49 protein-coding genes and 1 pseudogene (1 of these 50 only partly in view) are annotated in these 56,802 nt (G+C 65.0%); 21 read left to right on the top strand and 29 right to left on the bottom strand.

Annotated elements, in window-relative coordinates; all coding sequences use genetic code 11:
* The 5 genes from ACF3NP_RS10795 to ACF3NP_RS10775 all read left to right on the top strand — a co-directional run.
* Positions 1-22 carry the 3' portion of a bifunctional ADP-dependent NAD(P)H-hydrate dehydratase/NAD(P)H-hydrate epimerase gene (locus ACF3NP_RS10795; protein WP_392398683.1) on the top strand. Its footprint begins 1,550 nt before the window's first position, so 22 of the gene's 1,572 nt are visible here — the last part of the coding sequence; the start codon falls outside the window, past its left edge; the stop codon is at positions 20-22.
* A complete protein-coding gene (locus ACF3NP_RS10790; protein ID WP_392398682.1) occupies positions 15-971 on the top strand; it encodes an NAD(P)-binding domain-containing protein in 957 nt (318 codons plus the stop codon). Before ACF3NP_RS10795 ends, ACF3NP_RS10790 begins: the two co-directional genes overlap by 8 nt.
* Positions 972-1,534: 563 nt before the next feature.
* On the top strand, positions 1,535-3,169 hold the full coding sequence (locus tag ACF3NP_RS10785) for an IS3 family transposase (RefSeq protein ID WP_392398681.1): 1,635 nt from the start codon (positions 1,535-1,537) through the stop codon (positions 3,167-3,169).
* Between the two features lie 544 nt (positions 3,170-3,713).
* Positions 3,714-4,658 carry a hypothetical protein gene (locus tag ACF3NP_RS10780; RefSeq protein WP_181889321.1) on the top strand — a complete coding sequence of 315 codons (945 nt, stop codon included), beginning with the start codon at positions 3,714-3,716 and terminating at the stop codon, positions 4,656-4,658.
* Between the two features lie 78 nt (positions 4,659-4,736).
* Positions 4,737-5,849: an MFS transporter gene (locus ACF3NP_RS10775; RefSeq protein WP_375713424.1), complete on the top strand. Its 1,113-nt coding sequence runs from the start codon at positions 4,737-4,739 to the stop codon at positions 5,847-5,849.
* Here the strand turns inward: ACF3NP_RS10775 and ACF3NP_RS10770 are convergent.
* Genes ACF3NP_RS10770 through ACF3NP_RS10760 form a run of 3 tightly spaced genes read right to left on the bottom strand, consistent with a single transcriptional unit; the run spans position 5,759 to position 7,894 of the window.
* On the bottom strand, positions 5,759-6,265 hold the full coding sequence (locus ACF3NP_RS10770) for a hypothetical protein (RefSeq protein WP_392398680.1): 507 nt from the start codon (positions 6,263-6,265) through the stop codon (positions 5,759-5,761). The genes ACF3NP_RS10775 and ACF3NP_RS10770 overlap by 91 nt on opposite strands.
* Positions 6,266-6,275: 10 nt before the next feature.
* Complete coding sequence (locus tag ACF3NP_RS10765; RefSeq protein ID WP_311390362.1) at positions 6,276-6,917, bottom strand: ABC transporter ATP-binding protein; 642 nt, start codon at positions 6,915-6,917, stop codon at positions 6,276-6,278.
* Entirely contained in the window at positions 6,917-7,894 is a 978-nt protein-coding gene (locus ACF3NP_RS10760) for an ABC transporter permease (protein ID WP_181889324.1), read from the bottom strand. The genes ACF3NP_RS10765 and ACF3NP_RS10760 overlap by 1 nt, the downstream gene beginning before the upstream one ends.
* A gap of 91 nt (positions 7,895-7,985) precedes the next feature.
* Between ACF3NP_RS10760 and ACF3NP_RS10755 the strand changes: the two genes are divergently transcribed.
* From ACF3NP_RS10755 to ACF3NP_RS10735, 5 genes are all read left to right on the top strand, one after another.
* On the top strand, positions 7,986-9,122 hold the full coding sequence (locus ACF3NP_RS10755) for a sensor histidine kinase (RefSeq protein ID WP_392398679.1): 1,137 nt from the start codon (positions 7,986-7,988) through the stop codon (positions 9,120-9,122).
* Positions 9,119-9,721 (top strand): response regulator, encoded by a 603-nt coding sequence (locus ACF3NP_RS10750; RefSeq protein ID WP_269952716.1) that lies wholly within the window; start codon positions 9,119-9,121, stop codon positions 9,719-9,721. Before ACF3NP_RS10755 ends, ACF3NP_RS10750 begins: the two co-directional genes overlap by 4 nt.
* Positions 9,722-9,731: 10 nt before the next feature.
* Complete coding sequence (locus ACF3NP_RS10745; protein ID WP_181889327.1) at positions 9,732-10,274, top strand: pirin-like C-terminal cupin domain-containing protein; 543 nt, start codon at positions 9,732-9,734, stop codon at positions 10,272-10,274.
* Positions 10,275-10,360: 86 nt separating this feature from the next.
* Positions 10,361-11,785 (top strand): C4-dicarboxylate transporter DcuC, encoded by a 1,425-nt coding sequence (gene dcuC / locus ACF3NP_RS10740; RefSeq protein ID WP_181889328.1) that lies wholly within the window; start codon positions 10,361-10,363, stop codon positions 11,783-11,785.
* 17 nt (positions 11,786-11,802) lie between these two features.
* A complete protein-coding gene (locus ACF3NP_RS10735; protein ID WP_181889329.1) occupies positions 11,803-13,089 on the top strand; it encodes an IS1096 element passenger TnpR family protein in 1,287 nt (428 codons plus the stop codon).
* 16 nt (positions 13,090-13,105) lie between these two features.
* Here ACF3NP_RS10735 and ACF3NP_RS10730 read toward each other — a convergent pair whose 3' ends face one another.
* From ACF3NP_RS10730 to ACF3NP_RS10720, 3 genes are read right to left on the bottom strand one after another with little or no spacing between them, the layout of a single operon-like run.
* On the bottom strand, positions 13,106-13,420 hold the full coding sequence (locus ACF3NP_RS10730; RefSeq protein WP_181889330.1) for a DUF202 domain-containing protein: 315 nt from the start codon (positions 13,418-13,420) through the stop codon (positions 13,106-13,108).
* Positions 13,417-13,782, bottom strand: coding sequence for a YidH family protein (locus ACF3NP_RS10725; protein ID WP_181889331.1), 366 nt, complete (start codon positions 13,780-13,782; stop codon positions 13,417-13,419). Before ACF3NP_RS10725 ends, ACF3NP_RS10730 begins: the two co-directional genes overlap by 4 nt.
* Entirely contained in the window at positions 13,779-14,282 is a 504-nt protein-coding gene (locus tag ACF3NP_RS10720; RefSeq protein ID WP_181889332.1) for a VanZ family protein, read from the bottom strand. Before ACF3NP_RS10720 ends, ACF3NP_RS10725 begins: the two co-directional genes overlap by 4 nt.
* 129 nt (positions 14,283-14,411) lie before the next feature.
* Between ACF3NP_RS10720 and ACF3NP_RS10715 the strand changes: the two genes are divergently transcribed.
* The 4 genes from ACF3NP_RS10715 (at position 14,412) to ACF3NP_RS10700 (ending at position 16,460) form a co-directional block, all read left to right on the top strand.
* Positions 14,412-14,837, top strand: coding sequence for an excisionase family DNA-binding protein (locus ACF3NP_RS10715; protein ID WP_070472254.1), 426 nt, complete (start codon positions 14,412-14,414; stop codon positions 14,835-14,837).
* Between the two features lie 236 nt (positions 14,838-15,073).
* Positions 15,074-15,547 carry a TIR domain-containing protein gene (locus tag ACF3NP_RS10710; RefSeq protein ID WP_181889333.1) on the top strand — a complete coding sequence of 158 codons (474 nt, stop codon included), beginning with the start codon at positions 15,074-15,076 and terminating at the stop codon, positions 15,545-15,547.
* Positions 15,544-15,987, top strand: coding sequence for an HIT family protein (locus ACF3NP_RS10705; protein ID WP_141741251.1), 444 nt, complete (start codon positions 15,544-15,546; stop codon positions 15,985-15,987). Before ACF3NP_RS10710 ends, ACF3NP_RS10705 begins: the two co-directional genes overlap by 4 nt.
* Positions 15,984-16,460: a hypothetical protein gene (locus tag ACF3NP_RS10700; protein ID WP_202032106.1), complete on the top strand. Its 477-nt coding sequence runs from the start codon at positions 15,984-15,986 to the stop codon at positions 16,458-16,460. The genes ACF3NP_RS10705 and ACF3NP_RS10700 overlap by 4 nt, the downstream gene beginning before the upstream one ends.
* On the opposite strand, the pseudogene ACF3NP_RS10695 reads toward ACF3NP_RS10700, so the two are convergent.
* Positions 16,447-16,695 (bottom strand): annotated as a pseudogene (locus tag ACF3NP_RS10695) (integrase core domain-containing protein); the annotation flags it as partial. The gene ACF3NP_RS10700 and the pseudogene ACF3NP_RS10695 overlap by 14 nt on opposite strands.
* A 174-nt stretch (positions 16,696-16,869) precedes the next feature.
* Here ACF3NP_RS10695 and ACF3NP_RS10690 point away from each other — a divergent pair.
* A complete protein-coding gene (locus ACF3NP_RS10690; protein ID WP_181889334.1) occupies positions 16,870-17,268 on the top strand; it encodes an SHOCT domain-containing protein in 399 nt (132 codons plus the stop codon).
* 345 nt (positions 17,269-17,613) lie between these two features.
* Here the strand turns inward: ACF3NP_RS10690 and ACF3NP_RS10685 are convergent, their stop codons facing one another.
* Positions 17,614-17,898 (bottom strand): hypothetical protein, encoded by a 285-nt coding sequence (locus ACF3NP_RS10685; protein ID WP_070472274.1) that lies wholly within the window; start codon positions 17,896-17,898, stop codon positions 17,614-17,616.
* Between the two features lie 54 nt (positions 17,899-17,952).
* Between ACF3NP_RS10685 and ACF3NP_RS10680 the strand changes: the two genes are divergently transcribed.
* On the top strand, positions 17,953-18,891 hold the full coding sequence (locus ACF3NP_RS10680) for an acrylyl-CoA reductase family protein (RefSeq protein ID WP_239356510.1): 939 nt from the start codon (positions 17,953-17,955) through the stop codon (positions 18,889-18,891).
* On the opposite strand, the gene ACF3NP_RS10675 is transcribed toward ACF3NP_RS10680, so the two are convergent.
* Complete coding sequence (locus tag ACF3NP_RS10675; RefSeq protein ID WP_392398678.1) at positions 18,881-19,903, bottom strand: DUF2189 domain-containing protein; 1,023 nt, start codon at positions 19,901-19,903, stop codon at positions 18,881-18,883. The two genes, ACF3NP_RS10680 and ACF3NP_RS10675, sit on opposite strands and share 11 nt — an antisense overlap.
* Before the next feature lie 400 nt (positions 19,904-20,303).
* A complete protein-coding gene (gene leuS / locus ACF3NP_RS10670) occupies positions 20,304-23,132 on the bottom strand; it encodes a leucine--tRNA ligase (RefSeq protein ID WP_181889337.1) in 2,829 nt (942 codons plus the stop codon).
* A gap of 341 nt (positions 23,133-23,473) precedes the next feature.
* On the opposite strand from leuS, the gene ACF3NP_RS10665 reads away from it, so the two are divergent.
* Positions 23,474-23,890: a DUF488 domain-containing protein gene (locus tag ACF3NP_RS10665; RefSeq protein WP_236883437.1), complete on the top strand. Its 417-nt coding sequence runs from the start codon at positions 23,474-23,476 to the stop codon at positions 23,888-23,890.
* 4 nt (positions 23,891-23,894) lie between these two features.
* Here ACF3NP_RS10665 and ACF3NP_RS10660 read toward each other — a convergent pair whose 3' ends face one another.
* Positions 23,895-25,214 carry an amino acid permease gene (locus ACF3NP_RS10660; RefSeq protein WP_181889339.1) on the bottom strand — a complete coding sequence of 440 codons (1,320 nt, stop codon included), beginning with the start codon at positions 25,212-25,214 and terminating at the stop codon, positions 23,895-23,897.
* Positions 25,215-25,385: 171 nt separating this feature from the next.
* On the opposite strand from ACF3NP_RS10660, the gene ACF3NP_RS10655 reads away from it, so the two are divergent.
* Entirely contained in the window at positions 25,386-25,838 is a 453-nt protein-coding gene (locus ACF3NP_RS10655) for a hypothetical protein (RefSeq protein ID WP_181889340.1), read from the top strand.
* Between the two features lie 67 nt (positions 25,839-25,905).
* On the opposite strand, the gene ACF3NP_RS10650 is transcribed toward ACF3NP_RS10655, so the two are convergent.
* The 4 genes from ACF3NP_RS10650 to ACF3NP_RS10635 form a co-directional block, all read right to left on the bottom strand.
* Positions 25,906-26,943 (bottom strand): histidinol-phosphate transaminase, encoded by a 1,038-nt coding sequence (locus ACF3NP_RS10650; RefSeq protein ID WP_181889341.1) that lies wholly within the window; start codon positions 26,941-26,943, stop codon positions 25,906-25,908.
* Positions 26,944-26,956: 13 nt separating this feature from the next.
* Positions 26,957-28,348 (bottom strand): aromatic amino acid transport family protein, encoded by a 1,392-nt coding sequence (locus ACF3NP_RS10645; RefSeq protein ID WP_181889342.1) that lies wholly within the window; start codon positions 28,346-28,348, stop codon positions 26,957-26,959.
* Between the two features lie 64 nt (positions 28,349-28,412).
* Positions 28,413-29,672: a M20 family metallo-hydrolase gene (locus ACF3NP_RS10640; RefSeq protein ID WP_181889343.1), complete on the bottom strand. Its 1,260-nt coding sequence runs from the start codon at positions 29,670-29,672 to the stop codon at positions 28,413-28,415.
* 16 nt (positions 29,673-29,688) lie between these two features.
* A complete protein-coding gene (locus ACF3NP_RS10635) occupies positions 29,689-31,293 on the bottom strand; it encodes an amidohydrolase (protein WP_181889344.1) in 1,605 nt (534 codons plus the stop codon).
* A 123-nt stretch (positions 31,294-31,416) separates the two neighbouring features.
* On the opposite strand from ACF3NP_RS10635, the gene ACF3NP_RS10630 reads away from it, so the two are divergent.
* Positions 31,417-32,592 carry a helix-turn-helix domain-containing protein gene (locus ACF3NP_RS10630; protein ID WP_181889345.1) on the top strand — a complete coding sequence of 392 codons (1,176 nt, stop codon included), beginning with the start codon at positions 31,417-31,419 and terminating at the stop codon, positions 32,590-32,592.
* On the opposite strand, the gene ACF3NP_RS10625 is transcribed toward ACF3NP_RS10630, so the two are convergent.
* The 4 genes from ACF3NP_RS10625 to gabT form a co-directional block, all read right to left on the bottom strand.
* Positions 32,552-34,189 carry a thiamine pyrophosphate-dependent enzyme gene (locus tag ACF3NP_RS10625; RefSeq protein WP_181889346.1) on the bottom strand — a complete coding sequence of 546 codons (1,638 nt, stop codon included), beginning with the start codon at positions 34,187-34,189 and terminating at the stop codon, positions 32,552-32,554. The genes ACF3NP_RS10630 and ACF3NP_RS10625 overlap by 41 nt on opposite strands.
* Positions 34,190-34,349: 160 nt before the next feature.
* The gene (locus tag ACF3NP_RS10620; RefSeq protein ID WP_181889347.1) at positions 34,350-35,720 is read right to left on the bottom strand and encodes an aldehyde dehydrogenase family protein; all 1,371 of its coding nucleotides are present in this window, start codon (positions 35,718-35,720) and stop codon (positions 34,350-34,352) included.
* 19 nt (positions 35,721-35,739) lie between these two features.
* The gene (locus ACF3NP_RS10615; RefSeq protein WP_392398677.1) at positions 35,740-37,128 is read right to left on the bottom strand and encodes an NAD-dependent succinate-semialdehyde dehydrogenase; all 1,389 of its coding nucleotides are present in this window, start codon (positions 37,126-37,128) and stop codon (positions 35,740-35,742) included.
* On the bottom strand, positions 37,129-38,442 hold the full coding sequence (gene gabT / locus ACF3NP_RS10610; RefSeq protein WP_181889349.1) for a 4-aminobutyrate--2-oxoglutarate transaminase: 1,314 nt from the start codon (positions 38,440-38,442) through the stop codon (positions 37,129-37,131).
* 127 nt (positions 38,443-38,569) lie between these two features.
* On the opposite strand from gabT, the gene ACF3NP_RS10605 reads away from it, so the two are divergent.
* Positions 38,570-40,009, top strand: a complete 1,440-nt coding sequence (locus ACF3NP_RS10605) for a PucR family transcriptional regulator (protein ID WP_392398676.1) — start codon at positions 38,570-38,572, stop codon at positions 40,007-40,009.
* 9 nt (positions 40,010-40,018) lie between these two features.
* Here the strand turns inward: ACF3NP_RS10605 and ACF3NP_RS10600 are convergent, their stop codons facing one another.
* From ACF3NP_RS10600 to ACF3NP_RS10570, 7 genes are all read right to left on the bottom strand, one after another.
* Positions 40,019-42,325 (bottom strand): LamG-like jellyroll fold domain-containing protein, encoded by a 2,307-nt coding sequence (locus ACF3NP_RS10600; protein ID WP_181889351.1) that lies wholly within the window; start codon positions 42,323-42,325, stop codon positions 40,019-40,021.
* Positions 42,326-42,577: 252 nt separating this feature from the next.
* Entirely contained in the window at positions 42,578-43,555 is a 978-nt protein-coding gene (locus ACF3NP_RS10595; protein WP_392398675.1) for an ATP-binding protein, read from the bottom strand.
* Positions 43,516-44,121 carry an AlbA family DNA-binding domain-containing protein gene (locus tag ACF3NP_RS10590; protein WP_392398674.1) on the bottom strand — a complete coding sequence of 202 codons (606 nt, stop codon included), beginning with the start codon at positions 44,119-44,121 and terminating at the stop codon, positions 43,516-43,518. Before ACF3NP_RS10590 ends, ACF3NP_RS10595 begins: the two co-directional genes overlap by 40 nt.
* A 682-nt stretch (positions 44,122-44,803) precedes the next feature.
* Positions 44,804-45,061 (bottom strand): hypothetical protein, encoded by a 258-nt coding sequence (locus tag ACF3NP_RS10585; RefSeq protein WP_181889353.1) that lies wholly within the window; start codon positions 45,059-45,061, stop codon positions 44,804-44,806.
* An 18-nt stretch (positions 45,062-45,079) separates the two neighbouring features.
* Positions 45,080-46,390, bottom strand: a complete 1,311-nt coding sequence (locus tag ACF3NP_RS10580; RefSeq protein ID WP_181889354.1) for an inorganic phosphate transporter — start codon at positions 46,388-46,390, stop codon at positions 45,080-45,082.
* An 85-nt stretch (positions 46,391-46,475) separates the two neighbouring features.
* Positions 46,476-47,837 (bottom strand): aromatic amino acid transport family protein, encoded by a 1,362-nt coding sequence (locus ACF3NP_RS10575; RefSeq protein ID WP_181889355.1) that lies wholly within the window; start codon positions 47,835-47,837, stop codon positions 46,476-46,478.
* 214 nt (positions 47,838-48,051) lie between these two features.
* Complete coding sequence (locus tag ACF3NP_RS10570; protein WP_181889356.1) at positions 48,052-52,299, bottom strand: trypsin-like serine protease; 4,248 nt, start codon at positions 52,297-52,299, stop codon at positions 48,052-48,054.
* Positions 52,300-52,601: 302 nt separating this feature from the next.
* Here ACF3NP_RS10570 and ACF3NP_RS10565 point away from each other — a divergent pair, with 302 nt between their 5' ends.
* A complete protein-coding gene (locus ACF3NP_RS10565; RefSeq protein ID WP_181889357.1) occupies positions 52,602-54,443 on the top strand; it encodes a CAP domain-containing protein in 1,842 nt (613 codons plus the stop codon).
* A 4-nt stretch (positions 54,444-54,447) separates the two neighbouring features.
* Here ACF3NP_RS10565 and ACF3NP_RS10560 read toward each other — a convergent pair whose 3' ends face one another.
* From ACF3NP_RS10560 to ACF3NP_RS10550, 3 genes are read right to left on the bottom strand one after another with little or no spacing between them, the layout of a single operon-like run.
* Positions 54,448-55,617, bottom strand: a complete 1,170-nt coding sequence (locus tag ACF3NP_RS10560; RefSeq protein WP_181889358.1) for a Fic family protein — start codon at positions 55,615-55,617, stop codon at positions 54,448-54,450.
* Between the two features lie 59 nt (positions 55,618-55,676).
* Entirely contained in the window at positions 55,677-55,937 is a 261-nt protein-coding gene (locus ACF3NP_RS10555) for a helix-turn-helix transcriptional regulator (RefSeq protein ID WP_181889359.1), read from the bottom strand.
* Positions 55,938-55,958: 21 nt separating this feature from the next.
* Positions 55,959-56,603: a hypothetical protein gene (locus ACF3NP_RS10550; RefSeq protein ID WP_181889360.1), complete on the bottom strand. Its 645-nt coding sequence runs from the start codon at positions 56,601-56,603 to the stop codon at positions 55,959-55,961.
* Positions 56,604-56,802 lie beyond the last annotated feature (199 nt).

The raw sequence follows: 56,802 nt of genomic DNA, 5'->3' as shown, positions 1-56,802 counted from the left end.
CACCCGGGACACCCATGCTTGACGCCGTCGTTGTCGGCGCCGGCCAGTCCGGCCTGGCCGTGTCGTACTACCTGCGTAAATATGGCGCTTCGTTTGTTGTTCTCGACGCCTCCGATGAGCCCGGCGGGGCATGGCCGCACTACTGGGACGCACTGACTCTGTTCTCCCGCGCGGAGTTTTCTAACCTGCCCGGCTGGCCCATGCCCCACTACGACGGCTACCCGCCGCGCGATCACGTCGTTGAGTATTTGTCCGACTACGAGCAGCGCTACGACCTGCCCATCCGACGAGGTGAGCGCGTCAAACACGTGCATCACGACGGCTCCGCTTTCCACCTCAACGGCCACTCCACCCGCAATGTGGTGATGGCCACCGGCATCTGGTCCGCACCGTTTGTGCCCTTCATCCCCGGGTCGTTCGCGGGGGAGCAGGGGCACTCGGCTCAGTATCGGCGGCCGGAGGATTTCGCCGGGCAGCGCGTCGCTGTCGTCGGGGGCGGAAACTCCGGTGCGCAGATCGTCGCGGACCTCGCACTCGGCGGGGTGGACGTGCAATGGTTCACCCGCCGACCGCCCGCGTTCATGCCGGAGGATGTCGACGGCGAGCAGCTTTTCCGCCGTAACCGCGAGCGCTTCGTCGCCATCTCACGCGGCGAGGACGATCCCGGAGGCGCCGATTTCGGCGGCGACATCGTCCTCGTCCCCGAAGTCCGCCGGGCCCGATCACTCGATCTGCTGGACGCCGAACCCATGGTCGAGTCGTTGGACGAGCTCTCGGATTTCGACGCCCTGATCTGGGCCACCGGCTTCCGCCCCGCACTGTCTCCCGTGCGGGGGTTGGAGCGCGGCCTGGACACGCCCGGCCTGTTCGTCCTGGGCTTCGACTCGCTCAACGGCCCCGGCGCCGGGACCATCGGCGGTGTGAGCCCCTTCGCCCGCGACATCGCCCGGCGCATCGCGAGCAAGGGCTAGCGCGTCCGCCCCATAACCGCGGATCCAGCTATCAGGTCCTCAACAATCGCTGTTTTACGCCGAATAGCTGGGCCCTTGTAGCTGGAAACAGCCCACCGACCCAGACATCCCGGCTCGAATTTGGTGGGTGCGGACCAATAGTTGGTCCCTGCTTGATTGTCCACAATGCGGAGTTGTGGAGTCCGCAAGCTCAGCACCGATGACACCAACATCGAAACCGCCATCCGCGCCTTGCTCCTCAAATCGTTTGTCCGCAACCAATAGTTGGCCCACCTCCAGTTGTCCGCACTGCGGAGTTGCGGAGTCCGCAAGCTCGAGCAAAAGCACCGCACAGATGCTGTGACCGCCCGCCCCATAGCCGCGGATCCAGCTATCAGGACCTCGACAATCGTCGTTTTGGGAGCGCGGACAAAAAGTTGGAGTGTTGGGGGCTGGAAGGTATTCCGATGCCCGCAGGGTTTCCATCTGATATCCGCGATGGTGCGGTTGAGAGGTTTTTGGCTGGGTCGTCTGCCCGTGCGGTCTGCGACTGGGCTGAAGACGTATGTGGTCGCCGACCGTCGGTGGCCACGGTCGGCAACTGGGTTGCAGCCAGACGTCGCGGCCAGTTGTTTGATGGCACGCGACGCGCCTACGACGCTGAGACCATCGCAAAAGTTGTCGCACGCAGGTTGACCTCGCAGGCGACAGTGCGTGACATTGCCGTGGAGTTCGATGTCCACGACACCGCGGCACTGACCTGGACGAAGCGGTTTTGGCCCGACGATGACGAACGCGATTCGGCAGCGTCGATGACTTTCGACGAGGCCTATGCGGCGACAATGGAACGCGTGAGCAAACACCGCAAAGTCCAACGCAACCATCAGCAGCAGCGAGTCGATGAGGCAGCCAATGCGAAGAAACCACCCCGGCCAGTCAACGAGTGGCTGCCAGGGCCTGGGCCGATAGACGATATCGCTGATTTACCCAGTGACATGGACGAGCTGAAAAAACTCGTTGTTGAGATGCGCGACCGGGAAACGGTCAAAGACGCCATTATCCACGTGCTCATGAGCGATGGTGAGCCACGGGGAAAAGACAACGTCCGCGACGGTGAGTCGCGGGGAAAAGACGACGTCCGTGACGGTGAGCTGTCCACCGCGGCGAAAGCCGCAGTGGTGGTTGCCCTCACGGACGCCCACGAGTTTTCCATCGCTCGAGCATGCGCGGTCGTTGGGATTGCGCAGTCGACGTTTTACTACCACCGACACAAACACACGCAGGTAGTGCAACAGCGCGAACAGCGCCACGCTGCACTCAAACCGCTGATCTTGCAGGCAGCCGCCGAATCCGGGCAAAGCTACGGCTACCGGCGCATCCACGCCTGGTTAAAGATCATGGGGCATACAGTGTCGGAAAAGATCGTGCGCACCCTCATGAAAGAGCTTGGGTGCCGCCCACCGGCGAAGGCGTCGGGCAAGTACTCCTCCTACACCGGTGAAACCGACCACAAACCAGCAAGCCTGCTGCTGATCACCCCACCCGACAGCAGCGACGGGGATGCGGATTCGGATGTGGCCCGGCCGGTTGTTGCACCGTCGCAGTATTTCATCGACCACGCCGACACTCAGGGGCTTACCCACGATTTCCACGCAGATGCCCCGTGGGAGAAAATCGGCACCGACGTCACCGAAATCCACTGCCCAGACGGCAAATTGTTCCTGTCGGCAGCGATCGATTTCTACGACGGGATGCCGATTGCGGTCACCATGTCGACGTCGCCGAATCACGACCTGGTCGCTGAAATGATCGCGCGAATCGACGAGGTCAAACCAGACGGTGCGCAACCGATTATCCATTCCGATCGTGGTGGGCTCTACCGCAGTGAACGCTGGGTCAGTCTGATTACCGACCACACCCACAACATCTTGGATTGCCCCGACTGCGAGGCCGATACATGGTGCGGCAACCGGTGGCGCTACATCCCGTCACTGTCACGCAAGGCCACCAGCGGCGACAACGCGCGCACCGAAGGCTTCTTCGGCACGATGAAACAAGAACTGCTCAAAGGCAGGCCTGTGGTGTCAACGATGACGGTGGCGCAGATGCGCGACTATATTGACACCTACATCGACTTCTACATCCACAGACGATTGAAGTCGACACTCGGCGACGGCTACACCACCATCGCCGAACACCGACAAGCACTGAGTGCATAACAACGAGACAAAGTCCCCCAAACGCACTCCAAAAATTTGTCCGCATCCCCTTTTATGCCGAATAGCTGGAACCTTGTAGCTGGGAACAGCCGACTGGACCTCGGCCCCCACAGTAGCCGGGCCCCCGGCTGCCGCCCCCTTGACCCGACCAGCTACCGCAAACAGCAGAAACCGCAAAAGAGAACGCCCCCCCCCCCCGACAGCCACCCCAGACGCATAAAAAACGTCGATACCTTTGAATTACAAGCGTGTAACTTACCCACTGACAAGCGCAAATGCCCCTTAAAGGGCGTATCAAACCCCAAAACTTACCTTTTATTTTGCTTAGAAAGTTGAGTTAACGTTCCGGTAACCTGCACTTTCCCCGAATTTAAACGGGTCGAGCCGTTTAAGAGAGCCACGTCACCCCTCTCTCGGATACTGAAATGTTGTTCCTCTGCGCTACGCTATCGGTATGTTAAAAAATCGGAGGATAGCAGCGCTCACATGCGCAGTCGCAACTGCAGCGGCCGCGTTTGTCGTGCCTTCCGCCGGTGCAGCTACCGTGGGCGAACCCAGCGATGGCGTGTGCTCGCTGAAGGTGAATGACGCTGAACGTAAGTACATTGATTCGCTCGACCGCAGTGTCGGCGTCGGCGCATCTGATGAGCGGGCCCGCTGGGCGTCCGCGTTTGAGCAGTTGTACCCGGCTGCTCCGGACACCGTCGCACCGTTTTTGGAGTTGTTCACCGGCTCGTACGTGACCTACTTCAACAGCAACCTTGAGGCCAACATCGAGAACTGGGCTCAGCGAGTCGCTGAGGACACTGGGGCGGACATCGATTCTTCCCGCGCGTACTTCACGCAGGTGTGGAATTCGGCGGCGGTCAGCGACCACCAGGCGTTCGACATGACCAAGTACTGGAACATCATTGATACCGCTGTGAGCAACGGCGAGATCACTGTGCCGGCTCGCGACGGCTTCGCGGAGTTCGCGTTGATCCCGGACCGCGAGGGGCTGGTTGAGCAGCAGTCTCGCGATTACCCGGCCATGCCGAAGGACCAGGTCGAGGCGTGGGTTGATGCGTATGAGCAGCTGCCGGACGTGAAGCAGGCTCGTCGTGTGGCAAGGTTGATGGTGGCGTTCGAGGAGGCTCGTCAGACTTGTGCCAAAGGTGGCGGCAACGCACTGCTGCCTACCGACGGCCCGAACCCGGACGCCCCGACCACCACGCCGACGACAAGCACCAACGCGGTTCCGAGTGGGCAGGAAGGCAAGAGCAGGGACACAGTGACTCACACGGTCACCAACGGCAACGTCACCACTTCGGTGACCACCGACACTTTGACCAGCCTGACCGTATCCCAGACCACCCACAGGACTGAGCAGACCATGGAAGCCGCGTCCGGCGGCTCTTCCGCGAGCACGGGTACGATCATCGGTGTGATCGTGGCGATCCTGGTGGCCCTTGGCGCCGCAGGCGCAGCGTTTGCGCTGTCTGACCAGTAGCCGTATCTTGGCTCGGTGCGAAACACGCAGCAATCTCCGCAGCAAGCAGCGAAGTTCCCCGTCGTCCCGCTGACGGCGATGAGCTTCGCTGCTTTCGTGTACGTCACGTTCGAGATGTTCGCCATCGGCCTGATTTCTCCGATGGCGCGGGACCTGAACGTCTCTGAGGGCCAGATTGGCCTGCTCATGAGCGTCTACGCCGGTCTGGTCGCGGTAGTGACCATTCCGCTGATGCACGTCACGCGGAAGGTGAACAGGCGCTACCTGCTCATCGCCACCCTGGTTTTCCTGCTGGGCGGCATTGTCCTGCAGGCCACGGCCACGAGCTACGCCACGCTGGTGGCGGGGCGTGTGACGGCGGCGTTTACCCACGGGTTGTTCTGGTCGCTGGTCAACCCGGTCGCCGCGCGTATTGCGCCGCCGGGGCAGATGGGCAAGGCGGTGGCTGCGGTGTCGTTCGGGTCCACCCTGTCGATGGTGGTCGGCTCGCCGCTGACCACGGCGATGGGCTCGGCGATCGGCTGGCGCGCCTCCACTTGGGTGCTCGGCGCTGCGGTGGTGGGTGCCCTGGTCATGCTGGTGATTTCCCTGCCCAGCCTGCCCGCGAAGCCGCCGGCGCAGCAGGCCGACGCGCAGGCGACGAAGTCGGCCATCCCGTCTCTGGTCATCTACCTGGTGCTGGCCGTGATGGCGATCTTTGTCACCTTCACGTACCTGGCCCTGCTCATCGAGGCCACCGCAGGCCACCGCTTCGTGCCCTACGGTGTGGCCATCTACGGCATCGCGGGCCTGGTCGGCGTGACCCTGTCGGGCCGCCTGGTGGACGCGCGCATGATCCGCCTCAACGGCATTGCCACGGCCACGCTGGTGGCCTCCGGCGTCGCGGGCCTGCTCGCGCTGCACTACAACACGGGCGCGGGCATGTTCGCGGTGATCGTGGTCTTCGGCATCGCCGCGGGCGCGCTGCCCACGGTAGCCACGACGATTTTCCTGTTCGCCGGCCAGCGCAACCAGGATTTGGCCAGCTCGGTGTACGTGGTCACGTTCCAGGTGGGCATCGCTTCCGGCTCCGCGCTGGGCGCCGCCACGGTGGACCTGGGCTACTTGGGCGGCACGTTGCTGTCCACGGCGGTGCTCGGCGCTTTGGCGTTTACCGTCATGGCCACCCGTTCGCGGTCCCTCCTGCGGTAGCGCGCGGGTTCCACGAACCGCCCGGCTGCCTCCAACTCCAGGTAGTCGCGGAAAAACGTCGCGGTCTCGCCGGCGACATACGTGCGTTGGCCCCACTCGGGGACGCGGAAAATGCCGTGTGGCACGCGCACGAGGTCGCGGCCGCGCAGCATGGTCGCGCCGATTTCCTGCAGCGAGGTCACAATGAACGCCTCGCCCACCGCGTACGCGACCATGTTGCGGTCCAAAGCGCGAAGCTTATCGACGGCGCTCCGCCCCGCCAGCCAGTAGCCATCGCCGGCCACGAGGGCGTCGTCAGGCACCTGCGGAAGAGTGCGCACCTGGGGCCCGGACGACGAAAGCCCCGCCCTGCGCTCGATCTCCCTGGCCAGCAGTGCGGGGTCGAGCGGGGCGGGGCCGGGGGCGCAGTAGAACACCCGCGCCAGTTTAGACGTAGGCGGGGGCGTTGACGCCGAGTTCGAAGACTTCGTCGCTGCTCTCGATCAGCGACCGGTCGTGGGTGACAAAGCCGCAGGCGATGCCACGTTCCGTGGTGAGCTGGCGCAACAGTGCCACGATCTCCTGGGAGCGGTCGGCGTCGAGGGCGGCGGTGGGCTCGTCCGCAAGCAGGAGCGCTGGCTCGCCCATGAGCGCACGCGCGATGCCCACGCGCTGGCGCTGGCCGCCGGACATCTCGCCGATGCGGCGGTCGCCCAGACCCTCAAGGCCGACGGTGGCCAAAAGCTCCTCCGCCCTCTCCTTCCGGGGACGAAGCCCCCGAATATGGTCGGTGACCAGCAGCTGGTCCCGCACGTTCAGCGCGGCGATGAGGTTTGCCTGCTGGAAGATCATGCCGATCTTGTCGCGGCGCACGTCGTTGTCCACGATCTGGCCGTTGAGCTTCGCGGTGCCGGAGTCCGGCTGAATCAGGCCGGCCGCCACGGAGAGCAGGGTGGACTTGCCGGAGCCGGACTCGCCCACGATGAAGGTCATCTCGCCGGGCTTGGCGGTGAACTCCAGGTGGTCCAGCACGGTGCGCATTTCCTGGCCGTCCTTGAATGCGACGGTGACATCGTTGAGTTCGAGCATTATGCGACACCTCCAAGAGCCGCCTGAGGGTTAACTTTCGTGATGGAACGGGTGGCGATCAGGGCGCCGACCATGCCCAGGGCCCAGATGGCCACCGGGGGAGCGACCGCCGTGAGCGCGGTCAGCGAGAACGGCGCGCCGCCCTGCATGAGCAGGCCCAGGCCGAAGGCGGCGACGCCGCCGATGAGCGCGCCGAGCCCCAAAATCACCGCGGCCTGGCCGAGGGCGTCCTTGAGCAGGTACGTGTTGGACGCGCCGATGGCCTTCAGGATGGCCAGGTCGCGGGTGCGCTGCATCGTCCACACGGTGAGGAAGGCGATGATCACCAGCGCGGCGATGGCATAGAGGAAGCCCTGGATGAGCTTCAGCGAGCCCTGCTCCGAGGAGTAGGCCGGCAGGCCGTCGAAGGCCTCCTTCAGGCCCACCCCGCCGTCGACCTCGTGGTCTGCCAGCAGAACTGAGCCGTCGGCGTCGGTGTGCATGGCCGCCTGCCAGAAGCCGGTGGGCACCCACAGGACGGGGGAGTGGGAGAACGCGAGGTCCTCGCCGATCGCGCCGACGGTGATCTCGTTGCCGGCGACGGTCACGGTCTCGCCCTCGCCGACGTCGAGGGAGGGTGCGGCCACGGCTTCGTCGGAAAGCGTCTGGCCCCCTGGAAGTTCGGTGCCCTTAGGCAGCGACAGGATGGCCACGGCCGCGTCCTCGCCGTTGCCCTTGGTCATGAGCATCTGGCTGGCGCCGAGCGGGGTGAGCCCGTCGCGCGCCTCGACGCGGGAGGTGGTGAACGAGATGTCCTCCGGGTCCTGGAAGACCACAGACTTCGGGTCCAGCGCCTCCAGCGCGGACGTGTTCTGCTTGCCCAAGCCGGCGGTCAGGCCAGTGAGCACGACCACCAGCAGCGTAATCAGCGCCACGGTGCCTGCGATCAGCCCGAAGCGCCCCTTGGCTGACGTGATTTCTCTGATTCCTACGAACATGGTGTAAATCCTGCCGTTGACCTGCACCTTGATACATCGCGCTGGCGGTTGAAATCCCGCTCAACCGATCGGTTGATCTACGCTCAGACGCATGTTGTCCACCACCCGCCTGCTCGATTTTCTGCGCGTGAGCCTGCACGTGCTCGTGGCCGTGCTGCTAGCGGTGGGGCTCGTGGGGCAATTGCGTAGCGACGCCCCCGTGACCGCCCTCGCCCTGCCCCTGGCGTTCGCCTGCGTGTACATGGCCGGCACCGTCTGGCACTTCCACGGCAAGGACTACCCGGCGTGGGCGCCCTACGCCTGGCTGGCGGTAGTGGCGGCGCTGTGGGTGGGACTGGTGCAGATGTCCGAGGAGTTCGTGTGGCTGGAGTTCCCGCTGGTGATGCTGTCCTGCGTGCTGCTGCCCGCGTGGTGGGAGCTCGCGGCCGCCGCGGCGTTTCTGGCCGTGGCGCTTTCCGCCACCGCCCCCGGCGGCGGGCCCGGCGCGGTCATCGGCCCCACCATCGGCACCGTGCTGGCGGTGATCATCGTGCACGCCTACCAGGCACTTCGCGCGGAGGCGGACCACTACCGGCAAATGGCCGAGGACCTCAAGGCCGCCCAGCGCGAGGCCGCGAAGGCCGAGCACGCGGCGGGCGTGGCGGAGGAGCGGGCGCGTCTGGCGCGCGAGGTGCACGACACCATGGCGCAGGGCTTGAGCTCCATCGTGCTGCTGGGCCGGGCGATGGACAAGCAGCTCGGCGAGGGCGACCCGGCGCGCGAGACGCTGGGCGTGATCCGCTCCACCGCCTCCGACAACCTGGCGGAGGCGCGTCGTTTCGTCGCGGAGAACTCCGCGCAGCCGCAGGCCCCGAAGCGCGAGACGCTGCCGGTGCGCCTTGAGCGCCTGGCGCGTCACGCCCAGGACCGCCAGCGCGCGCTCGGCGAGCAGCTCGGGGTCCGCGTCCAGGCCGTTGACCTGCCGGAACCGTGCGCGTCGGTGGCGGAGCGCGTTGTGCGGGAGGGCCTGAGCAACATCGTGCGCCACGCGGGTGCCTCGTCGGCGGTGGTGACCGTCGATAGGCTTGGTGCGACCGCAACCATCGACGTCTTCGACAACGGCCGCGGCATCACCGGCCCCGAGGGCTACGGCCTGAAAGGCCTGCGCGCCCGCGTCGAGGAGGTCGGCGGCGAGCTTACGGTGGAGGGCAACGTCCTCGCCGCAACCCTGCCTGTGGAGGAGAAATGACGCTGAACGTCATGCTTATCGACGACCATCCGGTCGTCCGCGCCGGCCTGCGCGCCGTCCTCAATTCCTTCGACGGCGTGGAAGTCGTCGCCGAGGCCGCCGACGGCAACGCCGAGGTGCCCGACGGGGTGGACGTGGTGGTCTCCGACATCCAGATGCCCGGCGCGGACGGCATCGCGCTGACGCGCCGCCTGGTCGCCGCCGGCGGGCCGCCGGTGTTGATCCTGACCACCTACGACACCCAGGCGGACGTGGTCGCCGCGGTGGAGGCAGGCGCCATGGGCTACCTGCTCAAGGACGCGCCGGAAGATGAGCTGTACGAAGCGGTGCGGAGCGCGTCGCAAGGCAAAAGGGTGCTCTCCCCGCAGGTGGCCAACGTGCTGGCGGACCGGCTGGTCAACCCGGCCGAGGCGCTGTCCGCGCGCGAGATTGAGCTGCTGCGCGCGGTGCAGACCGGCGCCTCCAACAAGGAAATCGCCCAGCAACTGTTCATCTCGCAGGCGACCGTGAAGACGCACCTGATCCACATTTATTCCAAACTCGGGGTGGACAACCGCACCGCCGCTGTGGAGGAAGCCCGGCAGCGCCGGATCATATAAGCTTGCCACCATGTCATTCATTGAGCTGAACGCGGGCCCCTGGCGCGGGGTCGCATTCCTCAGGGGCCTCGGCGGCCCCGACGACACCCCCGCAGGCTGCAAATCCTTCGCATGGCGGCACGACGGCACCGCGCGCCTCGGCGGCGTGCTCGAGCGCGCGCAGGTGCAGGTGCTTATCGACGCTGAAGCGGTCCCCGACAAGATCCAGCGCGCCCAACCGGACGCGTTTGGCCTGCGCAGCGTGACCACCGAATCCGCGGGCGAGGCCTTCGTCTTCGCCGGGCGCATGTTCGGCCGCACCGGTGCGGTGGAAACCGACGAGCCCTGCGTGGCAGCGCAGCTGACCATCGCGCCGGAGACCGAACTGGCGGTCACGGTCTACGAGGAGTTCGAGTACGCCGTGGTCGCCCCCGACGGGGACATCACCGTGAACAACACCCCGGTGCCGCCGCACTCCGCCGGCATGCTGGACGCCGGCCACCGCACCCTGGGGCTGAAGAACCGCTCCGAGAACATCGCTCACGTGCTCATCCTGGGCGGGCAGCCGGCTTAGCGTTTGCGGCGGGTTTTCGCCGAGAGATTTGCCACACCTTACGCATTCGCCCAGCGGGGTGTGGTTTCGCACTGCATAATCGCAGCGTGCTTTATATTTTCTTTGCCATTCTCGCCGTCATTGCCGTCGGCTACTTCATTGCCAAGAAGGTCCACGCGGCCTCCTCCATTTTCGCTGTCGGCGTGCTGCTGCTGATGATCGCCGCAGCCACCGGGCGCATTGACCACTCCACCGCGGACATCGAGTCCTCCGGCAACGCGTTCTACGACGAGCTGCTGATCATCGAGTCCCTGTTCAAGTCCCGCTTCGCCGGCACCGGCATGGCGATCATGGTGCTGTTCGGCTTCGTCGGCTACATGCGCCACATCGGCGCCGACGCCAAGACGGTGGTGGCGCTGTCCAGCCCGCTGCGCCGCTTCCACGGCTCCTACTGGCTCGTGCCCATCGGGTTTGCCGTCGCTACGCTGTTGTCCTTCGTCGTGCCTTCTGCCAGTGCGTTGTCGCTGCTGCTCGTGGCCACGCTGATGCCGGCGCTGATCGCCGCGGGGCTGACGCCGCTGACCGTCGGCGCGATCGTGGCCACCGCCTCCACCATCGCGCCGTCGCCGCTGGAGGCCGGCCTGATCCAGGGCGCGGAGCTGACCGGCATGACCGTCACCGAGTTCACCTTCGGCAACGTGGCCAAAGCCACCATCCCCGCGCTGGTGGTCATCGCGTTTGTGCACATGTGGTGGCAGCGCCACTGCGACAAGAAAGACCTGGTCAAGTCCGGTGCCGGCGCGTCGGACGCCGAGCTTGAGGCAGCCAAGGACAGCGAGTCCGAGCGCCGCATCCGCGAAGCCGTCGAGCGCGCCGAGGGCCTGCCCGGCTTCTACGCCATCCTGCCGCTTCTGCCGCTGCTGTTGATCATCGTCTCCGCCGCCCTGAACCGCCTGGGCGTGGTTTCCTTCGAGGCCGGCATCCTGCCGGTGACCGTGGTCTCGCTGATGGTGACCATGATCATCGAGGCCATCCGCCTGCGCGACGTCAACTACGCCACCGACTCCCTGCAGGAGTTCTTCAAGGGCCTGGGCGAGGGTGCCGCCGGCGTGGTCTCCCTGATCGTCGCCGCCGCCATCCTGGTGGAGGGCATCACGCAGATGGGCGTGATCGAGGCCCTGACCAACCTGGCCCAGGCCTCCTCCGGCGCCGCCGTGCTGATGGTGCTGGTGTTCGTGCTCGCCACCGCCGCGATGGCGCTGCTCACCGGCTCCGGCGTGGCGCCCTACTTCGCGTTCTCCGAGATGGTGCCCGGCATCGCCGCCGATTCCGCCGTGTCCGCCCCGCAGATGCTCACCTCCATATGGGCCGCCTCCAACACCATGCGCCAGGCCTCCCCGGTTAACGCGGCGGTGCTCATCGTCGCCGGTGCGCTGCAGGTCAACCCGATCGATGTGGTCCGCCGCACCGCCGTGCCGCTGACCGCGGGCGCGGTGACTGCCGTCGTGTGTGCCTTCCTGTTCGTGGTTTAGGCCGTAAGGTTGCCGGTATGACCGTTTCAGTGCTCATGATCGTGGAAGGCACCTCGCCCGAAATTTCCCGCTGCGTCAACGTCGAGGAAACGATGACGCTCGGCGAACTCTCCCAGATCATCGACGCATCCCTCGGTTTCACCGGCGCCGCCACCCACCTCTACGTCAGCCAGGAGGGCACGCAGCGCTCCGTCTTTACTGCCGTGCCCGGCCCCGGCGAGCACCAGGAAAACGAGCTCACAGTCGCCGAGATGCGGCCCATGACCTACGTCTACGACCCAGCCGCCAACTGGAACATCCACGTCGAGGTCCTCGGCCCCTCCAACATCGAGGGGCCTACGCCCATGCTTATCGACGCCGCCGGGCCCGACGTCGTCGAAGCCTGCTCGGGACCAGAGCTGATGACCACCTTCCGCAACCAAGCCCGCCTGCTGGCCGCCGGCATCGAGCCGGACTTAGAGACCATCACCCTGATGTTCTCCTACCTGCCCGTCATGCCGCCGGAGCGGATGCTCGACCGCATGACGCAGGCCGACCCGGTGTCCGTGGCCACCCGCATCGGCAACGTCGCCGAGGAGATGTTCTTCGACGAGGTCGCCGCCGCCGACGAGCACGGCGACGGCCCCGGCCTGGCCCAGCACTTCGACGACTTCCTCCAGTCCCGCCCCGACCTGCTCCAGATCATCGACATGGACCCGCACCCGGAGCGCAACCCCACCATGATCAACGCCGTGACCGAATTCTTCGGCGACATGCTTGGCGGGCCGGGCGGGGTAGAGGTGCCGGGCTCCTTCGACGATTTGCCCCCGCTCACCCTCACCGGTGTAGTCGAGCAGCTCGTGGAGCTGTTCGCCGACGGCGTCACGCTGAAAAGGGGACTCCTGCCGCTTGAGACTGCGCGCGGGATCGTCGCGATCACCGAGCTACGGGACCCCGACGAGGTCTCGGACGTGCTCGTGGAATCCGGGCTGCTGAAAAAGCGCAAGGGCGTCATCACCCTCACCAAGGCGGGCGAACAGTTCCTGGCTGACGATTCCACCCACAGGTTCTACGTCGAGCACTCGCTCCGCCTGTTCGAAGCACTGGTGGGGTGGGAGCTTTGGGAAGCCACCATCGAATGGTTCATCGGCGACGGCGGCGCCACGCCACCCGAGTCAATGGACTTCCTCATCCCCTGGCTCTACGCCTTCAACGTCGTGGAGGAAACCTCCCCCGGACACTCCCACCTTTCCGACCAGGGCCGCGCGATGATGCGCGTCCACCGCAATAACTACCAGCAGACAAAACGCTTCCGTAACGGCTAACCGCGCGGCCCGCCCCTCACCCCACCACCAGGTACAGCCCCAGCCCGCCGGTGCCGAGCATCATCGCGGTCAGCAAAAACACGGCGGCGGCGTTGGGGGCGCTGCGCTCGTCGGCAAGCGCGGAGGCTTCGAAGCGGTACGCGCGCCGGTTCAGCGCCACGATCACCAGCGCGCCCGCCGCCAGCACCACCGACGCCACCACGATCAGCGCCGGGTAAGCACCGGCCCACCGCAGCAGCGTGGCCGCGCAGACGAGCATGGCCAGCGCGGTGCGCGTCCAGCTCATGGCGGTGCGCTCCGGCTGCAGGCCGGGGTCGGCGACGGCGATCATGCGAGCAGGCTCACCGCCACAACCATCGCCGCGACGAACACCACCACGCACAAGACGGGGATGATGGCGGGGGCGGGCAGCGGCTCGTCGTGACGCAAGGCCCGCTCGATGCGCACCCACCGCACCGCCGCACCTGCGGAAATGGCCATGGCGATCAGAATGACCGCAGCGGCCGCGACCTTGCGCACGCCGGGTTCGATGCCGGGCAGCTCAAACGCCTCGAGCGCGATCCCGCCCGCGAGAAACGCCAGCGCGGTGCGGGTCCAGGCGAGGAAGGTGCGCTCGTTGGCCAGGGTGAAGCGCGGGTCGGGCTCCCCGCCGTCGGGGAAGACCCGCCTGGTAAACCATCCGCGCTCACTCATGCGCTCAACCCTAGCGCCGCCCACACAACCAGCACGACCGCACCGGCCGCGGCGATGCACCACAGCACCGTTGCGCGATTGCCTCTCGACGTCCCTCCGGCCGCCCCCGCCCCCAGCCACGCACCCACGACGTTGCAGAGCACGTCGTCAGTGTCGCTGTAGCCCCACGAGAACACGTACTGGGCAACCTCGATGCCGAGGCTGCACACCAGGCCGAACAGTACCGCCCGCCCCACCGACCCCCGGTACGCGACGAAGCCGACCGGCAGAAACAGCGCAATGTTGCCGAACAGGTTCAACCACGGGCCCCACCACACGCGCGCGTACTCGAAGGTCTCCAGCGGGTTCAGGCGGATCTGGCTGACCTGGTGCGACTCCGCCGACCACAACCCTGGGATGGACACGAACGCCTTGCCCACCGTGAACGCGAGCACGACCAGCGCGGTCACCACCGCCGCGACGTGGGTAGCGGCGTCGTTGGTTTTGCTCGTTGATTTCACCCGGCCCACCGTAGGCGCAGATTCTGCTTGCGGCTTGGATGGTGCATATGAAGTGGATAACCGTGGGGTTGCACTTCCCGCCGGCCCGCAGTTACAGTTATTACAGATGAACGATGGAAGGAGGACCCCATGTCCAACGCACTGCTTGGTCAGTTGGAGGGGAATTCGCTCGGCGAGGCGGAACTTGAGCGTCTGCGCGAATTCATACGCAAGGAACAAGATTCCCCGCTGGGTGTCCTTCTTCAGCGGGTCGCGGAGGCAAACGAAGACGGCATCACCGTGAACTTGCTTGCCGACGATGCGGAGCTCTCCCCGAACCAGGCTGCAAAGCTCATGAAAATGAGCCGCCCGCACCTGCTAAAGTTTATGAGGGACGGTGACCTTCCCTTCCACCTCGTGGGCAGCCACCAGCGCCTAAAGATGTCCGATCTCCGCGATTTCATGGCGACTCGTGAGGCTGGGGCGGAGTTCGTCGCCAACGCGTTGCACGACACCCATGATTCTGCGCATTCCAAATACTCGGGCGATGCCCTGTCGGAGCTGGAGGACCTCTAGGTGTACTGACCGAAGACGTTGGTCGAAAACTGGCGGCCTTGGGTGCGTTGGGTCTCAGGTCTAGTCTTCTAGCAGTGCCACCGGAGCGGGAACACCGCTGCGCCTGTCAACCAGTCAAGGCAGTCTTCGCGTTTGCAGCAGTTCGAAGACGGTTCGGGCGAAGTGTCAGACGGAGCTGATAAGCATGGCTCGTCCGGGACGCTCTGGCCGCAGGGAAAGGAAGGCGCTCGGGAATCATGGCTAAGTCCGTCTTCTACTCGTTCCACTATCTCCGCGACGTTCACCGCGTCCAGTTGGTGCGCAACATCAACGCCTTGGAGGGGCAGCCACTGCTGAACGCTCAGGGATGGGAATCAGTTCGCCGTCAGGGCGATCAGGCGATCAAGAACTGGATCCAGAAGGAGATGGCATACAAGAAGGCAGTGATCGTGCTCATCGGTCAAGAGACAGCCAGTCGCCCCTGGGTCAAGTACGAGATCAAGAAGGCATGGGCCGACAGGAAACCCCTTCTTGGCGTCCATATCCACGGACTGTCCTCGATGGGAAGCGTGGATTCCCTGGGGCGGAGTCCCTTCAATCCCGCTGCTGGCATCCCGGTCTTCGATCCGACCGTCCTGAGTTGGACCGGTGGCATCGATTCGAAGGCCACGTACGGCAAGTTGGTCGACAACTTGGAACGGTGGTCTGCGCAGGGGGTTGTGCGGCCATGATCGACGTTCAAGAGTGTCCCTTCTGCGAGATCGTGCAGCGGGAGGATCCGGATGCGCGGGAGGTGTATCGAGACGAACACGTAGTTGCCTTCTTCCCGCTGGAGCCTGCCACACTGGGGCACACCTTGGTGGTTCCCCGGCACCATATCTCGGACATCTGGAGTCTCGACGACGAGCTCGCGCGGCACCTAGGCGTTGCGACCACCCGATTGTCTCAAGTGGTCAAGCACGTGCTGCGTCCTGAGGGCCTCAACGTCATCCAGTCGAATGGGAGAGCTGCCACGCAAACTGTGTTCCACCTCCACGTTCACATCGTCCCCCGATGGAGCAACGACTCCGTTGGTCGCATCTGGCCGCCAATAACGAACTACACCGAGGAGCAGAAGGACGCTGCATGGGAGAAGCTGCGAATCGCTTGTCGACAGGTGCCGCCCTCATGACGGCCGCCGAAGGTGGTTCTGCGAAGGCCGAGGACGTGCGCAAGCACCTCGACTTCATCCAGGCGGTGGTCACCAGGATGTCAGCCGCCTCCGCGAATGCCAAGGCGTGGCTTCTCCCTATTGTGACTGCGACATATGGCTACGCGTTGACTCAACATGCAGGAACTGTCGCGCTCTTGGGGGTATTGGCGGCTGGACTATTCGGCTTCCTCGACGCGAACTACCTCCGGCAGGAGCAGGCGTATCGCGCGCTCTACGACGCGGTGGCAAATGGAACTCGCGATGTACCGCTCTTCTCCTTGGATGTTGCGCACGCTTCCGATCCGACTCCTGAGCCCGTTACCCGATGGGAACGCACCTTGGCGCGGCTCCACTGCTGGATCCCTCGCGGGCGCGTGTGGGCTTCATGGTCGATTGCACCCTTCTACGGGGTCCTTCTCCTGGTCGGCATGGCGATCTTCATGGCTGCCTAGCAGTTGACTTGGCCTCAATGCCCGTCAATCGTGAGAAGGGTGGCTGGTTGCCGCAGGCGGTGTGGGGGCGGTGGTGGTTGTAGTAGTGGAGCCAGCCGTCGAGCTCTCCGCGGCGCTCGGCCTCGGAGGTGTAGCAGCGTGCGTAGGCCCAGCCATCGGCCAGGGTGCGGTGGAAGCGTTCGATCTTCCCGTTGGTCTGGGGTCTGTAGGGCCGGGTCCGCTTGTGTTTGATGTTCTTCACCAGCCCAACCCGGTCAGCGTGTCGCAACCCGGCTACCACACTTGGTGAGGAAGAGCTGCTAATGTGGTTCGGCGATGGCCCGGGCACGTCCTTGTTCCTAACCGTCGTGCGCTGGGGTCCGCGTGGACCGCTCGGCCAGCGTCCATCCAGTCAGGAGGCAGTCAGCAGATGTTCGACGACAACGGCTCATTCCTACTCGCCATGTTCGAGTTCTTCATCTTCTTCGCATGGCTCATGTCCCTGTGGTGGATCTTCGGAGATCTCTTCCGCAGCAAGGACCTCGGCGGCTTCGCGAAGGCGCTGTGGGTGGTGTTCATCATCGTGCTGCCGTTCATCGGAATGCTCGCGTACCTGCTTGTTCGAGGTCGGGGGATGACCGACCGCGCGGTCGAGGCGCGCCAGGAGCTCCAGCAGCGGCAGGATGAGTACATCAAGTCCGTCGCCGGCGGCTCCGCCGGATCGAGCCCGACCGATGAGATCGCCTCGGCGAAGGCCCTTCTCGACTCGGGAGCGATTACCCAGCAGGAGTTCGACCAGATCAAGGCAAGGGCGCTCTCCTCGGTCTGACCCTGGTCCGCTCCCTCGCCAGCCGCAGCGTCGCGGTCCGAGGGCGACCATCCGGCGCGGCCTTGTCGCGGGGCGAATTCGCGGTTCGCCGGACGCTGGCCAGCTTGGCTCCTAGGCTCCGGGTGCCGCGCCGCCATCGAGGGGGCGCCACCTGACCTTGGGGGTCACTCGATGGCTCTGGTTGTGCACCGGTTCACAGCGTAAGGTCGCGCCCGCCACCCGCGGCGCCGCTTGGTCCAAGTGTGCCGGCCCGCCGCATACCTTGCAATGCAGCTTTCACTTCCGAGTGGAAGTGGTCGTGGATTGCCACATAGACAAGCCAGGCATACTCGCCTCCCGCGTGCACTACAGCGCCGCGCCAGCTGGCCGCGCCGTGTCGCGCGACTCGAAGATGGGATCCGCGAAACTGCGGTGCCGTTCGAAGATGCCCTGGTCGAATCTCTTCTGAATGTAGGTGGCTAATGCGAGCTCCTCTTGGGCGTGTGAAACCGCCTCCCGCAGGTAGTTGACCTGCGTATCTGGATCGTCGACTCGCGTTGCACATCGGTACGCCGCGGCAGTTCGCGGGGGAAGTTTGTCAGATCCGTTGAGCGTCTTCAGCACCCTAGTCGTCGGCCGCACGGAAACCATGACACCAGATTAAACTGTCCGCAGACATCAGCCTGTGCGCCTATGCTGGCGGCCATGAATCGCAGCTTGATTGTCACTGAAAATGGACCGGAGATCATAGAGCCGCAAGCGGCGTTCGCGGGTGAGGGCGACACCCTGATCAACGTGAGCCACTCGTCGGTGAACTACAAGGACGCGATGGCGCTGTCCGGCAACCGCGGCATCCTGCGCGAACTGCCGACGGTGCCGGGCATCGACGCGGTGGGCACCCTCGAGGACGGCACGCTGGTCACCGTCAACGGCCGCGGCATCGGTGAGCGCCGCCACGGCGGCTACACCCCGCAGATGCGTATCGACGCTAAAGACATCACCCGCGTGCCCGAGCGCTTCTCCGCGTTCGAGGCGGCCGCGATCGGCACCGCGGGCTACACCGCAGCACTTTCGGTCGCAGGTCTGGAGCGCGTCGCGCTTTCGCCTCTCGACGGCCCCGTGCTCGTCACCGGCGCCACCGGCGGCGTCGGATCTATCGCGGTGCAGCTCCTGGCGGCGCGGGGGTATGAGGTGTGGGCGTTGACGGGGCGCGTCGATAAGCATGGCGCCTGGCTGAAGGAGCTCGGCGCCGCTGAGGTTGTGGACCGCGCCGAGTTCGCCGAGGCCGGCAAGCCGCTGCAGAAGGCTCGCCTGGCCGGCGTGGTGGACACCGTCGGCTCCACCGTTTTGGCCAACGCGCTGTCGCAGCTGCAGTGGGGCGGCGTGGCCACCGCCTGCGGCATGGCCGCCGGCAACGACCTGCCCGCCAGCGTCCTGCCGTTCATCCTGCGCGGGGTGCAGCTGGTGGGCATCAACTCCGTCGACGCGCCGAACAAGCTTCGCGACGAGGCGTGGTCGCTCCTCGACGAATCCGTAGACACCAACGCCATCCGCACCGAAGAAGTCGGATTGGACGGCGTTAAAGAAGTTGGGCGTTCGCTGCTCGATGGTGGGTGGAGCGGACGCGCCGTCGTTACGCTGTAGCTTCCTTGGGCACCGGACCGCCGGAGATCTGGCGGTACGCGTGCGCCGCGGCGAGCATGGTGCCGGGCATCGTGACAATCAGGCCGACGAAGAACAGCGCCGCACCAACGATGTTGATCAACCCGGCGAGCACCACGAAGCCCAGGATCTTCAGGTAATTCGACGCGCCAGCCTTGAAACCGGCGGAAATAGCGTTGCCGAACGAGCCGTTATTATCCGCCGCGTACCACGCCTGGAACATGAAAAACGGCAGCACCAGCAGGCCAATCACACCCGTGACGGCCAACGCGCCCAGAATCGGGCGGACGATGTTCCACATCTCCTCCGGGGTGAGGTTTTCCAGGTTATCCGGCAGCGTGGACGGGTCGATGGTGGTCAGCGCGCCGAACGCGAGCACCATGAGCAGGATCATGGAGACGATCATCGCTACAACGCCGAGCAACGCCGTCACGCCCAGCGTCTTGCCGTACGCCGGCGCCTTCGCCTCGTTGTACGTGAACTGCTTCACCAGCGTCTGCTGCAACGCCACGCCAACCATCCACGGCGCGAGCAGCAGCATGCCGATCGAGCCGATGGCTGCACCCGCGCCCGGCAAGAACTGGCCCAGCACCGCGAGCACCGTGCAGGCCACGCCCAGCGGGATCCACAGCTTGGCGTTGCCGAACAGCGCCTTGCCGCCCCAGCTCAGCGCCTCCATGACCTCGAGCTTGCCGGTGCCCTTCACGTGGAACCAGCCGTTCGACGCCGGGTCGTTGATCGGGTGCGGGGACACGCCGTCGCCGGGGGCGTTGTCAGTGAGCTGCTGGCCGTGGAAGCGCAACGCGGAGGCGCCGGCCATCGACGCCGCCGAGTTCACCTCGAACGCGTCGTAGGTGCTTTCGGTGTTCGGGCTGCTGTAGGCCGGGTAGTCGCCGGCCCGGTCGCCGGTGTCGCCGGTGCCGTTTTCCGGGTGGCTGCCTTCCGGGTGCTCCGGGTACGGCTCGTACCCGCCGCCGTTATAAGGGGTGGACATGCACTCATCCTTCGTGATCGTGGGTTCCGTTCACTTGGGACTTTATCAGTCACACCAGTCACAGACCCGGGCGGCAGGCGGGGCCGGGCCGGCCGGGCTCCTGACACATCACGGCAGCCGTTTGCGCCGACCTGGGGGTTTGCGGGCCGCCTGACAGATTCGGCCGCGATGTGTCGGGAGGGGTCGCGGGGCAGGGCCCGGCCCGCCCGACTTTCGCCGCCCGGGCAAATTCATTCACCGCGCGATGAATAGATCACTCTCGTGGGCGTAGCGACCTGGGGAAAATGAACAATTCAACCACTCAAAAAGGGATTTGTTCACCGAGGAGGCCCCGGCGGGTGAATAAATTGGGGTCGGGCGGGCCGGGGCCGGGCGGCCCCCGCCCCAAAGCCCAAGCCCCCTACTTCACCACCAGGTTGACCATGCGGCCCGGGATGGCGATCACCTTCACCACGTTCTTGCCGGCCACCAGGTCGGCGACGCGCTCGTCGGCAAGTGCTGCGGCCTCGAGGTCGTCCTTGGAGGCGTCGGTGGCGACGTCGATGTGCGCCTTGACCTTGCCGTTGATTTGGACGGGCACTTCCACGGTGTCGTCGACAAGCCATTGCTCCTCGAACTCCGGGAACGGCTCGAACGTGATGGTCTCGGAGTGGCCCAGCACCGACCAGAGCTCTTCGGCGATGTGGGGTGCGAGCGGCGAGACCATCTGCACCAGCGGCTCGACGGCGGCACGCGGCGCACCGTTCGGGTAGGTCTTGGTCAGGTAGTTGACGTACTCGATGAGCTTGGCGGCGACGGTGTTGTCGCGCAGGTGCTCGTAGTCATCGCGCACGCCGGCGATAGTGCGGTGCAGGGCCTTGGAGTCCTCGTCCGTGAGCGCGGTGTCCACGACCGACGTCTCACCGGTGGCCTCGTCGACGGCCAGGCGCCACAGGCGCTGCAGGAAGCGGTGCGCGCCGACGACGTCCTTGGTCGCCCACGGGCGGGAGGTGTCCAAAGGCCCCATGGACATCTCGTAGACGCGCAGCGTGTCGGCGCCGTACTCTTCCACCACATCATCGGGCGCGACGGAGTTCTTCAGGGACTTGCCCATCTTGCCGTACTCGCGGTTGACCTCTTCGCCCTGGTAGAAGAACTTGCCGTCCTTTTCCTCCACCTCGGCGGCCGGCACGTACACGCCGCGCGAGTCGGTGTAGGCGTAGGCCTGGATGTAGCCCTGGTTGAACAGGCGGCGGTACGGCTCCTGGGAGGTGACAAAGCCCAGGTCAAACAGCACCTTGTGCCAGAAGCGGGCGTAGAGCAGGTGCAGCACCGCGTGCTCCACGCCGCCGACGTAGAGGTCCACGCCGCCCGGGTCGCCTTCGCCGTGCGCGTCGGGGCGCGGGCCCGTCCAGTAGCGCTCGTTCTCGATGTCCACCAGCGCGTCGGCGTTGGTCGGGTCGATGTAGCGCAGCTGGTACCAGGAGGAACCGGCCCACTGCGGCATCACGTTGGTGTCGCGCCAGTACTTCTGCTTGCCGTGGCCCAGGTCCAGCTCGACCTCGACCCAGTCGGTGGCCTTAGCCAGCGGCGGGGCGGGCTCGGAGTCGGCGTCGTCGGGGTCGAAGGCGATGGGGTTGTAGTCCTCCACCTCCGGCAGCTCCACCGGCAGCATGTCCTCGGGCAGCCCGTGCGCCTGGCCGTTCTCGTCGTACACAATCGGGAACGGCTCGCCCCAGTAGCGCTGGCGCGCGAACAGCCAGTCGCGCAGCTTGTACTGGATCTTCTCGGAACCCCTCTGCCTATCGACGAGCCAAAGGATCGCCCGCTCAATAGCCTCACCCTTGCCCAGGCCGTTGAGATCCAGGCCGTCCTCGTTCGCGGAGTTGATGTGCTCCGCGTCGCCGGTGAACGCCGCCTCGGAGACATCGCCGTCCAGCACCGGGGTGATGGGCAGGCCGAAGACGGTAGCGAACTCGTAGTCGCGATCGTCGTGCGCCGGCACCGCCATGATGGCGCCGGTGCCGTAGCCGGTGAGGACGTAGTCGGCGATGAAGATCGGCACCTCTTCGCCGCTGACCGGGTTCACGGCATACGAGCCGAGGAACACGCCGGTCTTTTCCTTGTTCTCCTGGCGCTCCACGTCAGACTTCGCGGCGATCGAGCGCAGGTAGGCATCGACTGCCTCGCGCGGGGTGTCGGTGCCGCCGGTCCAGCGGCTGTCCACGTCGGAAGGGTAGGAGGCGGTGACCAGCTCGTCGACAAGCGGATGCTCCGGCGCAAGCACCACGTAGGACGCGCCGAAAAGGGTGTCCGGGCGGGTGGTGAAGACCGTGATGTCGCCGGCGGGGGAGGCGAAATGCACGTCCGCGCCGCGGGAACGGCCGATCCAGTTGCGCTGCATGCTCTTGACCTTTTCCGGCCACTCGAGCAGGTCAAGGTCGTCGAGCAGGCGGTCCGAGTAGTCGGTGATGCGCATCATCCACTGGCGCAGGCGCTTGCGGAAGACCGGGTAGTTGCCGCGCTCCGAGCGGCCCTCGGCGGTGACCTCCTCGTTCGCCAGCACCGTGCCCAGGCCCGGGCACCAATTGACCATAGAGTCGGAGAGGTAGACGAGGCGGAACTCGTCGATAGCCTTGTGCTTCTCCTCCGTGGTCAGGTCGCGGAAGTTGCGGCCGTCCTTCGTCTGACGCGCGCCGGACATGAGGTCCTTGACCAGGTCCTCGATCGGGCGGGCCTTCTGCAGGTCCTCGTCGAACCAGGCGTTGTAAATCTGCAGGAAGATCCACTGCGTCCACTTGTAAAACTCCGGATCCGTGGTGGCCACGGAACGGCGCGGGTCGTGGCCGAGACCCAGCATGGCCAGCTGGCGGCGCATGTTCGCGATGTTCGCCTCGGTGGTCACGCGCGGGTGCGTGCCCGTCTGGATGGCGTACTGCTCCGCGGGCAGGCCGAAGGCATCGTAGCCCAGCGTGTGCAGCACGTTCTTGCCCAGCATGCGGTTGTAGCGCGCGTAGACGTCCGTGGCGATGTAGCTCAGCGGGTGGCCCACGTGCAGGCCCGCGCCAGAGGGGTAGGGGAACATGTCCTGGACGTTGAGCTTGTCTGTGGGCAGCTCCTCGCCGGTGGCAAGGTCGCCGACCGGGTTCGGGGCATAAAACGTCTGGTTGTCGCGCCAGTACGCCTGCCACTTCTGCTCGATGGTGTTGGCCAGCTCGGCCGTATAGCGGTGCGGGGTCGCCTCAGTCATGGTTATGCAGTGTAGTTAAGGGCGTTTGGATGCAGGCGCCCGGCGCGGGGCCCGGGGCGGAGCAGGTTCTGGGTGGGCTCTCGGTGGGGGCGGGTTCTAGGTGGTTTTGTACGAATCGACAATTAAGACGAGCGTCCAGATTTAACACCGCAGGTAGCGAGCTTATGCACTGTTTCGCATGTAAACTTTTACAAAATCACAGTTCCTGCCGCTCGAGTTCCGACAGTCTCGACCCACTTTTCGTTGGCAATTACCAATAGTTGGTCCACCCGAAATTGTCCGCAATGCGGAGTCCGCAACCGCGCCAACGTACCGCGAGCCGCACCGCTATGGTCGCAAACATGCAGCTCTACACCATCGGTTACAGCAAGAAGACCGCGGAGGAATTCTTCAGCATTCTCCGGGACAATGGCGTGAAGCAGGTCGTGGATATCCGGCGGCACAACACAAACCAGCTCGCCGGCTTTACCAAGGAGTCGGATTTGCCGTGGTTCCTCGACACCATCGCGGGCATCGGCTACTCCCACGAGCTAGCACTCGCGCCCAGCGAGGACCTCATGCGCGCGTACCGCAAGGAGGGCTTGCCGTTCGACGAGTTTGCGAAGCAGTTGCGCGCCGAATATGCCAAGCGCACAATGCCCAAGCTTATCGACGGCTCCGCCTTCCTCTGCTCAGAGCCCGACCCCGGAGTTTGCCACCGCTCCGTGGCGGCGGAGTACCTCGCCGAGCACGGCGACTTCGAAGTCGTGCACCTCTAGGTGATTACCCCGCGAACATCTGCCAGATGGCCACGCCCATGATCACCACGCCCAGCACGAACACGAACCAGGTTTCGGGTTTGTTGGCGTAGCGCTGGTAGTCCTTGGCGTAGCGGAATAGCAGCATCGGCACGATGTACACCAGGAAGGTGATGAACACGCCGCCGACCACGGAGATGAGGTCCAGGATCGAAGGGTTGAGGATGCCGGCGATCACCGTGGTGACAAAAATGAAGACGTAGATGCCCCAGCGCAGCTTCTTCGGGTCCATACGCTCAGCGACGCCAGGGGCCACGGCACGCACCAGGTACGTGGTGCCTTCCTCGGCGCCCATGACGTGGCCGAAGTAGGACGACGCAATCGCGCAGAGGGCAACGATCGGGGAGAGGATCGCCAGGAACGGCGTGTGGGTCTCGTTGGCCAGGTAGGACAGCACGGGGATGTTCTGCTCACGGGCGGCGTCCATGCCGTCGGCGCCCAGCGCCAGGGTGCAGGACCACACGAAAAACATGGTGAACACCACCAGCAGGCCGGTGGTGATGAGCTCGGTCTTCGCCACGGCCTTCTTGGTGGACTCCAGGTCATCCGGGTACTTCTTCTGCACGTCCAGAGCGAACTGGGACATCGCCGGCATGTGGTTGAAGGAGAACACGAACACCGGCAGGATCAGCAGCATCGCCTTCCAGAACGGCACGTCGGACTCGTAGGAGCGGAAGCTGGCCAGGTCCCACTGGGGGATGAGGTAGAACGACACCGCGGCCAGCGCGATGATCAGGGGGTAGACCAGCAGGTTCGCAAAGGCCAGGGTGGCCTTCTTGCCCAAGGCGTAGGCGCCGGTGAGCACGCCGACGCACAGGATGGCCATGAGCCAGCGCGGTACCTCGGGGCCGTGGAGCTGATTGACCACGAAGCTGTCCATCGTGTTGGTGATACTCACGCCATAGATGAGCACGATGGGGTAGATGGACAGCCAGTACATCAGGCCCGTCATCAGGCCGCGGTTGCGGCCGGCGAGCGCGGTGACCACCTGCAGCACGTCCAGGCCCTTGACCGGGGAAGCGGCCACGATGCGGGCGTAGGTGCGGTGCGAGAAGAACACCATCGGGCCGATGAACAGGGTGATCAGCAGTAGGGGGACGAAGCCGAAACTGCCGGCGTCGATAGGGAGGAACAGGATGCCGGCGCCGACAGCGGTGCCGAACAGGGTGATAGCCCAGGACAGGGTGCCGCCGTCGGGGACGGCGCCGGACCGGTTTTCCTCTACCTGCCGTTTGTCGGCGACGGTGAGGTGGTCCAAATTGAACTCTTTGCCCGCTGTGGTCAAAGGTACTCCTTAAGATGTGAGTGGTTTAAGCCACACGGAATCATAAAACACCACGACTCGCAGCAATAACTGGGGAGACCACGGGTGTACACCACGGCCTCTTGCGGACAGCCGTCTCGGCGCAGGATATATTGACTATTGTTGTTTCCCGCCCCTGAACAGGAGTTTCCCATGAAGAAGTTCACCGCCGCTGCGGTTGCCGCCACGATGGCCGTTTCCCTGGCGGCCGGCCCCGCAGACGCCGCGTCCAACACCATGGCCGGCAGCAAGAACACTCCGGTGTGCAAGCTTGAGCTCGACGGCATCGGCTCCAAGAGCGTCACCCAGGAAATCGTGGCGGAGAAGGGGATCGAGGGCGTGGAGCTGAACAAGCTCACCGGCATCCAGCGCACCGCCGCGGCCGTCGGCGAGGCATTCGGTTCCACCGACACCGCGGCGCAGCAGAAGGCGAACAACGCCCAGGCTGTACAGGCGTGCCTGGACGGCGAGGACTACAAGTCCGAGCCGCTGGAGGCGGGCATCAAGGGCGGCATCATCGCCACTGTTGTGCTCGCGGTGCTCGGCCTAATCGCGAACTTCGCGCTGCAGTCCGGCGCAATCCAGCTGCCGAAGCTCGGCCGCTAATACGTGGTGTAGAAGACGCTGGTCATAGCGCTATTTTACGGCAGGAACGGGCGAACAGCAGGCTGTCTTACGTGCTAACAGGCAGTCCCGCGCGCCGCCATGCGGTAAGGAACTGATCAGTCTCTGCCTCGTCGGTAATGCTCACGCGCGCTCCCGAATCTGGGTAGCTGCGGATGATGATGCCCTCGGCACTGATCTTCTGCTCAATCTCAGCGCCGTTCACGCCTGGAATCCAGACGAAGTTTCCGTGAGAACGCTGTACGCCGAGCTCCTCAGAGACCCGGTCGCGCTGGGCTTGAGTCTCTTTAACTCGCACCATGAGTTCATCATGCGCCTCCAGCGACGCGACGGCTGCAAGCTCCGAAAGTTCGGTGACAGTGAGCGGAAGCGCAACTAGACCGAGCGAGCGAATCAGCTCCGGGTTGCCGAAGCCGTAGCCGACACGCAACCCCGCCAAACCGTAGGCCTTAGAGAAGGTACGCGCACCGATAAGGTTTGGATACTTCGCGATTTCCTCGACGCCGTCCGGAGTGTCCTTGGCATCGTTGAACTCGTAATACGCCTCATCCAACACCACCACGATGTCTTCCGGAACCCGCCGCATGAATTCAGTGAACTCGTCTTTGGTGATGGTCAGGCCGGTGGGGTTATTCGGGTTGCAAATGATGATGAGGCGGGTGCGGTCTGTGATTGCGTCTGCAACCGCATCCAAATCAATCGCCTCATCCTCGCCGAGTGGGACCTGGACCGGGGTGGCCCCGCCGACGCGAGCGTAGAGCGGGTATGCCTCGAAGCTGCGCCAGGGAAAGAGGACCTCATCGCCTGCCGCACACGTCATCAGTACGGCCTGCTGGATCACCGCCGACGCCCCGGGCGCGACCGCAACCTGCTCTTCCGATAGACCTAGGCGATCAGCCAACGCCTTTCGCAACACCGGCGAGCCGGAGATGGGGTACCGGTTCGCCCGCAACGCCGATTCACGGATCGCTTCTAGCGCGGTAGGCAGGGGCCCGAAGTTCGCCTCGTTGGCGGACAACTTCAATTTTGTTTCGTCGGACTTTCCGGGCTTGTAGTCCGGGAAGAGGGAAAGATCTGCACGAAGCACAAGCGGTCCTTTCTTAGAACATTTGCCAGATAGTCACGCCCATGATGATCAATCCCATGATGAGGACGAAAATCGTGTCTGGACGGCGAGCGTAATGCTTGAACGCGGTGGCCTTGTTAAACAGCAGGTTGGGCACGATGTAGACGAGGAAGGCGACGAAGATGCCGCCGACCGCGGAAATCAGCGTCAGAATCGACGGGTTGAGCACTGCCACCAGAACCGTAGTCACGAACACGAAGACGTAGATGCACCAGCGCAACGCCTGCGGGTTAATCCTGTCCGCTACGCTCGGAGCCGCCACGCGGATGAGGTAGGACGTTCCTTCCTCGGTGCCCAGCATGTGGCCGAAGTAGGAAGATGCGATCGCGCAGATGGCGATCACCGGGCTGATCACCGCCATGAACGGGGTGTTGGTGACATTGGCGAAGTAGGACAGGATCGGGATGTTCTGCGCGCGGGCCTCATCCATGCCCTCCGCACCGAGGGTGAGCGAGCAGGACCACACGAAGAACATGGTGAAGAACACGAGCATGATCGCGGTGATCAGCTCAATCTTGGACACTTCGCGCTCGGTGGCCGCGACGTCGCCCTTCTTCTTCTTTTGCACGTCGAGGGCGAACTGGGACAGCGCCGCCATGTGGCTGAAGGAGAACACCATCACCGGCAGAAGCAGCAGCATGGACTTCCACAGCGGAGTGCCAGATTCGTACTCCATGAAGCCGGCGAGGTCCCATTTAGGAATGAGGTAGATGGACACCGCGGCGAGGGCGATGATGAGGGGGTAGACAAGGATGTTGGCCAGCCACAGGGTTGCTTTCTTGCCCAGGGCGAACGCACCCGTCATCAGGCCCACGCAAATCGTGGCGAGCACGACACGGTTCACGTGCGGCCCGTTGAGTTGGTTGACGATCATGCTGTCCACCGTGTTGGTGATGGAGATGCCGTAGATCAGCACCGTCGGGTAGATGGCGAGCCAGTAGAGGATGGCTGTAGCCAGGCCGCGCTTGCGCCCGGTTAAGGCTGTGACGACCTGCAAGACATCCAGCCCTTTTTCCGGGGACGCGGACACAATGCGCGCATACGTGCGGTGGGAGAAAAACACGAGCGGCAGGACAAGGAACGTGGCGAAAAGTAGCGGCCAGAAGCCGAAACTTCCGGCATCAATGGGCAAGAACAGAATGCCGGCGCCGACAGCGGTGCCGAACAGTGTGATGGCCCAGGACAAGAAGTTTCCGTCTGGTACGTCACCGGCCCGGTTTTCTTTGATCACCTCAGCGTCAGCCGCTGAGAGCTGGTCCATCTGGAACTCGGCGCGGGACTGCGCGATGTGTTCGTCGCTGTGCAGCTCAGGCAGACCGCCATGTATCTTTTCGCCGGAAGAAGACCGGCTAAACGTAGTGGACATAAGTGTGGATCCTTTTCGTAGGGGCTATTGCCATCTGAATTGGTTGGTTTGAATCAGGTGAGCATCAGCGTTCATCGGGTGCGAGCTTGCCAACCGCCAACTCTTCGACCACCCGGGTAAGCAAAGCCAGTCCGGTGAGGCAGTCTTCATCCGTGGTGTACTCGGCCTCGTTGTGGGAAATGCCGTCGACGCTGGGGATGAACAGCATGACGGTGGGGTAGTGCTCCTTCATGTTCGTTGAGTCGTGGCCCGCCACCGTGAAGATCTCTTGGTGGGACAGTCCGAGTTCCTCTGCGCACGTGCGCGCCAGCTCTACGCCGGCCTCGGGGTAGGGGTTGAGCGCCCATTCGTGTGTGAGCTCGAGGTCGACATCGACCTTTGCCTCGTCGGAGGCGGCGGCAACGATCTCGTCCACACGCGCCCGCGCCTTCTCCAGCACCTGCGCGGAAGGGGAGCGCAGGTCGACGTTGAAGCGGACCTCGCGCGCGATGGTCACCGGCGAGTTGGGCTCCAGCGTGAGCTGCGAGACCGACGCCTGCAGCTGCCCTTCCTCAAACTCTTCTGTCAGGCGGCGCACGCCGGCAATCACCAACGAGGCGCCGAACAGGGCATCGCGGCGGTCCCGCATCATGGTGGATCCAGTGTGGCCCTGCTCGCCGCGAACTGTGGCGGCGAACTTGCTTGCGCCCCAGGTGGCGGTGACCAGGCCGATTTGGTTGCCGTTATCTTCCAGCTCCCGGCCTTGCTCGACGTGGATTTCGGCGTAGGTGGCTACCTTTGGGGCGTCGATAAGCGGCGCCCACTTCGCCGCATCAATGGCCTCGCCCGCTGTAACTCCCTGCAGGTCTGTGGCTTCACGCGCCACCCCGAGGTCGAGGAAGCCGGTGAAGACTGAGCTGCCCATCATCGACGGGGCGAAGCGGGAGCCTTCCTCGTTGAACCAATTCACCACCGCGAGGTTGAACCGGGGTGTCAGCTCGCCGCTTTTCGCTTTCGCGGCCACACGCGCGGCGGCGTGGGCACCGGCGAGCACGCCGTACGCGCCATCGAAGCGTCCTGCGAGTGGCTGCGAATCCAGGTGCGAGCCAACAGCGACGTAAGGGGCGCCCGGCACCAGCTCAAACAGGCCGTACTGGTTGCCAATCTCGTCGAAGCCGACTTCCGCGCCGAAACCCTCGAGCACGCCGGTGAACCAGGCGCGGTTTTTCACGTCGCCCTCGCTTGCGGCCTGGCGCTCCACGCCGCCGCCGGGGGTTGCGCCGTTCTTGCTCATCGCCGCGAAATCCGAGAGGAACCGCTCATCTGTTGGCTGAATGGTCTGCATTGTGTTCAAGTCCTTCCTAAAAGCTGCCGTGGACGAGTTGCCCGCCCAGCACAGTGGCCTCAACGGGGATGTCGCCGATCTGGCTGGCCGGCACTTCGGCTGGATCGGCTCCCAGGACCACAAGATCTGCGAGCTGGCCAGGCGCAATCTGCCCCTTTTTCCCAGCCCAGCCTGTCGCCGCGGCGGATCCCGCGGTGTAGGCGTACAGCGCCTCGTCGACGGTGATCCGGTCCTCCGGCCCGTACTCTTTGCCCGCGGCCGTGGTGCGTTCGACAAAGCTCTGCACCACGGCGAGCGGGGTGCCCGTGGCCACTGGCCTGTCGGAGCTGCCCGGCAGCACCACGCCGCGCTGGAGCAGCCGCTTCGCCGGGTAGGAAAGTGCTGCCCGTTCGGCGCCGATCGCCTCTGCCATCGCGTCTCCGAATTCCGCGATGAAGCGCGGCTGTGGCACGAGCACGACTCCGGTCTTGGCCATGCGCTCGATTTGGTCGTTCCGCACCACTCCGCCGTGCTCGATGCGGTGCGGGACCGTGCGGGGCCCATGCTTATCGACGGCTTCGCTGATCACGTCCAGCGCAAAATCCACCGCTTTGTCTCCGATCGCGTGCAATGCCAGCGACCACCCGCCGGCCGCTGCCGCGAGCGCACGCGAACGCATCGTTTCGGTGTCGCCTTGGAAGTACCCGGCGTGGCAGCAGCAGGCGTAGTCCTCGGTCATGGCCGCTGTCTTTCCCAGCAAGGATCCGTCGGTGAAAATCTTCACTGGCCCGATCTGCAGCAGATCGTCTCCAAGTCCAGTGCGGATGCCGGCGTCGAGGCCGTGCACCTCCGGGTCGCCCTCGTGGCCGTCGATGCCGTGCAGCGCGTCGAGAGTGATCATCGCCTGCGTACGCACGTGGAGCTTTCCCATCTCGCGCGCCCGCTGGTAGAAGCCGAACTCCTGGGGGCTGTGTCCGATCCAGCCGCCTGCGACGCCTGCGTCCGTCACCGAGGTGATGCCCTCGCCGAGGTAGTGCCGCCCGGCGCGGTCAAGCGCGTCGGTGATGTTGCTTTCGCTTTCCGGCTGCAGCACATCGTTGATCGGGCGCATGGCGTTTTCGTCCAGCAACCCAGTGGCGTTGCCGGTGTCGTCCACGACCACTTCTCCGCCTTCTATCTGCGGCGGGTTCGCCGGATCGATTCCGGCTCGGCGCAGCGCCTCGCTGTTGACCGTGTATGCGTGCCCGGAATTGTGCTTGATCAACAGCGGTTTGCCCGCGGTTGCGTGATCGAAGTCGGCGATCGGCACCGGCCCGTCTGTGAGCAGGTTCGGATTGAATCCGCTGGCTACGACCCAGTCGCCAGTGCTTCCCGTCCGCAGTGCCGCCAGCACGTCGCCACGCGTGCGCGCGCCACCGAGGTTGATTTCCCGCAGTGTCTGGCCGAACCACACGCTGTGCGCGTGGGCGTCGTTGAACCCCGGGATGACGGTGCGGCCGCGTGCATCGATCACCGTGTCGCCGGGCGCTGGCTCGCTGTCCACCTCCAGGATGCGGCCGAAGCCCATGCGTATCGACGTCGCGGTGCCGCCCGCCCCGTCCATAGTTTTTGCGCGCGCGTTGATGATGGTGGTTGCGTTCATAAGCCCGCCTCCTCCGTGCAGCTCTAAATTGTGTCCCCTGACACTATTGGGTAACCGCCGTGATCGGCACCTCTTTGCGGACATCTGGCACATCTCATAACCCGCGCTTGTAACGTTGTGCACATGCACACTGATTCGACGGACGGCTGGAACGACATTGTCCAGCAGGTTCGTGAGGACTTACCCGAGCTCGTCGATGCTTTCCTCGAGCAGTTCCACGACTTGGGCTACTACCGCGAGGACATCGTGGACGACGCCGAGCTCCGCTCGACAGCCTCCAGCATCCTGGGGCTTTTCCTGGTGCAGCTCGAATACGGGATGGATGAAGACTCACTCGCAGCGCACGCCCGCCAGCTGGGCACCAAACGAGCGCACCAGGGCGTGCGCCTGTCCGCGCTGGTAGATGCCATCCAGATCGACTTCACTGTGTTGTGGGACCACTTCCGCGCAACGGTTTCCCCGGAACAGCTGCCTGTGCTGGTGGAGCACGTGGCGGACATTCAGAAGCTGGTGTCGCGCTACACGGTGCATATCCGCGGCGCGTATGCGGCCGAGCAGGCGCGGGCGCGGCACGACGCCCGTTTCGCCCACGCCCGCCACATTGAGCGGCTCTTTTCCGCCGAGCATTTGGGGGAGCAGGCCATGGGGGCCATCTCCAGGGCACTGGGGATTGCGGAGGGCACCGCCATCGACCTCGTGGTGTTCCACCCCAGCGAGTGGGCCCCGGCCCAAACCGTGCTGGAGCCTCTCGCCGCCCGCGGGGAAATCTTCGGCCACGGATACCACGGCCTGTACGCGGCCTTCTTTCCCGCCAGCACACAAGCCCAGGATTTCATCCGGGATCACACAGACCACCTCGGTGCGGTGACGTTCAACCAGCTCCCAAACTTGGCGGCGGTGCGAGCCGCTGTGCGTGCGAGCGTGAGCATGTTCGACGCCGCGGAAAACCCCGGCCGCCTCATCCCTGTGCAGGACGTGGCCTGGGCGTTAGCGGCGCAGCAGATCCGCCCGTTGCTTCCTGTGCAGCTTCACGCTGCGCACGCCGGGGTGGTGGAGCTGCGCAAGAGTGCGCCGGATGTGGTGGATACCGTGGAGGCGTACCTGAAAAGTGGATCCACCAAAGATGTGGCAGCGCTGCTGCACTGCCACCGGAACACGGTGGTCAACCGCCTGCAGTCCTTCAAGGCGCACACCGGCCTGGACGTCACCGTCCCGTCGCAGGCGGCGCTCGCGCTGGCCTCGCTACCGTGGAAGGGCGCTATTCCGGCAGCCCCAGCTCCTGCGCCACAATCACATTGACGATGGCGGGCACGCGCTCCTCGCGCACCTTCCGCAGTGCCCGCTCGATGGCACCGGCGGCCTGGTCGTCTGCAGTGACCAGCTCGCCATGGCCGCCAAACGCTTTCGCCACCTCCGCAAAATCCGGATTGACCATCTGGGTTCCGCTCACCCTGCCCGGGAAGTACTTCTCCTGGTGCCCGCGGATAGTGGAGTACTGGCCGTTGGTCACCGTCACCGCCAGGAACGCGGTGCCCTCCTGCACTGCGGTGGCGAACTCCTGGCCGTTCATCAGGTATTCGCCGTCGCCGGCGATCGTAACAACGGTGCGTTCCGGGAACTCCAGCGCGGCGGCAACCGCCGCAGGCACCGAGTACCCCATGGAGCCGTTGCGCATGCCCAGCTGGGAGGGGAACTGCTCGGTGCGCAGGAAACGCTGGGCCCAGATGCAGTGGTCGCCGGCGCCGAAGGTGTAGATCCCGTCGTTGCCAACCTGCTCCTGAAGCTGCCGGAACACCTCCTCAAGGTGGGCGGTGCCTTCAGGTGCTTTACGCCAGGTATCCGGCTGGCTGATCGCGGCAAAGTCGAGGTGCGCCTGGTGCGCGGCGGCGTAGCGCTGCTCGTCCGCCACCGGCACGTCCAATGTGGCCAGCGCGTCCACGAACTCCGCTGGCGAGGCCACGATGTGTTCGGTCACCGCGCCGGAGTGGCCGCGCAGCGCTGTGTCCATCAGTGCGATGATGTTCACCGCGTCCGGGCTTTGGCGCAGGGTGTAACCGTCCGTCGGGACGTCGGTAAGCGCCGCGCCTACCTGCACCAACACATCGGCGTCGTCCAACAGGCGCGCGACGTTCTCGTCGCGGCCGTAGCCCAGCCAACCGGCGTTGGCGGCAGCGGAAAACGCGATGCGGTCCGTTGCGCGCCAGTCGTGCACCACCGGAATGTTGTGGGCGTCCGCGAACTCGGCGAGTTTGCGCGAGGTCTCCTGGTCCCACCCGGGGCCACCTGCGTAGATCAGCGGCCGTTTCGCGGAAGCAAGCTGCTTTTCGACGGCGTCCCGTTGCCCCTGCGACGCCCCTCCCCGCGACACCGGGCGGGGAGGATACACAGTGCCTTCGAACTCTTCGTAGAGCACATCTTCCGGCAGACCGACCACTACCGGTCCGGGGCGGCCGGTGGAAGCCTGGAAGAACGCGTCGGCCACGACGCGGGATGCGGAAGACGGGTCGTCCAAAACGAACACCTGCTTGGCCTGCGTCCCAAACCACGCCTTCGGGTCGAACTCCTGGAAGGACTCGCGGTCCCGGTCCGAAAACGGGATCAGTCCGACAAACAGCACCATCGGGGTGCAGTCCTGCCATGCCGCATGAATGGCCACGAAAGCGTTGGACGCACCCGGGCCGCGGGTGACCATGGCAACGCCGGGCTTGCCCGTCGCCTTGCCCTGGGCTTCCGCCATGTAGGCGGCGCCGCCTTCCTGCCGGCAAACCACTGTGTCGATGGAAGAATCGTGCAGCCCGTCCAGCACCGGGAGGAAGCTTTCCCCAGGGACGATGAACGTGCGCTCGACGCCCTGCGCCTCCAGCGCGTTCACGATTTCCTTGCCGACATGGACCATGCGGGTGCCACCTTTCTCAATCGGTTATGCCTCCTCGGGAGCGTTTCCCCGAGCGTATTTGAGACGCCGCAGCCAAAAATGTGGTTGCGGAGATCCCGTGCGAAACGTCAACGGCTATGTCAGGAGCGTATGCAAATGCACACTCACCCAGCACCGCCGTCTACTCGGCCACGTAGTAGAGCTGCTTGTTCACAAACTCATCCATGCCCACCGGGCCGAGTTCGCGGCCGTAGCCCGATTGCTTCACGCCGCCGAAGGGCAACTCAACCCCCTCGCCGGCGGGAGTGTTCACGTTGGCCATCCCAACCTCCAGACGGTCTGCGACGGCCTTTGCCCGGTCCTCGTCCGTGGAGAACACCGCACCACCGAGCCCGTATAGGGAGTCGTTTGCAAGGGCGACGGCTTCCTCGTCCGAGGAGACCTTGTACACCTCGGCGACGGGGCCGAAGAATTCCGCGTAGAAGGGCTCAGACCCCCGGGGGATGTCCGTGATTACAGCGGGGGAGACGTACGCGCCGGACTCGCTGAGCTCTCCGCCGACCCGCAGGTTGGCGCCGGCGGCAACGGCCTCGTCGAGCTGCTGGCGCAGCCCCTCTGCCGCGCCTCGCGACGACAGCGGGCAATACGTGCCCTCTTCCACCTTGTCCCAGGTCGTCGGCCGCATCGCCTTTGCCAGCTCTACCAGCTCAGCCACGAACTCGTCGTAAATATGCTCCATCACAATCATGCGCTTGTTGGAATTGCACGCTTGGCCGGTGTTGATCATTCGGGTGGTGAAGGCCAGCTTCGCCGCCGCGGCCACATCGTCCGTATCCAGCAAGATGTAGGGGTCTGTGCCGCCAAGTTCCAGCACGACTTTCTTCAGCTTCTCGCCGGCTTGAGCCGCGACGGCCGCGCCGGCACGCCCGGAGCCAGTAAGAGAAATCCCCTGGATACGCCTATCCGCGATAATGTCCGAGACCTGTTCATGCGAGGCAAAGACGTTGACGTACACGCCGTCGGGGATCCCGGCCTCGCGCGTGAGTTCCTCGAATCGCAGTGCGCTGCGCGGGCAGATCTCCGCGTGCTTGAGCACGATGGTGTTGCCCAACATCAGGTTCGGGCCCACAAAGCGTGCGACCTGGTAGTAAGGAAAGTTCCACGGCATGATGCCTAGCAAGGGTCCGAGGGGCAAGCGGCGCATCACCGCTGTGCCGCCTTCGGTTGGTAGCTGCTGTTCCGCCGCGAATTTCTCGCCGTTGTCTGCGTAATAGTCGATGATATCGGCGGAAAACTCGATCTCCGCCACCATCTCCTGCAACGGCTTGCCCATCTCTGTGCACGACACTTCTGCGAGCTCGCGGCTGTTGCCGCGGAGAAGCTCCGCGAGCGTTTTCAAGCGCTCCGCACGGTAGCTGTACGGTTGCGCGGACCAGCCGGCAAAAGCGGCGGCGCTCGCTGCGATCGCGTCCTGGACCTGCTGATCAGTAGCGCCAGTGAAGGTCTCCACGACTTCGCCGGTAGCCGGGTTGGTTACTGCGTATTGGGACATGGTTGTGATTCCTTTCTGGTTACAGCGCCAGGTACTTCACGTCGAGATACTCGTCGATGCCTTCGGCGCCGCCCTCCCGGCCGAAGCCGGATTGCTTGATACCACCGAAGGGGGCCGCGGCGTCCGAGATGGCGCCGCGGTTGATGCCCACCATGCCGGCCTTGAGCTCTTCGGCGAGACGGTGGCAGGTATGCACGTTCTCGCTGAATCCATACGCCGCCAGCCCGAACTCGGTGTCGTTGGCGGCAGCGATGCCCTCGTTGAGGTCGGCGAAGGTGGTCACGGTGGCCACCGGACCGAAGATCTCTTGGCGCAGGATGGGGGCGTCCGCAGGGACGTCGATGAGGACGGTGGCCGGGTAGAAATAGCCCTTGCCTTCGGGGACCTCGCCGCCGGTGGTGACGGTGGCTCCGGCCGCAACCGCCTTATCGACGAGCTCCGCTATCCCGTCGCGCTGCTTCGCGGTGATCATCGGGCCGAGCGTGACGCCGTCGTCAAGGCCGTTGCCCATAGTCACCTCCGACATGCGCTGGGTGAGGCGCTCGGTGAACTCCCCGGCCAGAGACTCGTGGACGATAAAGCGGTTCGCCGCAATGCAGGCCTCGCCGCCGTTGCGCATCTTCGCCTGCATGGCGCACTCCACAACGAGATCCAGGTCCGCGTCCTCGCAGACCACAAACGGCGCGTTGCCGCCGAGCTCCATCGAGGTGCGCAGCAGATTGTCTGCAGACTGCTTGACCAGGATCTTGCCCACTGCGGTGGAGCCGGTGAAGGTGATCTTGCGCAAGCGCTCATCCGCCATCAGGGTCTCCGACAAGCCGGCGGAGTCGGTGGTGGTGAGAATCTGCACCAGGTCCTTCGGGCCGCCTGCCTCCGCAACCGCCTCGCCGATGACGTCTGCGACAAGCAACATTGTCAGCGGGGTCTCTGCGGCGGGCTTGACCACGATTGGGCACCCCGCCGCCATCGCCGGGGCGATCTTGCGGGTGGCCATGGCCAGCGGGAAGTTCCAGGGCGTAATCGCCAGCACGGGGCCAACCGGGACGCGCGTGACCGCAATGTCGCCGTTTCCCGCGGGTGCTCGGCCGAGGCGGCCGGGGATGCGCACCGCCTCTTCCGCAAACCAACGGAAGTACTCGGCACCGTAAGCAACCTCGCCCTTGGCTTCCGCCAGCGGTTTGCCCATCTCCTTGGTCATCGTGCGCGCGAACTCGTCGGTGCGCGCGGTGATCTTCTCGTACACAGCGCGCAGCACCTCAGCGCGTCCTCGCGGCGAGAACTCCGCCCACGCCCGCTGCGCTTCAACCGCACGGCCGAGAGCCGCAAGCCACTCGTCCTTGCCTGTGTCCGGTACTTGGGCGATGACGTCCTCGGTGGCGGGGTTCAATACGTCGAACTGTTTCGCCATTTACGCCACACGCTCCTTAATCGCGCCAGCGAGGATCTCCAGCCCCTCAACAAGTAGGTTCTCGGGGATCACCAGCGACGGCAGCAACCTGATCACGTTGCCGTCCATACCGCAGGTGAGAATCAGCACCCCCTGCTCCTTGCATGCGGAGGCAACGTCTGCGGTGGCCGCGCCGTCCTCAAGCTCCAGCGCGATCATCGCGCCACGGCCGCGCAGCTCCCGCACTCCGTCGAGCTCCGCCAAGGGTTCTAGGTGTGTGCGCACGATTTTCTCGATCTCGCGTGCGCGGCCCGGCAGGTCGTGCGTTTCCATCTCCTCGATGGCGGCCAAGGCGGCGGCACAGGCAACGGGGTTGCCACCGTAGGTGCCGCCAAGCGCGCCGGGAATGGGGGCATCGATGATTTCGGCGCGGCCCGTGACACCGGACAGCGGCAGGCCGCCGGCGATTCCCTTGGCCGTGGTGATCACGTCCGGCACCACGCCCTCGTGGTTGACGGAGAACCACTCGCCGGTGCGGGCGAATCCGGCCTGGATCTCATCGGCGACGAAGACGACGTCGTTGTCGCGGCACCACTGCGCAATCGCCGGCAAGAACCCTTCCGCGGGGACGATGAAGCCTCCCTCGCCCTGAATCGGCTCGATGACCACGCAGGCGAGGTTTTCTGCGCCGACCTCCTGCTCGATGGTTTTGATTGCGCGGTCGGCGGCTTCTTGGCCCGTCAGGCCGTCGCGAAGCGGGTAGGAGCCCGGCACCCGGTGGACGTCAGAAGCGAAGGGGCCGAATTTGGTCTTGTACGGCTTGTTCTTCGCCGTCATGGCCATGGTGAGGTTGGTGCGTCCGTGGTAGCCGCGGTCGAACACCACTACCGCTGGTTTTCCGGTGTAGGAACGCGCCACCTTCACAGCGTTTTCCACCGCCTCTGCTCCGGAGTTGAGCAGGAAGGACTTCTTGGCAAAGTCGCCCGGGGTGAGCTCGTTGAGCTTCTCACACACGGCGACGTAGGACTCGTACGGCGAGACCATGAACGAGGTGTGGGTGAACTTCCCTGCCGCGTCTGCAACCGCCGCAGCAACCTTCTCGTTGGACGCGCCGACCGAGGTCACGGCGATGCCAGAGGCGAAGTCGATGAACGCATTGCCGTCCGCGTCCACGAGCACTCCACCGTCACCCTCGACCACATAGCCAGGCAGCCCGGGGGAGAGGGCGCGCGCCACAGCACTCTGGCGGCGAGCGTCCAAATCCTTGCTCTTTGGCCCCATCCCGTCGGTGCTCACGCGGCGTTCTTGGGGGAGGTGGTACTTCAGATCCTGCATGCTGTGCTCCTTGTCTCCTTGCAACCATCGTTTCAACGTGTTGCAGCACAGTATGGGGACTCGGTGTGACCGGCGCCATGTACAGTGTGGCGATATTGCATCGACGTGATGTACGGAATGGAGCCCAATGGATCTGACCTTCACCTGGCTCACGCACAAACCAGAGCTGGCATTGCGCCAAGTTGTCGCCCCCTCTACCAGCGGCTTCGCGCTTGCGCAGACGAACGAACTCGAGGACGCCACCGAGTTCATCCAACCCGATTCGCTTGTGCTCACCGTGGGCATCGCCTTCAAGGACAACCAATCGGACCTGGGGCGCTACATCGACCACCTGGCGGACGCCGGGGCCGTGGCGATCGGCTTCGGCACCGGCCTGACGTTTACCACCATCCCCGAGCAGGTGGTCACCACGGCCCGGCGGCGCGGCATCGGACTGTTCGAGGTGCCGCGCCACATTCCGTTCATTTCGATCCTGACGGCGATCCACCAGGAGCAGCGCCGCCGCGCCCAACTTGAGCAGCAACGCCTCATCGACGACCAGGAACGCCTCACCCGCGCCGCCATCCCAGGCTCGTTGGACATGCTGGTCAGCACGGCTGCTGAGCTGCTGGATGCCAGCGTGCGCATCAACGGGCCCGGCGCGGCGCCGGTGGCCGCCGCCGAGTCCGCCGGGTACACACGCGCCGTGGACGAGGGCGCGCGCCTGCGCAGCTCAACGCACCGCCTGGTGTCGGGGCCGAAGCGCCCGTACTCGCTGGAGGTTGCCTCGGCGCAGCGTCCCCCTGCCGCGCTGCTGCGCCACTGCGCTGGTCTGGCAGACATGCTGCTGGCACGCCCCGCGGAGCTGCGCGCGGCACGCAACGAGCTCAACGCTTTCGCACTTTCGGCACGCTTCGGACTCGGCGACGGGTCCACGCTGCTGCCCCGGGGCTTCGACACGCCTATCGACGACTCCGGTCTCACCCGCCCAGCCGTCATCACCGCCGATAGAACGCGTGCACTCGAACAGGCGCGCAACGCACTAGATACTGCGGCCGACGCACAAGGGCACTTTCTGTACGCGGCGCCCCTCGACCGGCTGAGCATGGTAGTGCTGGTCCACCCCGACCAAGACGGCGCGGACTTTCTCGCCGCTCTCGGCGCCACCGCTCAGCGCGTGCGCGTCGCCGTCAGCCGCCCGCTGCCTGCGGCAGATCTCGATGCAGCCCACATCCGTGCGTTGAAATCGCGGTGCGGGGTGCTCGCACTCGGCGACAGTTCTCTTCCCGGTTCTTCGCGCGCGAGCTGGCTGACCGAACCCGCGGTGGCGGAGGCTCTGCGAGCACAACGCAAGGAACTATTCGGCGTGCTTGAGACGGAGGACGCCGAGCGCCACACCGACTACGCCAGAACTCTGACCGTGTTCTTGCAGCACGGCGGGCAACTGGCCCAGACCGCAGAGGCGCTAGGCATCCACCGGCACACCGCCCGCTCCCGCATTGCACGGATCCAGGAGCTGTGCGGCATTGACCTTGCTGATCCAGCGACGTTCGCGGAGGCGTTCTTCGCCGCAACCAGCGAGGTCTAGGCCGCAAACCTACATCTGAGGCAGGAACGGGCGCAGCTGGTCCACAATCCACTGGAGCGTTCCGCCCGCGCCGGCGAGCACCGCCACGAGCAGGCCGAGCACGCCCACCAGCACGCCGCCGGCGAAGGCGCCGACGCTGCTGCCCACGTTGGAGGAGCCGTCGCTGGAGGAGCTGTCGTCGGTAGGCTGCGGCTCGGCGGTGACAGTGGTCGGCACGGCCACGGTCGTGGTCGCGGTAGTCGGCGTGCCTGACACAGTGCTGGTGACGGTGGTCGGCACGGCCACGGTGGTCGTCACCGGAGCAGGCGCGGACGAAGGCGCAGCGGAAGAGGGAGCAGCGGTGGTGGTCGGCGCCGGGGCCTTGCCGCGGGCGGTCAGCCACTGGTCCGGGCCGATCGGGTGGTCCACCATGCGGATTTCGCCGATGTTGCCGAACCAGCCGTCGACCTTGTCGTTATCCCAGGCGGAGGTGCCCAGCAGCCACTTGTCGCCGTTGCCGCCCATGCCCAGCGGGCCGTAGCCGTCGCGCAGGATCGGGGAGCCGTCGACGTACATGGTCACGGACTTATCGGCCGGGTCGTTGACCACGGCGATGTGCATCCACTTGCCCTTCGGCACCTCGTGGGTCCAGTTGGAGAAGCCCTCGCCGTTTTCGCCGTAGGAGTACCACCGCAGTTCGCGCAGGCTGGACACGCCGAGCATCTGGATCGGGTCGCCGTCCTCGTCCTCGGGGTGGGTGATGGTGCCGGAGGCGTCGCGGATCAGGGCGTTGGACCACTTGTTGTTGTCGGCGTTCCAGTCCTCGTCGAGTTTGAGGAACGCCTCCATGGTGTAGCCGTCCTTGAACTCCTCCGAGTTGATGTCCGCGCCGGTGGCGGTTTCGAACCAGGCGGTGGAGTGCTTGAACTTCGGGTCCTTCCAGCGCAGGGAGCCGCGGTCCGCGGACAGCGGGTGCTTGTCGTCGGAGAAGGTCACCGCGTCTGCGCCCGCCGCGATGCGGTGGCGTGCGCGGGTCATGTCGTCGCCGTTTGCGACGTCGGGGATGACGGCGCCGGCGGGGGCAGCTTCGCCGTCGTTAAGCAAAGTGCCCTCGACCTTCGTCTGGCCGGGGCGCCAGTGCACGACGGTGCCGTCCACGTACGCGTAGTCCTGCTCGTTTTTCGGCTCGTCCTTTTCGGTGACCTCGTAGGCCTTGTAGCCGTCGGTGATGGTCTGCTTCAGCGCCTCGTTGTAGTCCGGGTCGTTGGCGTCGCCGGCCGTGAAGTCCGGCGCGAACGCCTTGAAGCGCTCCGCGAAGTCCAGATCGATGGTGTAGGAATCGCCCTCGCCCTCCATGATCAAGTGGTCGAAGGAGGTGAGCTGCTCGTACTTCTTGGACTTCACCCACGGCGAGTACGCGAGCATCTCCAGCTGGTTGTTGGTCAGGTCGAACTGCAGCTGACCCATCAGACCGTTACCGCCCAGGTAGGCCATCTGGTAGTCCTGCAGGATGTTGATCACGTCGTGGCCGGCATCGTTCTTCTCCACGTGGTAGCCCGCGCCGTGGTGGTGGCCGGCGATGGTGAGGAAGATCTGGTCGTTTTTACGGATCAGCTTGTCCCAGAGGTGCTCGCCGTACTCCTTGGTGAAGTAGGTGGAGCCATCACCGTTGATACCCGAGATCTCGTGCGTGGTGAGGATCACGGGCAGCTCCGGGTGCTTATCGATGACCTGCTGCGCCCACTCCAGCGTTTCATCGTTGGCGCGGAAACCGAGCGCGAGCACCAGGTACTTCTGCCCCTCGGCTTCGAAGATGTGGTACTCCGAGTCGACGCTCTGGCCCGGGAAGGCGTAGCCGTCGCCGCCGTTGTGGATCTCCGTGGAGGCGGTGCGGCCCATGTAGGTGGAGTTCTTCTTCGCGCGCTCCTCCGGGAAGTACTCGGTGAACGCGGATTTCCCGTCGAACATGGTCAGGTCGTGGTTGCCCGGCAGCACGGAGTAGTTCACTCCGGCGTCCTCGAGCTTTTTCATCGCGCGGTCCGCGATGTCCCAGCTGGCGCGGTCTTCCGGCTGGTCCACCACGTCGCCCAGGTGGGTGACAAACTGTGTGCCGAGCTTCTTGTGGTTTTCCGCCAGGAACTCGGTCTGCACATCGAACGGGTTGGTGCCGTAGCGGTCGCCGAAGATGTCGCCGGCGGCCTCGGTGCCGTAACGGGCGTAGAACTGGGTGTCCGGCATGACGCCGAGGGTGAAGCGGGAGGCGAGATCCTCCGCGTTGGCGACAGGAACTGGGGTGAGCAGGGCAAGGGCGGTGATTGCGGCTACGTGCTTGCGCATGGCGGTCCTTCGTTTCAGGCAGTTGCGGTTGAGCAGTTAGAAACGTAGCGCCCTCAGGTTTCGCTGAGGTGAAATTCAGGTGAAACTTAAGCTTATCGACGTTCAGCTCCGCCCTGCCGCCGTTTCCCGCCGTTTCCCCAGGGATTCTTTTCGGGACCGTTCTTCGGTTCCGAAAGATATAGGAAAGATATGGGGGGCGGTTTTTACTATTTTACCTGGTCAGCGAATTGTTCCGATATCTTTCTATATCTTTCACGCCCGGATCCAGCGGGTGCCGCGCCCACGCGGGGGACCTTCAGGGTCAATCTGTGCGCGACCAAGGCTGCGCAGGTGGCGGAGAATCCGCCCCGCCTCGGCGACGCTGACGCCGGTTTGGTCTGCGATATCGGCGGACCGGAGCGATTCGCCGTCGACAAGCTTTGCTTCTATCCACTCTTGGATGCTCACCGTTGCTAGGTCGCCTGCCCGCCCGCGCCCGAGCAGCTTGCGCGCTTCGCCGCTGAGCGTCCACTCGCTGGCGTCCGCTACCGAATCGAGTAGTCCAAGCTCGACGAGCACGCCCATGAGTTCTTCCACCTCGAGGGCAGTGAGCTGCGTTTTGTGGGCTGCAGTTGCCGCAGTGATCAGAGGCGCGGAATTGAGGTGCCAAAGCACGATCAGCGTTGCGACGCTGCCAATAACCGCCTCGCCGTAGAGTTCCGACAGTTTCCTGAGCCCCTTGATAAAGGTCGTGTCGGGCTGCTGCGCGGCCAGGACCACCTGGACATGGGACCCGGTGGCAAAAACCTCCGGGACGTTTCGCCCAGTGCGGATCATCGTGGCCCACATGCGGTCGAAACCGCGCGAGCTTTCCTCCGCCAGACCGAGCGTCCGCATCGCCGCCATGAGCCGGTTGTTCCTCGGAACAGATGTGGTGGTCAGCAGCTTATCCACCGACACTCCCGGCGGCAGGGGACCGGGCGAGGTGATCTTTAGCGTGCGGTAGGTCTGCTCAACCACAACCGGGCCGGGCAGCCGCCAATCGCGGTGAATGAACGCGTTGGAAACCACCTCATCTACAGCCTGCTCAGGGAAGCGGCTGATGGCGATCTCTTCACCGCCGTCGAACTGCACCCGTTCGATCTCCCTGTCCCCATTTTCCGCAATCAGGCGCCGCAGGCGGGGCAACGCCAGCAAAACTGGATCCGAAATCAGCGTGGCCTTCGGGTCTTCCCCGGGATACTGCGCCACAGGTGCCGGACTACAACGTCTGTGGGGTCAGGATCGGCGAGGAGAATCTCAGCCGCCTGCTTGAGCTGGCCGTCATCGCGCACCAGACCAAGTTCGCGCAGCAGCCCGGTCGTTGTTTGCGGAACCGCGGCCTCAGAACCGCGCGCCCTTCTGTGCTCGCGGAGCATCCTCCGCGCCTCTTCAATCACAGCCAACGGCAGATCGTCCACGGAAATGTCCGCGGGGCCGTTCGAATAATCGGGATTGCGCCGGGCCTCGTCGATCGAGCGGCGCATTTCCTCAGTCATCGGCTGGCAGGAAAACTGGGCATCTGCCGTACGACGTTTCGCAGCACCGTCACCCCGGGTGTAGAGCGCCCGCGCCTCCGGCACATGGATAACCAGAAGCCTCGCTCCCCACGCTCGTACTGGCGTGATCTGCACATTCATGTTTGGCTTCGTGCCGTTGAATATCTTCTGAGCGAGCTTTTCTTCGTCCATCTGCGTACCGGTGAATGCGGCCTCGCCCGTGGCTTTATCCGCCACTCCCACAACAATGTGGCCGGTCGCAGCTTCACTGTTAGCCATGCAGATGGCTTCATTCAACAGCTTCTCGACGAGCTTCGCCTTCGCCCCCTTTCCCCCTCCCGGGAGGCAGGATCCTCCTTGAACTCCAGGATGAGCGACTCCTGCGAGTCCGCCGTCGCCCCACCATGGATCGCCTCGAGAGCATCGCGGACGTGAGGGGCAAGATCATCCCAGGCAGACTCCGTAACCATGCCGCTGATTATACATTTCCCCAGGGAATTCTTTTTGGGACCATTTTTCGACCACGAAAGATATAGGAAAGATATGGCGCGGTGGATACAGGTCAAAATCTACCGTTTCCGCTGTTCAGCGAATTGTTCCGATATCTTTTCTATATCTTTCCGCACGCGAAAACCCGGGCCCGCCCCACAAGAGGGGATCGGGCCCGGGCTGTCACGACGCTGCTTTAGGAACGCGCGTCGACGTGCGGGAGCACGGCCAGCGGTGAGAGATCCGTCAGAGACGCGATGCCACGCTCCTCGTCGCGGAACCATGCGCGGACGTTGTTGATGAAGCCCTTCATGGCTCACCTCCTTTCGTTACCAGGGGAAGGTTGTTAACCTTCCGTTCACTTCGCGGTAACTCTAGGTTCGCGCAAATAGTTTGTCAACACCAACGATTGGCGCGCGTCCACGAAAAGGGCCCTGGCACGTGCCAGGGCCCTTCGGAAACTAGGGATGAGCTAGAGGAACGGGTACGGATCCCACCCGGTGAAGTACTCGATGCGCTCGCGGGCGATAAGCAGGATCGCGGCGATAACGGCAACGAACACGATGGCCAGGAAGATCCATCCCAGCACGCGGCGGCCGCCTTGCGGAGCGGAGCCGTCGCTAGCGGGAGAGAGGAAGTGGATGCTCAGGGCGTACAGGGCCGGCAGTCCGGCGCCGAGCAGGATGCCGACGGCGACAACGGAAAAAAGCGATTTCAGCAGTTCAAGCATGCGGGTTGTCCTTTCCGGCTAGCCGCGCGGGTGGTGGTCGTGGGTGGCTGCGGTGGACCCCGGCGCGCGCAGGCCGACGGAGGTGTCCACGAAGTCTGCGGGCTCGCCAGAGTCGCGGTGGGGCAGTTCGCTTTCAGACGCCCCTCCGGTGGTCTGCGCCGGCGAGTTGGAGTCGCCGTCCCAGTCGTCGTTGACGTTGTCCTTGTGCACCGGCTTCTGCGATGCCTGCCAGAACATGTAGCCGCCGCCGATGAGGATGATCAGCGCCAGGGCGACGCCGCCCCACACGAGGTCGCCGCCGAGCTCAGCGGCCCAGTGGCCAATCCACCAGGTGATGAAGGACACCAGCGCCGCAATGGGCAGGGTGGTGATCCAAGCCAGAGCCATGCGGCCGGCCACACCCCAGCGGACTTCGCCCTTCGGGCCGGTCAGGCCGGAGCCGAGGATGGAGCCGGTGGCCACGTGGGTGGTGGACAGCGCCATACCCAAGTGCGAGGAAGTAAGGATGATGGCGGCGGAAGACGTCTCAGCGGCCATGCCCTGCGGCGGGTGGATCTCCACCAGGCCCTTGCCCAGGGTGCGGATCACGCGGAAGCCGCCGGAGTAGGTGCCGATAGCAATCGCCAGCGCACATGCCAGCTGGATCCAGAACGGCATGGGGTGGTCGGAGCCGAACTGGCCTGCCGCCACCATGGCCAGGAAGATCACGCCCATGGTCTTCTGCGCGTCGGAGGTGCCGTGCGCCAGCGCCACCAGGGAGGCGGTGCCGATCTGGCCCCAGCGGAAGTAGTTGTCGCGGTGGTCCTTTTCCGCATTGGCGGTCAGTTTGTAGACCAGCCAGGTACCGATCGCGGCGATGAGGCCAGCAACAAACGGGGCGAACAGGGCGGGGACGATGATTTTGTCCAGCACGCCCTGCCATACCACGCCGTCGAAGCCGATGGCGGCGATGGCCGCGCCGATCAGGCCGCCGAACAGCGCGTGCGAGGAAGAGGACGGGATGCCGAACAGCCAGGTAAACAAGTTCCACATGATGCCGCCGGCCAGGCCGGCGAACACCACGAGGAGAAGGCGCTCGGAGTCAACTGTGTCGTTGAGGTCGAACAGATCGAGCTTCACAATGCCGCCCGCGACCGTCTTGGCCACGGCGACGGAAAGGAACGCGCCGATCAGGTTGAGTATGCCGGCGAGCGCCACAGCCACCTTGGGCTTGAGCGCGCCGGTGGCGATGGAGGTGGCCATCGCGTTGGCAGTGTCATGGAAACCGTTAGTGAAGTCGAAGAACAAAGCGACGACAATGATTAGTACGAGGAGAATTGTGATACTCACGCGGGAGATTATGCGCCTGTGCGGGCACAACCGAAACACTCGGAAGACAATGTTCGCGCAAAGTTCACCTACACGTCACCGGCACCTATCCGACGATGATGTTGCGCACCGCCACGCCCATGATCACTAGGCCCACCACCAGCACAAAGATGGTGTCCGGGCGGCGGGCGTAGTGCTTGAACGCCGTGGCCTTGTGAAACAGCAGCGCCGGCATGATGTACACCAAAAACGCCACGAACACGCCGCCGACCACGGAGATCATGTCCAGGATCGAGGGGTTCAACACGGCGACGATCACTGCGGTGACAAACACGAAGATGTTGACTGTGAGGCGAAGCGTGGACGTCGAAAAGCGAGCTGCGAAGTTCGGCGCCACACTGCGCAGCAGGTACGCGGTGCCCTCCTCCGTGCCGAGCAGGTGGCCGAAGTAGGAGGTGATGATCGCGCAGATGGCGATGATGGGGCTGATCCACGCCATAAACGGCGCGTGCGTCTCGTTGGCCAGGTACGACAGCACCGGCACGTTCTGCTCGCGCGCGGCGTCCATGCCGTCGGCGCCCAGGGCGAGGGCGCAGGACCAGACGAAGAACATGGTGAAGGTGACCAGCATGATCGCGGTGACCAGCTCCACCTTGGACACTTCGCGCTCCGTGGCAGCGACGTCTCCGTCCGTCTTCTTCTGCACGTCCAGCGCGAACTGGCTCAGCGCCGCCATGTGGCTGAAGGAAAACACCAGCACTGGCAGGATCAACAGGAGGCCCTGCCACACCGGGTAGGAGGACTCGTAGGAGCGGAAGCTGGCAAAATCCCAGCTCGGGATCAGGTACAGCGACACCGCCGCCAGCGCGATGATCAGCGGATACACCAGCACGTTGGCCAGCCACAGGGTGAGTTTCTTGCCGAAGGCGTACGCGCCCGTCATCAACCCCGCCGACGCCGTAGCCAGCACCCAGCGGCTCACCTCCGGCCCGCCGAGCTGGTTCACGATGAAGCTGTCCAGCGTGTTGGTGATGGAAATGGCGTAGATCAGCACCGTGGGATAGATGCCCAGCCAGTACACCAGCGCCGAGGCGAACCCGCGCTTGCGGCCGGTCAGCGCCGTGATCACCTGCAGCACGTCCAGCCCCTTCACCGGGGAGGCGGAGACGATGCGCGCGTAGGTGCGGTGGGAGAAAAACACCATCGGGCCGATCAAAAGCGTGGCAATCACCAGCGGCCAAAACCCGAAACTGCCTGCGTTGATGGGCAGGAACAGAATGCCAGCGCCCACGCCGGTGCCGAACAGCGTGATCACCCAGCGCATGAACGAACCGTCGGGTTCGTCGCCCTCGCGCTGCTCCTTGATCTGCTCGATGTCCGCGTCCGAGAGGTTCTCGCGGTCGAACTCTTGGCGCGAGAGCTCGAGGTGCTCGTCGCTGTGTTGCTCAGGTAGCTGGGCGTTAGTCATGGTGATCTAGATTACTCGCGGTGCCTTTGGGGCCGGTGTTTTGCATTCGCTTATCGACGACCCTCCGGTTGTGCCCGATGTCGCAGCAGCGGCGGCGCGATTCCCGGCGCGGCCGCGCCAGCAGCGCCGGCGATCCCGCAGATGGTGAAAGGCCAATGGTGAGAATTCGAAAATTTTCGCGGATTCACCATCCTCCATTCACCATCTGTGCGGTTTACCGTTTGAGAGGGAGGATCTGCGGTACCGGCGGCAGGCCGAACTGGGTCGTGTCCACCACCTGGGTGGCCAGGAAGCCGAGACCGACCAGCACCAGCGGGATCAGGATCGCCGCGATGATGCCGCCGGTGGAGCTGCCGTTCGCCGAACCGTCGTTGCCATTTCCTGCCTCCGGCTCGCTAACGTGACTGTCCTCCGCCGGGGCGACGTTGCTCTTAGCCGGGGTCATTCGGGTGGTCGAGGCCGTTTCTGTCCGCGGGGTTGCAGCAGTCGGCTCCGCAACGGAAGTCGTGGACGGCACGGTCGTCGTCAGGGTCGCAGGCACGGGCTGCTCAGAGGACGGCGCCGGTGATGTGGTGGAGGCAGGCGACGGAGAAGGCGCCTCGGTCGGGACCGGAGTGGGCTTGGGGGTCGGCTTCGGCGCTGGCTTCTTCGGGAAGGGCACCGTCATGCCGTCCAGGTTCTCAACGTTGAAGAAGTTGGCCGGGACCTGCTGGTAGTAGGTTTCGTTGCGGTCGTGGGCATCCGCCACCGCACGGAAGTTGGTGGCGGGGTTGCCGCGGGTGATCATGTCGATGCGGGCGCCGGTGTGGAAACCGTCAACCTCACCCGCGTACACAGCAAGGAAGCCCTTGCCGGGGATCCAGACCGGGGCGCCAATGGTGCGCGGGTCGGCGTGATCGGCAGAGTCAGTGAGGCCGTCCGAGAGCACGACCGCGGAACCGTCCTGGCCGAGGTAGGTGCCGCAGCGCTCGCCGGACGCGGTGGAGACGCAGACCTCATCGCCGGGGTTGGCGTCGGACCACTCAACGACGTCATCGCCGGTAACGCCGTTGGAGCCGGGCTGCACGAACGGGGTATCCAGCTCGACGTAGGCGAACTTGTTGCGCGTCGTCGTGTCAGCGGCGGGGACGGTCAGCTGGCCCAGGGGCTCGCCGAACTCGGAGTACAGGGTGTCGCCGGAGGGGGCGCAGTCGGGGGAGGTGAACAGCACGTCGTCCTGGATCAGGGAGATGCTGCAGCGGGGGTCACCGGAGGCGTCGTAAAGCAGATCGCCCTGGTTGATGCGTGGGTGGCGTTCGAAGGGGACCTCGCCGCCGTAGTGGTTGGGGCTCCAGAAGTTGGCGGATGCGCGCTGGTAGAAGCGCACGCCGAGCTCGTGGGCGCGCTTGACCGCGGCGGCGGAATCGGTCGGCGCCTCGGAAGTGAGCATGTCGATGCGGGTGGCCTCACCGCCCGCGCCGGAGACGCCGACGAAACCCTTCTGCGGGTTCCACAGCGCCGCACCGGGCTGGGCGGGCACGGGTGCGTCGTGGATGATCTGGGCGCCGTCGAGGCCGAAGAACGTGCCGCAACCTGCGTCGGAACACAGCTCGTCGCCGGGCTGCAACTCGTCCCACGCGGCGTGCTCGAGGTGGGTGTTGGCGCCCGGCTCCATGCGGCGGCCGGTCACCGCAATAATGCCTGGCGACGTCCTCTCCGTCGCCGCAGCCGGCACCTCCAGGTCACCCACGTACTCGCCGGCGGCGGTGAAGAACCCGTCGGACTGGCAGTTCGCCGAGACGTAGAGGTGCTCATCTTCGACGCGGCCGATGATGCAGGTGGGGGCACCGGAGGCGTCGTAAAGCAAGGTGCCCTCATCGAGCTTGCGGGAGGGGAAGGGGACCACCGCGCCTTCGCCGCCGGCCCTGGACCAGAAGTTGGCGTCATTGTGGGCGAAGAACTGCTCGCCTTTGCGGCGCGCCTCGCGGATCTGCTCGGTGTTGGGGCTGGCCCAGCCGTCATCGATCATGTCCGTGCGGGAACCGATGCCGTCGCGGTGGTAGACGCCCGCCAGGCCCTTGCCCTTGACGTGCAGGCCCGCGCCGGGGAGCACGCCAGGGAGGTCGTCGACGAGGACGAGCTTGGAGCCGTCGTAGCCCGCGAACTCGGTGCAGGCGTCGCCGGCGCAGACCTCGTCGCCCGGGGTCAGGTCCGTCCAGGGGATGAGGGCGGTGGTGGAGTTGTCGCCGGCAGACATGAAGTTACCGGTCACGGGGATAGTAGCAACCTGGTCGCTCACGGTTGAGGGCTTTTCTAGCTGGCCGACCAAATCGCCGAGACGGGTAAACACGTCCCATCCACACTCCGAGGAGACGACGAGATGCCCGTCTTCCACACTCGTGATCTCGCAGATCGCGTCACCGTACCAGTCGTACAGCGTCTCGCCCGCCTTAAACGTGCGCTCTGGGAATGGGACCGGCTGCGTCGGCTGCAGCTCCGCATCCACGAACATTGCAGGAGTCTTCTGGTAGTAGGGCTCATCCAGGTCGTAGGCGAGGGCTACCTCCGCAGCGTGGGAGAACTCCCGGCCTTGTACGAAGGTCATGTCGATGCGCATGCCACGGCCCCACTGATCCCTGCTGCCGGTGTAGACGCCGGCAAAGCCCTTCCCAGGGATCCACAGCGGGCCACCCGGAATGGCAAAGTCACCTTCGAAGGGACGCTCGAGCACCAAACGTGGGCCGTCGAAGCCCAGGAGCGTGGTGCACGCCTCCTCCCCGCTGGTCTTACCGGTGGTGCAAATCGGGTCTCCCGGAGCAAGCTCATCCCACGGGACGATACGGTCCGCGCCGGGCAGGTTCTCGCCCTCTCCCCAGTAGGAATCCACCAGCGTGGTGGTCGCGGTGCGGTGGTTTTGGTATGCCCCACCTTCGACCACCGCAACCTCTCGGCCCAACACCGTGTAGAGGTACTTGTGCCCGCAGTCAGTTGCGAAGTAGAGGCGATTGTCGTCGACGTAACCGACCCGACAGACCGGTTTCCCATCAGCGTTGTAGAGGAAATCGCCCTGCTTGATTACTTGCGCTGGCACCGGGATCGCCTCGCCCCGCAGCCCCAGAAGCGTGCGGTACACCGCAAAGATGGAGTAGTACGGAACGCCAAGTTCAAACGAGCGAAGCACGCCCTTCATATCAAGCGAGATTCGGTTGTTGTTGTCGGTTTCGGCGTAGGGGTAGGACGCAGACGCGGCAGTTTCGTCTTTCGCTCCACCCGAAAAGATGCCGACGAGCCCGCTGCCGTCTTTCGCCCACACAGGCCCGCCAGAGTCTCCAGGTTTGCCTACAACGCTGTCGGTCATGACGATGTCGGCCCCATCAACACCCCTGACCTCGCCACACCGGATGCGGGGTTTCGTGGTCTGCCCGTAGGCGCACACCTCAAGGCCGGGTGTGATGTCTTCATACGGCACAACGGAGTCGCCGGAGAAGGTGTTCTCACCGAGCTTCACCCACGGGCTGTCCACGGTGATGTACCCGTGGTCGTTGCGGATCTTCGTGCGATCATCCTCCGGCAGCGTCTCGTCTTCCTGGTATTTCGTGTGGAAGGTGCCTATACGCTCCAGAGGCCGGAAATCGTCGTTCCCCAGCCAGATTTCGTCCCCTTCGGAACCACAGTGGCCGGCCGAGTAGACCACGCCATCTGCAAGGAAGCCGGCCGTGCAGCGCCCCTTGCCCACGTTGATAATCGGCATACCCTGGTCAACTGCAGCCGGCCCGGGAAACACAACCTGCTCGCCGACCCCGGCTGCCGGGGAAAACTCCCGCACCTCTGCGTGCTGCGCATCGCCGTACCGCGCTTCAATGTAGGCGGGATCTACCGCATGCGGGCTCTCTACGATGCGGTCCGGACGGGTGATCAAGGAGTAGCCGCCCATCTCCCCAGTGAAGAGTCCCGCAAGACTTCTGCCGTTGGCCAGGACGGGCTCGCCCAACACCGGCGATGCTGCAGCGATGTCGTTGTCCGCCACAACGGTGCCGCCGTCAAAGCCGTAGTTCCAGCTCACCGCGAGCGAACCATCAGGCGCCTGCCGGGACAGCAAGACCGCCCCGCGCACCGCGTCGAACTCATCCAGCTCGTACTCGTTGTCCCCCTCGGCCACGTCCATGTCCAGCTTGATCCAGCCGAAGTCGTTGCGCCGCGTCTCGGGGTCATAGAGGGTTTCGAAGCTGCCCAGGTAGTTGTTATCGATGTCGCGGAACAGGTCGCCGTCGGAACCGCATTGTCCGGCGGTGAAAGCGTAGCCGTCGCGAAGCCAGCCGACCGCACACTCCTGACCATTGGAGACGTTGTAAATCAGATCGCCCTGATTCAGGTCCGCTACCGGGGCCGCCTCGGCAGCGGGTGCGGGCACTTGGCTTATCTGCGCAACCACGGCCACCGCCGTCAGCGCAGCAAGGGAACGAGAGGAAACACGAACGGACATAGACAGACCTTCGCTCTTAGTAGTGATGACAAGTTGAGATTACTTCGGCTTTCACGTGTCCCCAAGCGGTCTTGCAGGTTTTGGCCAGCTTCTTAGCAAGTCCTTACCTCCGTTGCCCCCGCGCTACCCCCCCGGGGGTTCCGGCGCTTCCGCCCGCCTCTTCGTCTGCGCGTCCGTTCCAGTAGACATCGGGGTGAGGGTTCCGCAACTGCGGAACCTCCTCAACACCTACTCGAGGGTTCAGCCGCCTCCGACCACCCGTTCCGCTGTCGAAGCCCCAGCGCAGCCCTATAGTTCTGACTATGTCACGTTCCCGCATCGCGCCCGCCGCGCTGGCCTGCGCCCTCGCCGTCAGCACCGTTCATCTCCCCGCCGCCGAGGCGCAGTCCTCCGGCAGCTCCACCAGGACCGTCAACCAGCAGGGCTTCGACGAAGCCACCGCGAAGTGGCAGCCGCTTTTCGACGCCGCATCCGCCGCCCTCACCAAAGCCGAGCAGGACTCGAAGGCTGCGCAGTCCCAGCGCGACTCCGCCCGCGCCGAGCTGGCAAAGGCAGACGCCCAGGTGGAGTCCGCACGAAGCGAGGTGGAGCTCCTGAAGGGGCGGCTGGAGCGGGCGGACGTGGAGGGGCGTCAGCTTGATGTCGATAAGGCGCAGCGCGCATTGGAAGCCGCGCGTGCCGCGCACGAGGCCAAGGCGGGGGAGCTAGCGCGAGCGGAGGAGGCGGCACGCGAGCGGGCGGAGGATACCGCGAAGGCGCAGGCCAACGTGGACGAAAAGGCGACTGCGGCGCGCGGCGTCCGGGAGGAGTTGGACGCGCTGGAGGCGAAGCAGCACGCCGCCGCGAACGCCCTCGCAGACGTTGATGCGCGCGAGGCCGCGGGCGCGGACTACACCCAGGAGGACTGGGAGCGGCTGGTCGCGGACGCGGTTGTGGAGATCACCAACGAGTACCGCGCGCGCCACGGCATGCACCCGCTGGTGAGCCACGACGTTTTCAACGACAACGCCCGCGACTGGAGCGGCGTGCTAGCCGCCGACGTGAACCGTGGCATGGATCCGAAGAACGTGCTGCGCCACGCCAAGTTCGAGGACTACGGCTTCAGCGGCGAGAACGCCACGTACGATTGGCTCGGCTGGCCCAGCGTGAGGCCGGCAACCGCCACGCGCGCGGATTGGGCGCACCTTGCCGAGGACTTCTTCACCTCCTGGCGCAACTCCACCAGGCACAACCGGGGCATGCTCGCCTCCGGCATCACCGGCATCGGCGTGGGCGTGCGCACCGCAGCCGACGGCACGGCGTTTGCCATCATGCAGTTTTACGAGCTGGGCACCCCGGACGGCGACTACATGCTCGGCCCGGACGCCGGTTCGAGGAAGGCGAAGGCCAGCGGCAAGGGCTTCTACGTCTCTACCGGCGCGCGCGAGACGCTCGGCATCGCGCCGCTGACCGTGGACCTCAACGACCGCAGGGACGCCAACCCCAGCTACGGCGACTTCAACCGCCGCGCCCTCGAATCGGTGTCCGAATCGGCACCGCGCGCACTGGCTGTGCAGGTTTCCCACGACTACGCGGCGGAGCGCGCGGAGCACGTCGAGGCCAAGCGCACGCTGGATGCGCAGGTGGCGGCGCAGACCGAGCGCGACACCGCCGCGCAGGAGGCCCTCGCCATTGCGCGCAGGCAGCTTAACGACGCAAGCTCCGCCCAGCACACCGCCGAAGCGCGACGCGACCGCCTGTCGGAGGAGGCCGCCGCACTTTCCGGCAACGTCACCGCCTCCCAGGCAGCCCTCGACGCCGCCGCCGAGGAGCTGGAGTGGGCGAAGTCGGTGGACCGCGAGAAGCTCGAAGCTGATATCGCCGCAGCTGAGGAGCGTCTCGCCGAGGCGGAGCAGGCAGCGGAGGATGCGTACCTGAGCTACGGCAACACGCAGCAGGCCTTGGACGAGGCGGAGGACGAGGTTGCCGAAGCCAAAGCTGAGGTCGCGCGCGTGACCGCGCAGCGCCCGACGCTGACGCAGTACACCACCACCGAAACCAACACTGCGGCGGTCGTGCTTGGTGTGCTGGCCGCGCTGGCGGTCGTGGGCATCGGCGTGGTGGCGTTGGCGCCGCGCCTCGGCATCGAGCTGCCCTGGCAGTAGCGGTTCAGCCCCGGCGGCCGGCGGCGTCGGCGAACTCGTCGAGCAACGCGAGCACGTCGGGGGAGCGCCACCCGCGCTGGCGTTTATCCAACTGCGCGGAGATGACGAGGCCGTCGTCTTCCAGCCTGTCCAGAGCATTTCGAGCCGTCTCCGCTGACACGCCAAACTCCGCGGACACCGCAGCAGTGGTCAACACGGGCCGTTGCAGCAGCAGGTCGAGCACCCGCCAGGCCAGCGCGTCGGCGCGGGCGGTGAGCTGCTCGTTCCACTCCGCACGAACGGCACCAAGCTCCGCTGCCAGCCAGGATCCGCGCTCGGCGGCATCGATGGCGGCACGGGCGAACAGCTGCACGATCCGGTCCACATCGCCGCCGCGGTAGGCATCGAGCGTAGCGAAGTACCCCGTTGTGTCGGTGAGGAGGCTGGCGGAGAGGGGGAGGGCGGAGCTCGTCGTTAAGCTACGCTCCCGCAACACCACATGCACAAGCGCACGGCCCGTGCGGCTGTTGCCGTCGGCGAACGGGTGGATCGTCTCAAACTGCGCGTGCGCGATCGCCGCCTGGGCGAGCGCCGGGAGGTCATCGCGCGCCATGAACTCGCCAAGATCCGCCATCAGCTCCCCAAGATGGCGCTGGTGGGGCGGCACGAACATCGCCCCGGCGGGGGAGTAGTCGCTGCCGCCGATCCACACCTGAGCGTTACGCAGCACGCCCGCGATCTCTGGAGCGGAATCCGTAAGCAGGATCCGGTGCATCTCCACGATGCCATCCACGCTCGCGCGGGCCCGCTCCACCGCGGCCTCCATCTGACGAGTGTTCGCCGCAATCAGCGCCGCATTTCCCCGCCCGCGGCCAGTGACCTCCGCCTCCAGCACCTTGCGAGCCGACGACGTGAGCTGCTCAATGCGACTAGACGCGGCCGACTCACTGCGAAGCAGCAGCGGGGTAAACGGCACGACCCGGTGCGCGTCCGTCGTATCGAACCGCACGGCCGCGACCGTCGCCTGTTCCACCAGCGCACGCGTCTCCTCAGCGAGCGCGAGCTGCTGGTTCGCAATCTTCGGGACCACTGCGGCCTCATACTCGCGCGGCATCCTCTTCGCCGCCCGCCGCGGGTACGAATCGGGCGCGGGCGACCACGGGAGCGTCTCAGTTTCCACCCGCGGCCAGTTCATACGAGGGAGACTACCAAACTTACGCCGTTATCTTTGGTGGTTGCCCACGAACACCAAACTTATCGACGGCTAAAGCGCTCCCACACCCGGTACGTGTCCTGCAGATTGAGCCACAGCTCTGTCGAGGTACCAAGCGCTGCCCCGGCCAGCTCGGCGGATTCCCGCGTCAGCTCCCGCTCGCCCGAGATGAGCTCTTCAACAAAGCGCGTCGACCGTCCCATGATCGCGGCGAAATCTGCTTCGCTCCAACCACGTTCTTCTAGTTCCTCCGCGAGGAAGTCTCCCGCCGGGAACGCTTCGGCCAAGGGTTGAATAGCCATTGTTCACTGACGATACCGCCGCTACGCGGGCCGCGTCCCCCAACTGCGGAACCGGTGCCGGTCTACCACCTCCTCCACGGCATACACCATGTCCCGAAGGGCACCGTACCCCGCGAGCTTCGCCTCCAGGTCCACGATCAATTGCAGGCCATCGACCCACATCTCCATAACCACGCGCGGTTCCGCCGTCCCCGGCGCGAACAGCGGCAGCGGGAAGTACGCTGAGCCGGAGTCTTTACCGATTTCGCTGCCATCCACCTCGCTGCATTTGTAGTTTAGGCCTATCTCCGCCAGGCCGTCGCCAGCCAATTCAGCGCTAGGTTCTGGGAACTCTACCTCCCGGATTTCCACCCGCATCGCGCGATCCGCTTCGCCTGCGTGGGAGAGAGGTTTCGGCAGCACGCTGGAGATGGTGTCGCAAAGCGGCCCCATCATGTCCAGACGGCCGGCGTCGGCGCATTCCCGGGCGAAGATCGCGAGCCCGTATACGCCTGCAAACCGCGGTTCCCGCGCGAGCGCCTCCCCGCTGATCTCCACCATCAACCTGGCCGCCGAACCCGCTGATTCGACGGTTGTCGCTTGCCGCATCAGCAGCAGCGGCAAGCCAGCCATCAAGGCGATGCCTGCGAGGTGCTCAGCCACCTCACCTGCTTCCGGCTGCTTCATACTGACCGTCCGACACTTTGTGGCCGCCCGATTTAGTCCGGCAACAACCGCTTGCCCAAGCTCCCGCCCGGAAGCGTCAATCTCACCGAAACGGTTCGCAACAATTACCCGGCCCCCAACGTGCGTTCCCGCCGCCTTGGCCCCAATTTTCCAAGTTTTCATCCCCATGCCCAGCAGCCTACGTCGCACCCGGCGCAAG

The sequence above is a fragment of the Corynebacterium lehmanniae genome (assembly GCF_043161975.1).
Lineage (GTDB): Bacteria > Actinomycetota > Actinomycetes > Mycobacteriales > Mycobacteriaceae > Corynebacterium > Corynebacterium lehmanniae.
The sequence above is the reverse complement of the archived record's forward strand: the minus strand, read 5'-3'. Positions and strand labels throughout refer to the sequence as shown.

What these genes read in the sequence shown, in the direction of transcription:
- ACF3NP_RS10715 (WP_070472254.1), top strand. Translation starts at nt 14,412, where the DNA reads ATGTCCAACGCACTGCTTGGTCAGTTGGAGGGGAATTCGCTCGGCGAG.
- ACF3NP_RS10570 (WP_181889356.1), bottom strand. Translation starts at nt 52,299, where the DNA reads ATGTCCGTTCGTGTTTCCTCTCGTTCCCTTGCTGCGCTGACGGCGGTG.
- ACF3NP_RS10690 (WP_181889334.1), top strand. Translation starts at nt 16,870, where the DNA reads ATGTTCGACGACAACGGCTCATTCCTACTCGCCATGTTCGAGTTCTTC.
- ACF3NP_RS10605 (WP_392398676.1), top strand. Translation starts at nt 38,570, where the DNA reads ATGGATCTGACCTTCACCTGGCTCACGCACAAACCAGAGCTGGCATTG.
- gabT (WP_181889349.1), bottom strand. Translation starts at nt 38,442, where the DNA reads ATGCAGGATCTGAAGTACCACCTCCCCCAAGAACGCCGCGTGAGCACC.
- ACF3NP_RS10790 (WP_392398682.1), top strand. Translation starts at nt 15, where the DNA reads ATGCTTGACGCCGTCGTTGTCGGCGCCGGCCAGTCCGGCCTGGCCGTG.
- ACF3NP_RS10680 (WP_239356510.1), top strand. Translation starts at nt 17,953, where the DNA reads ATGAATCGCAGCTTGATTGTCACTGAAAATGGACCGGAGATCATAGAG.
- ACF3NP_RS10600 (WP_181889351.1), bottom strand. Translation starts at nt 42,325, where the DNA reads ATGCGCAAGCACGTAGCCGCAATCACCGCCCTTGCCCTGCTCACCCCA.
- ACF3NP_RS10755 (WP_392398679.1), top strand. Translation starts at nt 7,986, where the DNA reads ATGTTGTCCACCACCCGCCTGCTCGATTTTCTGCGCGTGAGCCTGCAC.
- ACF3NP_RS10575 (WP_181889355.1), bottom strand. Translation starts at nt 47,837, where the DNA reads ATGACTAACGCCCAGCTACCTGAGCAACACAGCGACGAGCACCTCGAG.
- ACF3NP_RS10750 (WP_269952716.1), top strand. Translation starts at nt 9,119, where the DNA reads ATGACGCTGAACGTCATGCTTATCGACGACCATCCGGTCGTCCGCGCC.
- ACF3NP_RS10710 (WP_181889333.1), top strand. Translation starts at nt 15,074, where the DNA reads ATGGCTAAGTCCGTCTTCTACTCGTTCCACTATCTCCGCGACGTTCAC.
- ACF3NP_RS10615 (WP_392398677.1), bottom strand. Translation starts at nt 37,128, where the DNA reads ATGGCGAAACAGTTCGACGTATTGAACCCCGCCACCGAGGACGTCATC.
- ACF3NP_RS10555 (WP_181889359.1), bottom strand. Translation starts at nt 55,937, where the DNA reads ATGGCTATTCAACCCTTGGCCGAAGCGTTCCCGGCGGGAGACTTCCTC.
- ACF3NP_RS10620 (WP_181889347.1), bottom strand. Translation starts at nt 35,720, where the DNA reads ATGTCCCAATACGCAGTAACCAACCCGGCTACCGGCGAAGTCGTGGAG.
- ACF3NP_RS10735 (WP_181889329.1), top strand. Translation starts at nt 11,803, where the DNA reads ATGACCGTTTCAGTGCTCATGATCGTGGAAGGCACCTCGCCCGAAATT.
- ACF3NP_RS10705 (WP_141741251.1), top strand. Translation starts at nt 15,544, where the DNA reads ATGATCGACGTTCAAGAGTGTCCCTTCTGCGAGATCGTGCAGCGGGAG.
- ACF3NP_RS10550 (WP_181889360.1), bottom strand. Translation starts at nt 56,603, where the DNA reads ATGAAGCAGCCGGAAGCAGGTGAGGTGGCTGAGCACCTCGCAGGCATC.
- ACF3NP_RS10665 (WP_236883437.1), top strand. Translation starts at nt 23,474, where the DNA reads ATGCAGCTCTACACCATCGGTTACAGCAAGAAGACCGCGGAGGAATTC.
- ACF3NP_RS10560 (WP_181889358.1), bottom strand. Translation starts at nt 55,617, where the DNA reads ATGAACTGGCCGCGGGTGGAAACTGAGACGCTCCCGTGGTCGCCCGCG.
- ACF3NP_RS10685 (WP_070472274.1), bottom strand. Translation starts at nt 17,898, where the DNA reads ATGGTTTCCGTGCGGCCGACGACTAGGGTGCTGAAGACGCTCAACGGA.
- ACF3NP_RS10655 (WP_181889340.1), top strand. Translation starts at nt 25,386, where the DNA reads ATGAAGAAGTTCACCGCCGCTGCGGTTGCCGCCACGATGGCCGTTTCC.
- ACF3NP_RS10590 (WP_392398674.1), bottom strand. Translation starts at nt 44,121, where the DNA reads ATGGCTAACAGTGAAGCTGCGACCGGCCACATTGTTGTGGGAGTGGCG.
- leuS (WP_181889337.1), bottom strand. Translation starts at nt 23,132, where the DNA reads ATGACTGAGGCGACCCCGCACCGCTATACGGCCGAGCTGGCCAACACC.
- ACF3NP_RS10585 (WP_181889353.1), bottom strand. Translation starts at nt 45,061, where the DNA reads ATGCTTGAACTGCTGAAATCGCTTTTTTCCGTTGTCGCCGTCGGCATC.
- ACF3NP_RS10775 (WP_375713424.1), top strand. Translation starts at nt 4,737, where the DNA reads ATGAGCTTCGCTGCTTTCGTGTACGTCACGTTCGAGATGTTCGCCATC.
- ACF3NP_RS10760 (WP_181889324.1), bottom strand. Translation starts at nt 7,894, where the DNA reads ATGTTCGTAGGAATCAGAGAAATCACGTCAGCCAAGGGGCGCTTCGGG.
- ACF3NP_RS10725 (WP_181889331.1), bottom strand. Translation starts at nt 13,782, where the DNA reads ATGAGTGAGCGCGGATGGTTTACCAGGCGGGTCTTCCCCGACGGCGGG.
- ACF3NP_RS10635 (WP_181889344.1), bottom strand. Translation starts at nt 31,293, where the DNA reads ATGAACGCAACCACCATCATCAACGCGCGCGCAAAAACTATGGACGGG.
- ACF3NP_RS10645 (WP_181889342.1), bottom strand. Translation starts at nt 28,348, where the DNA reads ATGTCCACTACGTTTAGCCGGTCTTCTTCCGGCGAAAAGATACATGGC.
- ACF3NP_RS10700 (WP_202032106.1), top strand. Translation starts at nt 15,984, where the DNA reads ATGACGGCCGCCGAAGGTGGTTCTGCGAAGGCCGAGGACGTGCGCAAG.
- ACF3NP_RS10625 (WP_181889346.1), bottom strand. Translation starts at nt 34,189, where the DNA reads ATGGTCCATGTCGGCAAGGAAATCGTGAACGCGCTGGAGGCGCAGGGC.
- ACF3NP_RS10640 (WP_181889343.1), bottom strand. Translation starts at nt 29,672, where the DNA reads ATGCAGACCATTCAGCCAACAGATGAGCGGTTCCTCTCGGATTTCGCG.
- ACF3NP_RS10675 (WP_392398678.1), bottom strand. Translation starts at nt 19,903, where the DNA reads ATGTCCACCCCTTATAACGGCGGCGGGTACGAGCCGTACCCGGAGCAC.
- ACF3NP_RS10745 (WP_181889327.1), top strand. Translation starts at nt 9,732, where the DNA reads ATGTCATTCATTGAGCTGAACGCGGGCCCCTGGCGCGGGGTCGCATTC.
- ACF3NP_RS10630 (WP_181889345.1), top strand. Translation starts at nt 31,417, where the DNA reads ATGCACACTGATTCGACGGACGGCTGGAACGACATTGTCCAGCAGGTT.
- ACF3NP_RS10730 (WP_181889330.1), bottom strand. Translation starts at nt 13,420, where the DNA reads ATGATCGCCGTCGCCGACCCCGGCCTGCAGCCGGAGCGCACCGCCATG.
- ACF3NP_RS10565 (WP_181889357.1), top strand. Translation starts at nt 52,602, where the DNA reads ATGTCACGTTCCCGCATCGCGCCCGCCGCGCTGGCCTGCGCCCTCGCC.
- ACF3NP_RS10765 (WP_311390362.1), bottom strand. Translation starts at nt 6,917, where the DNA reads ATGCTCGAACTCAACGATGTCACCGTCGCATTCAAGGACGGCCAGGAA.